Origin of the sequence: Corallococcus sp. AB030 (assembly GCF_003668965.1) — a bacterium.
Lineage (GTDB): Bacteria > Myxococcota > Myxococcia > Myxococcales > Myxococcaceae > Corallococcus > Corallococcus exiguus.
Map to the genome: position 1 here is coordinate 1 of NZ_RAWQ01000043.1, position 52,356 is coordinate 52,356.

The window sequence follows — 52,356 nt, forward strand, 5'->3', positions numbered from 1 at the left end:
CCTCTCCCCCCGTCCGACGCAACCCCCGAGGACCTGCGCGCCGTCGAGGAGCTTGCCCAGGCCCGCAACGCCATCGTCGAGCAGATTGAAAAGCGCGTCGTCGGCCAGCGGGACGTGGTGGAGCACCTGCTGATTTCGCTCTTCAGCCGCGGCCACTGCCTCTTCGTGGGCGTGCCGGGCCTGGCGAAGACGCTGCTCATCTCCACGCTGGCGGACGTGCTCAACCTGTCCTTCAACCGCATCCAGTTCACGCCGGACCTGATGCCGTCGGACATCACGGGCACGGACATCCTGGAAGAGGACAAGACCACGGGCCGCCGGTCGTTCCGCTTCATGCAGGGCCCGCTGTTCGCGAACATCATCCTCGCGGACGAGGTGAACCGCACGCCGCCCAAGACGCAGGCCGCGCTCCTCCAGGCCATGCAGGAGTACCGCATCACCGCCGGCGGCCGCACGTACCCGCTGGAGCTGCCCTTCCTCGTCTTCGCGACGCAGAACCCCATCGAGCAGGAGGGCACCTATCCCCTCCCCGAAGCGCAGCTGGACCGCTTCATGTTCCTGGTGGACGTGGGCTACCCCACCGCGGAAGAGGAGGTGCAGATCGTCAAGAGCACCACCGCCGGCGCGCCGCCGAAGCTGGAGAAGATTCTGTCCCCCGAGCGCATCCTGGCCCTCCAGGAGCTGGTGCGCCGCGTGCCGGTGCCGGACCACGTGGTGCGCTACGCGGTGGAGCTGGTGCGCCACACGCGTCCCAAGGAAGCGGGCGCGCCGGACTTCGTGGCGAAGAACGTGTCCTGGGGCGCGGGCCCTCGCGCGAGCCAGTACCTGGTGCTCGCGGCCAAGGCGCGCGCCATCCTCAACGGCCGCTTCGTGGCCACGGTGGAGGACGTGCGGGCGCTGGCGAGGCCCGTGCTGCGCCACCGCGTGCTGCCCAACTTCACCGCGGAGAGCGAAGGCATCACGTCCGTGAAGCTCATCGACCAGCTCCTCACGGTGGTGAAGGGCTAGGCGCTTCCACCCCATGTCGCTGCTCGACGCCCAGACGCTGTCCCGCCTCCAGGGCGTGAAGCTGCGCGCCCGCGCCGTGATGGAGGGCGTGCTGTCCGGCCTCCACAAGAGCCCCCATCAGGGCCAGAGCGTGGAGTTCGCCGAACACAAGGAGTACGCCCCCGGCGACGAGCTGCGCCACCTGGACTGGAAGGCCTACGGCAAGTTCGACAAGTACTACGTCAAGCGCTTCGAGCATGAGACGAACCTGCGCTCGGTGATGGTCGTGGATGCGTCCGCGTCCATGGGCTACCAGAGCGGCGCGATGTCCAAGCTGGAGGTGGCCAAGACGCTCGCGGGCGCGCTCAGCTACCTGCTCGTGCGCCAGCAGGACGCGGCGGGCCTGGCCGTCATGGTGGGCGGCGCGTTCAAGGACGTCCCGCCCCGAGCCTCCGCCGGACACCTCAACGTGCTGCTGGACGCGCTGGAGCACACGGAGGCCAAGGGCCCCACGGACCTGGGCAGCGCGGCGGATCACCTCGCGGAGGTGCTGCCCCGGCGCTCCACGGTCATCGTGCTGTCGGACCTGCTGGATGAACGGCAGGAGGCGCTCAAGCGCATCCTGGCCCTGCGGCAGCGCAAGAACGACGTGGCGGTGTTCCACCTGGTGGACCCGGCGGAGCTGACGTTCCCCTTCGACGACCCCACGCTCTTCCTGGACATGGAGGGCGAGGGCCGCATCGAAGTGAACCCGCGTGAAATCAAGCAGAGCTACCTGGAGGAGTTCGGCGCGTTCCTCGCGGACGTGAAGGCGAAGTGCGCCGAGGCCGACGTGGACTACGAATTGGTACGCACCGACGAGCGGCTGGATGAGGTGCTGCTGCGCTTCCTGGGACGCCGAGGGAGGCGCCGGTGACGTTCGGCAACCCGTGGTTCCTCCTGGGCGCGCTGGGTGCGCTCATCCCCGTGCTGGTGCACCTGTTCGACCGGCGCCGGCCGAGGGCGCATCCGTTCGGGCCGCTCGCGTTCGTGCTGCGCAGCCAGAAGCGCACGGCGAGCAGGCTCAAGCTGAAGCGGCTGCTCCTGTACGCGCTGCGCACGCTCATCCTGCTGGCGATTCCCATCGCGCTGGCGCGACCGGAGTTCACCCGCGACGCGCAGGCGGCCACGGTGACGCGCGGCCCTGCGGCCACGGCGGTCATCCTGGACGCATCGCTGTCCATGCGCTGGTCGGACGGCACGTCGAACTTCGAGAAGGGCCGCGACGAGGCGCGCGACGCGCTCAAGGACCTGCTGCCGGAGGAGCCCGCGACGGTGATGGTGTGCACGGCGTCCCCGGAAGCGCCGCCGCCGCCGGGCTTCGACCGGGCACGGCTGCGCGCGTTGGTGGACGAGGCGAAGCCCACCTACGGCACGGCGGACCTGTCGCGCTGCCTGGACATGGCCGCGCGGTCGTTGGAGGAGAACCCGATGCCGGGCAAGCGCCTGGTGGTGGTCTCCGACATGACGGTGTCCGGATTCCGGCTGGAAGCGCCGCCGCCCACGGTGAAGGGGCCCACGGGCGCCATGGTGAAGCCGGAGGTCGTGCTGCGCGACGTGGCGTCCGGGCGCGAGTCGCTGGACAACCACGCGCTGGTGGACCTGCGGGTGGAGCCCGCGCTGCAGGCGGGGCCGCGCGCGTACCAGTTCACCTTCACGGTGCGGAACTTCGGCGCGAAGGCGGCCAAGGACCTGGAGGCCGCGGTGCGCGTGGGCGAGTCCACGCTGGCCAAGGGCTTCGTGGACGTGCCCGCGGGCGGCACGACGCAGAAGACGCTGACGGTGCGCTTCCCGCAGGGCGGCACGGTGGTGGGCCAGGTGACGCTCGCGCCGGACTCGCTGGCGGAGGATGACCGGCGGTCCTTCGTGCTGCCGGTGCCGCGCGGGTTGAAGGCGCTGGTGGTGAACGGCTCGCCGCACGCGACGCGCTACCGGGACGAGGCCTTCTTCGTGGACGCAGCGCTCACGTCGCCGGGCTCGCCGGTGGACGTGGCGGTGCGCGACGCGGAGGTGGGGCTGCGCGAGGACTTCAGCGCGTATGACCTGGTGCTGCTGCTCAACACGACGGCGCCGTCGGCGGAGGAAGCCCAGAAGCTGACGGCCTTCGTGGAGAACGGCGGCGGACTCTTCGTGAGCGTGGGCGACCACGTGAATCCGGAGGCGTACAACCAGCGGCTGGGCACGCTGCTGCCGCGCCCCCTGCGCCTGGTGCGCACGAGCGCCGAGCGCGAGGACCCGGACGCGGAGACGAAGACGGCGAAGCTGGCGCAGGTGAAGGTGGACCATCCGCTGTTCGCGCCCTTCACGGGCCGCGCGGAGGAGGGGCTCATCGGGGCGCGCTTCTACAAGTACATGCTGCTGGAGGCGGACAGCCCGTCCGCGCCGGGCACCAGCCAGGTGCTGGCCACGTACGAGGACGGGGCGCCCGCGGTGGCGGTGGCGCGCCGGGGCAAGGGGCGCGTGGCGCTGTTCACCAGCACGGTGGACCGCGACTGGAGCGACTTCGCCATCCGCACGAGCTTCCTGCCGCTGATGCAGCGCTTCGCCGCGTACCTCACGGGCTCACTGGAGGAGCGCGAGGAGGTGCGAGTGCGCGTGGGCGAGACCGTGACGCTGCGCCCGGAGGGCACGCAGAAGGTGGCGGGCGTGCGCGCGCCGGACGGCAGCGAGTTGCCGGTGAAGGCGCAGCCGGACGGTTCGTTCGTGGCGGGGCCCACGGTGGAGCCGGGTGTGCACGCGGTGCTGGGCTCGGACGGGAAGCCCGTGGCCGCGCTGGACTTCGCCGCCACGCTGGACCCGGCGGAGAGCGACCTGACGCGCGTGCCCCAGGACACGCTGACGGCCTACTTCGGCGAGGACACGGTGAAGGCCTCCACGGGGGATGCGGACAAGCCCGCGGTGCCGCTGTGGACGTGGCTCATCCTGGCCGCGTGCCTGGCGTTCTTCTTCGAAGGCACCCTGCTCCGGAAGTAGCCCCGGCCGCTCCGCGCCCTGACAGGCAGCCGACGCTCGGGGAACGCATCCACTGCCCCATGGGCGGCGGGCTCTGCCACACTGCGCGGCCGTGAGCCCTGCTTCCGCCCTCTATCGCGACTGTGCCCGCCTCTTCATGGTGGGCTTCCCTGGCACCCGCATCGACGCCGACTTCGCGGCGCTGATGGACGATGGCATCTACGGCGCCATCCTCTTCAAGCGCAACGTGGGCACCGCGGCGGAGACCGCGGCGCTGTGCCGTGACATCAAGACGCGTGCGGGCCGGCCCTTCATCCTCTCCGTGGACCAGGAGGGTGGCCGGGTGGCGCGCCTTCGCGGTGAGCCCTTCACCGCCCTGCCTCCCATGCGTGAGCTGGGACAGCGCGGCGACGAAGCCCTGGCCGAGCGCGTGGGCAGGCTGCTCGCGCACGAGCTGCGCGCCGTGGGCTTCGACTGGGACTTCGCCCCCGTGCTCGACGTGGACACCAACCCGGCCAACCCCGTGATTGGCGACCGCAGCTTCAGCCGCGACCCCGTGGAGGTGGGCCGGCTGGGCGTGGCGCTCGCCAGGGGCCTGGAGGCCGGCGGCGTGGCGTCCTGCGGAAAGCACTTCCCCGGCCACGGCGACACGACGACGGACAGCCACCTCACGCTGCCGAAGCTGCCGCACGACCTGGAGCGCCTGCGCCGCGTGGAGCTGGTGCCGTTCCAGGCCTTCGCGAAGGCGGGGCTCGCGTCGCTGATGACGGCGCACGTGCTGTTCGACGCGCTGGAGCAGGGCGTCCCGGCGACCATGAGCCACCGCGCGCTGCACGACCTGCTGCGCAAGGAGCTGGGCTTCGACGGCGTGGTCGTCAGCGACGACCTGGAGATGAAGGCCATCGCGGACCACTACTCCGTGGCGGAGGCCGCGGTGCAGGGCACGCTCGCGGGCGTGGACCTGTTCCTCGTGTGCCACCAGGCGGACGTGCAGCGCACCGCCATCGAAGCGCTGGTGAAGGCGGTGGAGTCCGGCCGCGTCCCGCGCGAGCGCATCACCGAAGCGCACCGGCGCCTGGACGCGCTCGCCGCCCGCTTCGCGCACCCCGCCGAGGACCGGCTCGCCACGCTGGGCGATGCGGAGCACCGCTCGCTGGCGCAGGGCCTTGCCAGTGCCTTCACCGGCAAGGACCCCACGGAGGTCATGCTCGCGTCGCGTTAGTGGGTGGCCCTCCTGGAGCCCAGCTCGGAGCCCTGCCCCATGGGGCCCTGGAAGCGGTCCGCCCCGCCCCGGTCTCCGGGCACCGGCTCCTGGGGCGTGCTGAAGCCGGGGGCGCCAATCTGGTTCTGCTGGCCCATGTGGGCTCCGGTGCCGGCCGGTTCCGGCGCGGTCGCCTTCGCGTTCGTGGACGTGCTCGCGCCCGAGCCACCCGTTCCCGGCGGCGCGGGCTGCTGCGTGTTGGCGACGCCTTCGTAGCGACTCCCCGCGCGCGGCATCGTGGGCTTGTCACGGTTGCAGCCGGGGCCGACCAGCGCGGCCGTCGCGGCGCACACCGCCACCAGCGTCCAGTGATGAAGCGTTCTTGAGTGCATGGCCTGCTCCTCCCGGAAGCCATCACGGCCTCGACAGAAGGAGTGACCACCCCAGCGCCCCACCGGGAGTGGCGGGGCTGGAGGACGGACGCCCGTTGGCACGCTGGCCCGCGGGCGCCCCTGGACTTCCGTCCAACTACCGGTCGTGCAGGTAGACGGGCGGGCTGACGTAGGAGTACGGCGCCTCGAAGCCGCGCGTGGGCTCGTTCGCGGTGGAGACGTGCCAGCCGCCCAGTCCTTCGGCCGCGGGCGAGTAGGTCGCCCCGCCGAACAGGCCATAGCGGTGCGCCATCATGCCGCCCGCGTCGTCCCACTTGGAGTTGTCGGACTTGCCCGACTTCGCCGGCGTGCGCGGGTCGATGCTGGAGCCGATCTTCTCGATGGTGGAGTTGTAGCCCCGGTCCACCGTCAGCACGTGGGCGGGCAGCTTCGCGGCCGCGTCACCGTGGTGCGCGTCGGCGGGGTTCTCGTGCCCCTGCTGCTCGGCCACGTTGTAGACGGCCTCCGGCTGCGTCCCACGCTGCGCGAAGGCATTGCCCCGCGGCTCATCCGGCTGCTTGCCGCCCGTCTCCGGCAGCCCGCCACAGGCCGTGCCCAAGAGCACGCCCGCCGTCAGCGCCGCCGCTCCCATCCACCGCTGAATGCCTCGCTCGCGCATGTTCGTCGTCTCCGCCATCCCCGAGGAATGGTCATGCCGACCTCGCCTACCACCGGGCATCCACCCGAGGGCAGGCCCTGCCGGCCGCCCGCTGTCCGGCCCAAGGGCCGACAGGGCTTCATCGTGAACGGCCAGCCCCGCCCGGAAGGAGAGGAGCCAGCCACGGGCGCAGGCATACACGGTCCCGGCCTCCCTGTCCCGCCAGGAGTGCGCCGGCGCCCGCCCCGCTTCAGGCGCGCGCGCCCTTCCGGGCCGTCTTTGCCGCCGGGGCCTTCTTCGCCGCCGGTTTCTTGACAGTCGCTGGCTTCGCCTCCGCCGCGGCCTTCTTCGCCGCAGGGGCCTTCGCCGGAGCCTTCACCGGAGCCTTCGCCGGAGCTTTCGGGGCCGAAGCCGCGTCGGAGGACGATCCGCCCTGGAGCGTGGACAGGACCTCCGCGACGTGGCCGGCCACCTTCACCTTGGGCCACACGCGGACGACCTTGGCGTCCGGGCCAATGAGAAAGGTCGCGCGGATGAGGCCCATGAACTTGCGGCCGTAGAGCGACTTCTCCCCCCACACGCCGTACGCGTCCGCCAGCGCGTGGTCCGGATCCGCCAGGAGCGAGAACGGCAGCCCCTGTTTCGTGGCGAACTTCTGGTGGGACGCGACGCTGTCCGGCGACACGCCCAGCACCACCGCTCCGGCCTTCACCAGCGCGGAGTGCTCGTCGCGAAAGTCGCACGCCTCCGTGGTGCAGCCGGGGGTCGCGTCCTTCGGATAGAAGTAGAGGACGACGTGCCGTCCCTTGAACTGCGAGAGGGAGACGGTGGCGCCGCTCTGGTCGGGGAGCGAGAAGCCGGGGGCCTTGTCACCTGATTGGGGCATGGGCATGCGTCGGCTCCATACCCAGACCCCGAGGGCTTCTCAACTCCACGCACGCCGGGAACTTCAGCGCGCGCCCTCGCCCGGCGCATGGACCTCTTCGCCCGGCGGGTGGTCGTGGGCCTCCAGCCGGACCAGCTCCGCCTGGCAGCTCTCCAGCACCTTGCGCAGCACGCTGCGCGTCGCGTCCGTGTTGGCCTCGCCCATCTTCTTCGCGAGCGACTCACACGCGGCGCGCTTGGCCTCCACGTCGCTGGCGCCCTTGCCCGTCGCACCGGGCCGGGCCAGGGGGCGCGGTGGAATCTTCTCCTGGGCGGCCTTCAGCGCGGCCAGGCGCTTGTCGGCCTCCGGACGGACCTTGGAGTCCTTGGGGACGGCCTCGAACTGGGCGGCGACCTCCGCCCACGCCGGGTCCTGGGCGCCGAGGTTCTTGTTGATCAACTCCTGGTAGCGCGCCTCGGCCTGCTTCAGCTGCTCCGGACCGGGGTCGGTGGAGCAGCCCGACAGTACGAGCAGACCCGCGAGCAGCAGCGCGGCGGAAGTTCGGGGATGGGCAATGCGCATGGTGTGGGACGTCCTCCTGCTGGCCACAGGGTTAAACCACGGCTAGGGTGCGCCGTCGTGGCTCCCATCCTGCTCGCCTTCCTGCTCGGCCTGACTCAAGGCCTGCTCCACGCCCTGGGGCCGGACCACTGCGCCGCCATGGCCACGCTCGGCACCCTGGGTGGCGGCCGGCGCCGCGTCGCCATCATGACGGCGCTGCGCTTCGCCCTGGGCCACGCGGCCATGCTGGGCGGCATCGCGGCGGTGTGCCTCTTCGCGGGCGTGGGCCTGTCGGAGACCTTCGAGCGGTGGGCGGAGGTGTTCGGCGGCGCGGTGCTGGTGGCGCTGGCCGTCACCGCCCTGATCTTCCCGCACAGCCTGGACCACGGCCACCCGCACCTGCCCGGCCACGACCGCGAGCCGCACGAGCACGTGCACACCGTGAGCACCGCCGCGGGCGCCTTCATGGCCGTGAGCGGCGTGCGGTCGCTGCTCATCGCGCTGCCCCCGCTGCTGGTGGGCGGCAGCATGAGCCTGTCCGCGTGGACGTACCTGCCCGGCTTCGCGCTGGGCATCCTCATCGGCATGGGCGCGGTCGGCCTGCTGTTCGCGGAAGGCCTGTCGCGGGCCAACGCGCGCATCAGCCTGTGGATCCAGCGCGGCGTGGCGCTGGGCTCCGGCGCGCTGGGCCTGTTCTGGATCGGCTCGCGGCTCGTCTGAAGAAGCACCGTGGGCCCGGAAGCACTCCAGGCCCACTTCCAGGCACCGGAAGCGCTACGAGCGCTTGTCCAGGATGCCCAGCGCCATCATCGACACCAGGAAGCCGTAGACGACGTGCTCCGGGCGGTTGGCGAACGCGAGCAGCTCCGCCACCACGCGGTTGCCATCGATTTTCGGCAGCAGCTCCGCCTCCCAGCGCTCCAGCTCCACCTCGTTGAGGCCATAGGCGGGGGCGACGGCGGGGATGAGCCGGTCCTCGGGCTGGAGCAGGCGGCGCAGGCGCTCCGGCTTGTAGAGCTTCTTGATGCCCCGGACGATGAGGTTCGCCGGGTGCACGTCCAGCTTGATGGACTCCGCGGAGGCCTTCTCCTTGAAGCTCATCACGTACGTGCCCTCCTCCCAGGAGAAGAGCGAGTAGATGATGGCCTTCACCTGCTGGCCCACGTAGTACAGCCGCTCCGTGTCCTTGAGCAGGGCGCGCTCCACCAGCACGTCACCGGTGCGCCGGTGGCTCTGCGCGGCGACGGCGGATGCGTCCTGGAGCTGCTCGGGTTTGATCTTCCCCACGCGCACCAGGAACTGCCCGAAGCGGTCCGCCAGCAGGTTGGAGAGCGCGAACACCGGGGTGCCGTTCTCGAAGTAGACGACCTTCTTCACCTTGCCGCGCTGCACGCCCAGCTCGCCCGTCTCGCGCGACAGGTAGAAGGCGGTGAGCAGCGAGGGCAGGTTGTCCTTCAGCTCGCCGCGGCGGCTGCCCGGAGCGCCCGCGCCCACCGGCAGAGGATCCGGCGGGCGGCCCGGCGTGGGGGGCCGCACCTGGGTGGTGGACACCTTCTGCATGGGCGTGGCGGTGAGGTTGGCGCCGCGGATTTCGGCCGTGAGGTTGCCGCCGCCGGTGACCTTGATGCGGCCGGTCAGCTCCATGGCGTCCTGCGGGCCCTCCTCCTCCACGTCGATGTCCAGCTCCACCTCGAAGGCGTCGGCCATGGAGGCGGCGGGGACCTTCTTCTCCGCGGGCAGGACCTTGGCCACGGCCTCCAGCAGCTTCTGGGCCTCGAAGGGTTTCTCGAAGTAGCCGGCGGCCTGGTACTTCTGGCGCGCTTCGGTGGCGTGCTTGCCGCCCTTGAAGACGCCGGTGATGAAGAGCAGCGGCAGCTGGGGGTTGTCCTTCCGCAGCGTGTCCGCCAGGTGGTAGCCCATCATGTCCGGCAACAGGATGTCCAAGACAGCACAGCCGGGGGGCTGGGCGCGGGCGGCCTCGATGGCCTGCTTGCCACGGCTGGCGCCCACCACCTCATACCCGGCGTCCTCGAACAGCTGCGTGAGGAGGGAGAGGAGCTCCTGGTTGTCGTCCACGACGAGGATTCGAGGCGCCATCGCGGGGGGACCGTAGCAGATTCGGACGCCGGGGCGGCCAGCGTTTCCAGGGAACCCCGGAAGGCCGCCCGCTTCAGACGATGGATGCAAGCGCCCCGCTGGGGCGTTAGGGTGTCGCCCGCCTCATGTCCTCCCTTCTCGCCCGCATCCCCCCGGCAGCGCTCCTGGCCGGACTCCTCCTGTTCTCCCCCCTGGTGGCGTTGGGCCAGGAGGGCCCGCAGCAGGACGCGGGCCAGCCGGACGATCCGAACTCGCCGGAAGGGGACGACAACACCGGCCGAGTGCCCACGGACTGCCGCAGCACCAGCGACTGCGCGCCGCGCTTCAGCTGCGTGGCGACCAAGTGCAAGTACACCGGCATCCGCCAGGCGGAGACGCAGGGCTGTCTGCTGGGCCCGCAGGCCGCGCTGATGGTGCTGGGCGTGGCGGCCGTGGCAGGCTCGCGGCGCCGCCGGTAGCCGGCAGGCCCCCACTCCAAGGAGCGACGCGCGATGCGGCTGGGCCTGAAGGCAAGCAACCTCCTGGAGCGGGTGGCGGACTTCCTCAACCTGGCGCCCCAGCCCCTGGCGCACGCCTTCTTCGGGATGATGGCGTCGCGGACGCTGATGGCCGGGGCCAGGCTGGGCGTCTACGCGGCGCTGGCGGACGGCGCGGCGACGGCGGAGGCGCTGGCGGCGCGGCTCAAGACGAGCACGGAGGGCATGCGTGCGCTCCTGGAAGCGCTCATCGCCTGCGAGGTGGTGGAGCTGAGCCGGGGCCGCTTCCGGCTGGCGCCCCGGGCGCGGCGGTGGTTGGACCCGCGCTCGCCGCAGGCCATCACGGCGTTCCTGGAGTTCAACTACGCGCAGTGGGACTGGTGGGGGCAGCTGGAGAACGCGGTGAAGAGCGGGCAGTCGGTGGACATCCACCAGTTCGCTCCGGACGACCCGCGTTGGCGCGACTACATCCAGGCCATGTACCAGCTGGCGCGGCTGGCCTCGCCGGAGGTGGCGGCGGCCATTCCCCTGCCCCGGGGCGCGAGGCACCTGTTGGACCTGGGCGGCGCGCATGGCTGGTACGCGGCGGAGCTGTGCCGGGTGCACCGGGGGCTGAAGGCCACGGTGGTGGACCTGGAGGGCAGCGTGCGCGTGGGGCGGGACATCATCGCCCAGGCGGGGCTGTCGCACCGGGTGACGCACAAGGAAGGGGACGTGCTGACCGCGGAGCTGGGCGGGCCGTATGACGGCGCGCTGCTGTTCCAGGTGATGCACCACCTGACGCCCGCGCAGAACGTGGCGCTCCTGCGGCGCGTGCGCGGGGCCATGGTGTCCCGGGGCACGCTGGCGGTGCTGGAGTACCTGCGCGAGGAGCGGGACACCGAGGGCACGTCCGCGCCGCTCATCGGGTTGCACTACTTCCTCACGTCGGGAGCAGCGTCCTACACGCCCGCGGAGGTCGAGGGCTTCCTGGATGACGCGGGTTTCAAGGTCCAGAGCACGCGGCCCATCCGGCATCTGCCATTGCAGACGTTGATCATCGCGCAGCCGGACTGACGGTCCTGGCGCTGGCTTGTCAGACGGTGGAGGTAACTCCACACTCCAGGCATGGCCTATGGCGCGAAACCACTCGGGGGTCCGGCGACCCTCGCTGACATCGAGGCCCTGCCCGAGGGCGTGGTGGGCGAGATCATCGATGGGACGCTGTATACGCATGCACGGCCCCGGGCCGGGCACATGGACCTGGTGGGTGCGCTGATTGAAGGGCTGCGAGGCCCCTTCCAGCGCGGCCAGAATGGGCCGGGCGGTTGGTGGGTGTTGGTGGAGCCGGGCATCCAGATGGAGGGGGCGCCGGAGTTCAGTCCGGACCTCGCGGGCTGGCGGCGCGAGCGAGTGCCCGTGCTCCCCGGCGGAAGGTGCAAGATCGCACCAGACTGGGTCTGCGAAATCCTGTCACCGTCCACGCGGGCGTATGACCAGCGAATCAAGCGTCCGTTCTACGCGCGCATCGGCGTCCAGCACCTGTGGTTCATCGACCTGGAGGTGCGCACGCTCACCGTGAGCGAGCTGCACGATGGGCGCTGGGTGGAGATGGGCGTGTACGGAGAGGACGACATCATCCGAGCAGCACCGTTCGACGCCATCGAGCTGCGGCTCGGTGAGTGGTGGCCGGTGACCGATGCGTCCTGAGCGCCTGGCCGGCCTGCTTGTCAGACCGCGCTGCTAACTCCACACTTCGGGCATGGCCTATGGCGCGAAACCACTCGAAGGTCCGGCGACCTTCGCTGACATCGAGGCCCTGCCCGAGGGCGTGGTGGGCGAGATCATCGATGGGACGCTATATACGCAGGCGCGGCCACGTGTCGCGCATGGCTATTTCGGGCTAAGGCTCTTCCGGGAGTTGGATGAGCCCTTCCAATTGGGCGGGGAAGGACCGGGCGGCTGGTGGCTCATGACTGAGCCCGGTATCCGGGTGGGTGGCTCTCCGGAGTTCATCCCGGACCTCGCAGGCTGGCGGCGAGATCGGGTGCCCCTGATGCCCCAGGGACAGTGGACGGATGTTCCCGACTGGGCGTGCGAAATCTTGTCACCGTCCACGCGGGCGTATGACACGCGCATCAAGCGGCCGTTCTACGCACGCATCGGCATCAAGCACCTGTGGTTCGTGGATCTGGACGCACGCACGCTCACCGTGAGCGAGCTGCGGGACGGGCGCTGGTTGGAGATGGGCGTCTACGGCGAGTCCGATGACCTCATCCGCGCCCCGCCCTTCGAGGAGCGGGACCTGCGGCTGGGCTGGCTCTGGAAGTCCCTTCCGCCTCCGGGCTAACGCGGCTTCGGCCTGCGCGCGGCCCGCTCGCGTTCGAGTTGCAGCTCACGTTCGACGACTTCGCGGTGGAACTTCGCGAAGTTCACGGGCTCCATCAGCCGCCGTCCCGGGTTCGGGCCCGCGTGTTCCAGGATGGCGTCAATCGCGCCCAGCGCCTCCGGGAGCAGCTCTTCTCGGAGCAACACGAGGGCACGGCCCATGAGCGCGGTGGACACCAGGGCTCGCATCCTCGGGTCCGCGTCCTCGCAGTAGCGCACGTCGATTTCGTCGAACGCCTCCAGCGCTTCGTCCACGTGCCCCAACCCCTGGAGCGCGGTGGCCCGCCCCAACATCGCCACCGCGGTCTGCTCCACCAGGAACGGCTCGGTGTTTCCGTCGTACTCCTTCAGGAGCGCCTCGGACTGGCTCAGCGCTTCCTCGAAGCGCAGCCCCTGGTTGTGGGCGGCGACCACCACCGTTCGCGCCATCTCCACCGGGATGCGCAGGTCGGGCCGCTGCGCGAGCGCCTTGAAGCGGCTCAGCATCCGCTCCAGCCAGTTGCGGCTCATGTCCTCCTGGTCCATCTCCAGGAGCACGCGGGCCCGGTACAACATCCCCCACGCGACGCCCTCCCAGAGCTCCGGCTTGCGCGGGCTCCAGAAGCGGCGCTCCACCTCGTCGAAGTGGACCAGCGCCTCGTGGAACATCCCCTTCTCCGCGATGGCCACGCCCCGGTGCCCCAATGCCCGCGCCACCTGGACCTGGAGCGCCGGCACCTTCGACAGCGTGAAGCGCCGGTACACCTCGTCGCAGAGCGGAATCGCCTCTTCCACCTCGCCTGCGCGGATGCACGCGCGCGCCCGGTCCATCTTCTCCTTCGCCTCCACCTCCGGCGGCACCACGCCGTCAGCGTCCGGCATCGGCACGCCCGTCATTCCCCGGCGCCAGCGGCGGCACGTCCCGGCCCTCGCCGAAGCCGAGCGCCCAGAAGCGCGGCCGCACCTCCTCCTTCAGCAGGAGCCGCAACAGCAGGTACTTCGCTTCGTCCTGGCCGTCCCACGCCATGGGGAAGGTGCCGTAGTGCATCGCCACGGACGTGCCCGAGCGCAGCACGTGGTGCGCCTTCAGCGCGTCCTCCGGCCCCATGTGCACCGGATGCAGGACGCGCGGGCGGAACGCGCCGATGGGCAGCACCGACAGGCGCATGGGCCCGAAGCGCTCCGCTATGCGGTCGAAGTGCGGCCCCAGCCCCGTGTCACCCGCGAAGAGCACCGGGCCTCCGGACGTCTCCAGCACGTAGCCTGCCCACAGCGTCTCCTCCTGGTCCGTCAGCCCCCGGTTCGACCGGTGCTGCGCGGGCACCGCCCACACCTTCAACGCCTGGGGCCCGCTCTTCGCGGACTGCCACCAGTCCAGCTCCTCCACGTGCTGGAAGCCCTCGTCCACGAGCAGCTCGCGGTTGCCCAGGCCCACGAGGAAGAGCGGATGGTGCGCGGCCTCCAGGCGCCGCAGCGTGGGCAGGTCCATGTGGTCGTAGTGGTTGTGGCTCACCACCACGACGTCGATGGGCGGCAGGTCCTCGAAGCGGATGCCCGGCGGCCGCACGCGCTTGGGGCCCACGAAGGACACGGGGCTCGCCCGCTCCGAATAGATGGGGTCCGTCAGCACGTTCACCCCGTCCGCCTGGAGCAGCACCGTGGCGTGGTTGATGAACGTCACGCGCAGCGCTCCCGGGCCCACGCGCTCCGGCGGCTTCGGGCCGGCGGGCTCCTCCGCGTAGTCGCGCCAGGGGCCGCGCCGCTCCTCCATCACGGCGGATATCAGCGTGAGCGGGGACAGCTTCGGCGCGTCACCGATGTTCTGGAACGACTCGCCGTCGAAGTGGTCCGTCACCGGACCCCGGTGCACGGTGCCGGCGAAGCAGCCGGTGAACAGCGACAGGGCCAGCACCGGCCACAGCCGCGTCACTTGATGACGATGGTCCAGTCGCATTCGAAGGGGTCTCCGTCGAGGGTGGGCAGCGCGTAGCGCGAAGCCTGGATGCTTGTGAGCGCCTGCGCCAACAGGTCCGGGGGCAACGTCGCTTCCCGCACCTCGCATTGCTGGGGCACGCCGCCCTGCACCAGCCGGCACGTCACGCGCACGTGGTGCTTGCGGCCTTCGCGCCAGTGCTCGAAGGCCTCCTGGAACACGGGGTCGTCCGGCGGGCCGCCGCGCACGCGCCGGGGCTCCTTCACGTGCTGGGACAGCCAGGAGCAGGCGTCCTTCACCTGTCCGTCACAGGCCTTGCCCATCAGGGACACCGCGCGCAGCCGCTCCGGGCCTTGCGCGTTCGTGGCCAGCAGCGTGAGCGCCTGGTCGAAGCACTGCTTCGCCGTGCGCACCGTGCAGTCTTCCGTGGAGACGGGAGGCGTGCCCGCGGCGAAGGCTCCCAGGGGCGCGGGGCGCATCAGGTCCTCCGCCACGCGCGCGGGGTCGCTTCGTCGCTGCCCGCATGCGGACAGCAGCACCAGCGAGAGGAGGAGGGAACGCCAGGTCATGGCGCCATCGTAGACGGCCCGCGCCCGGGAAGGGATGTCAGCGCGACTGGATGGTGGCTGGGGCTTCGTACAGCCACGAGTCCAGCGCAGCCAGCATCTTGGACCACCCCTTCTGGGTGCTGTCCTTCCACTTCTCGCCGTCCGGGCCCATCTCGTGGGTCAGGGTGAGCACACAGTCTTCTCCGTCAGGGACGATGTCCACCGTCACCCGGTCGTAAGCCTCCGAGTACTTCGGCACCGCGAAGGTGAACACCAGCCGGCGCGGCCGTTCGACCTCCAGGTACTCGCCCACATGCTCCACCGCTTCGCCGTCGCGCAGGTCCGACAAGCAGAACCGGCCGCCCACCCGCGCATTGATTTCCGCGCGCACCAGCGACCTCTCCGGCGCCGCGACAAAGAGCCAGCAGCTGGCCCTCACGGGATGAGTCCAGGCATCGAAGACGCGCTGGGCGGAGTCCTTGAAGCGGTGGGTGACGGTCAGCTTCACGGGGAGGGAGTCGCTCATCGGGTGCGTCCTTTCCATTGGGGAGGGCGGAGGCGCGCGGCTTCGAGTGCCCGGGCCAGCGTGCGAGTCCCTTCGCGGAGCGCGTCCGGGCGCACGCCGCCGAAGCCAAAGATGAGGCCGGACTCGCGGCGTCGGCCAAGGAAATAGTCGGACAGGGCCGCGACCTCCACGCCCAGACGCGCGGCCTCATCGCGCACGCGCAGGTCGGACAGTGGGGAGGCAAGGGATGCGCACACCTGCATGCCGGTGTCACAGGGACGAGGCGTGAGGACGCCCGAGCAGTCTGCGTGCAGGGCTTCGAGCAGGGCTTCGCCGCGCTCCCGATAGGCCGCGCGCATGCGGCGCAGGTGACGGGCGAAGTGGCCCTCCACGAGGAACAGCGCGAGCGCGGCCTGCTCCAGCGTGGAGGCGGGCGCGGGCGCGGCGGCGCGAGCGGCGGAGTAGACGTCCACGAGCGAGGGCGGCACAACGAGGAAGCCCAGGCGCAGGCCGGGGAACATCGACTTGCTGAACGTGCCCACGTAGACCACGCAGCCGGCGTCATCGAGTCCCTGGAGCGCGGTGAAGGGACGGCCGCGGTGGCGGAACTCGCTGTCGTAGTCGTCCTCGATGATCAGCGAGCGGGTGCGTTCGGCCCACTGGAGCAGCGCCATCCGCCGCGCCAGGCTCAGCGTGACGCCCAATGGGTATTGGTGCGAAGGCGCCACCAACGCGACCCGGGCCCGAGGCGCGTGAGCCAGGCCCTCGCCCACGTCGAGTCCGTCCCCATCCACGGGGATGGGCACCGGCCGACCTCCAGCGGAGAGCACGGCGCGACGGGCGCCGGGATAGCCAGGGTTCTCCACCCAGACGGAGTCACCCGGATTCAGCGCGAGCCGGAGGACCTCATCGAAGGCCTGCTGGGTGCCCGCCGTGATGAAGACCTGCTCCGAGGAACAGCGCACGCCCCGCGACACGGACACATGGATGGCGACGGCTTCGCGCAGTGGCGCATGGCCCGAAGGGTCACCCCCGTCGAGCAACCCCGTGCTCGCGCGAGCATGGACGCGGGACACCGTGCGAGCCCAGAGCGCAGTGGGGAACAGGTCCAGCGCGGGCACACCCGGCCGGAACGCGCGGGGCGCGGCCCCGAGACGAGGAGCACCGATCGGTGAGGCCTTCAATGCCCGTGCGGAGGCAGCAAGCCGAGGCCCCCTCCCAGAGCTTGAAGCACGTGCGGCAGCAGGGAGCCCAGGTTCACGGCTCCGGTCTCCGGAGAGGATGGGCAGCTCGGGTGCGACGCGTGTGCAGGAACCCGCCTGGGCTACGAGGTAGCCCTCCGCAGTGAGCGCGTCCATCGCCTGGAGGACGGTGCTGCGGGCCACATCCAGCTCGGTGGCGAGCTGACGGGAAGAGGGAAGCCGCAGGCCGGGAGCCAGCGCCCCCGCGAGGATGCGCGCCCGGATGCCCTCGAAGAGCTGCTCATGGAGCGGCGTGGGACTTCGCGAATCGAGCCGCAAGAGGAGCGATGACGCGACGCCGGTGGAGGTCTTCAACTGGTATGGCCGATTCTGGCGGAAGTGGTCTTCATGACCCTACCAGTTCCCTGGCAAGAAGCCTCCATGCCGTCTCCGTCTCCCTGCTGCTCGGTCCTCGAACTGCGCCAGTACACGCTGCATCCCGGTCAGCGGGACGTCCTCATCTCGCTCTTCGAACGGGCCTTCATCGAGTCGCAGGAAGCCACCGGCATGCACCTCGTCGGTCAGTTCCGCGACGAGGACCGTCCGGACCGGTTCGTGTGGCTGCGAGGCTTCCGCGACATGGCCTCACGGCGCGAAGCCCTGGGCGCGTTCTACGGCGGCCCGGTGTGGAAGGAGCACCGCAACGCCGCGAACGTGACCATGCAGGACTCCGACAACGTCCTGCTCCTGCGGCCGGTGCGACCGGACACGGGCCTCGTGCATCCAGGCACGCCCCGACCGCCACCGGGCGCGGACGCACGTCCGGACTCCCGGGTGGAGGTGACGCTCTGCTACTTGAAGGCTCCCGCCGATGAAGCACTCATGACCTGCTTCGAACATCACGTGCGCCCGGTGCTCACGGAGCTGGGGGCCACACCGAAAGCGCTGTTCCAGACCGAGCCCGCGGAGAACACCTTCCCTGCCCTGCCCGTGCGCACGGGCGAGCACGTCTTCGCTTGGCTCACCGTGTTCCCGGATGCGCGCCGCCGATCCGCGGCGAAGGGCTGGGCGGAGCCACTCCAACCGTGGCTGAGCGCGCCGCTCGAACACCTGACGTTATCCCCCACCGCGCGCTCCGAGCTGCGCTGAAAGGATCCGCTCCATGAAGCCTCTTCCTCCCTTGCCCACGGGCGACGTGCACGACTTCGACTTCCTCATGGGCGAATGGACGTGCGTGAACCGGAAGCTCAAGCAACGGCTGACAGGCAGTGACGACTGGGACGAGTTCACGTCCAGGATGCGCTGCCAACCCCACCTGGGCGGCCTGTCCAACGTCGAGGAGACCGTCTTCGAGCGGGGCTTCTCCGGCATGGCCCTGCGCCTGTTCGACGCTCGGGAGCGCCGCTGGTCCATCCACTGGATCGACAGTCGCCACGCGGTGCTCCAGCCACCCGTGCACGGAGGCTTCACCGGCGACCACGGCCGCTTCTACGGCGAGGACACCGAAGGAGGCCGAACGGTCCAGGTCGTGTTCCACTGGACCCGCCTGGGCAACGACCGGGCGCGCTGGGAACAGGCCTTCTCCTTCGACGGAGAGACCTGGGAGACCAACTGGGTGATGGAGTTCACCCGGACGACGGCCACCGGCTGAACACCACCGTGGCTGGACTTCCCACCAGGACGTCCGCTTGGATGCGCGTGCGTTCCATCCTGTCCCGGGGGTTTCCGTCTCATGCGCCGACTGCTCGCCGCTGTTCCGCTGTTCGCCCTGGTCGGCTGCTCCTACGTGGGAATTGGTCCGACGCCCACAAGGAGCCGGCTCTCGACCCAGCCCACTGGATCCGGCCCGGTGGTCATCCGGGTGGGCAAGACGGAACCCGAGCCCCTCAAGACGCCGGAGACCGGGGAGTCCACTCCGTCGAAGGAAGCCTCCACCGCCGAGGACTCCGACTCACCCGGCGCGACGCAGTAGCGGCTCGCGGGATTGTGAACGGACCGACGCGGAATCGGTTCGACAGTCCGTGGCGCCTCGGGAACCATCCGCGCTCCGCCGCCCGCCACCTGAAGGAGGGCCGTGCTCCGGAGCCACCCGATGAAGCCCCATGTCATCTGCCACATGATCTCGTCCATCGACGGGCGCATCGTCGTCAAGCACTGGCCCGACCCGGCATCGATGCGCGGTGAATACGAGCGCACCGCTGACACCTTCGACGCCGATGCCTGGATGTGCGGCCGCATCACCATGGAGGACTTCGCCGCGGAAGGGGACGTGTCCAAGCCCGCTCCGGCATCTCCCCTGCCCCGCACGGACTTCGTCGCTCGCAAGGACGCGGAGTCCCACGCCATCGCCCTGGATGCCCACGGCAAGCTGAACTGGGAGTCCGGCGCCATCGACGATGATCACCTCGTCGTCGTGCTCACGGAGTCCGTCTCCGACGCGCACCTCGCCCACCTGCGCGAGCGCGGTGTCTCCTATGTCTTCGGCGGCAAGCAGGACATCGACTTCGCCCGCGTGCTGGAGAAGCTCGGAGACACCTTCGGAATCAAGACCGTGCTGCTGGAGGGCGGCGGCGGCATCAACGGCTCCTTCCTCGCCGCGGGCCTCATCGACGAGGTGAGCCTCCTCGTGCACCCCACCGCCGACGGCCTGCCCGGCACGCCGACCCTCTTCGACCGGCCCCAGGGTTCCACCGGCGCGGGCGCCGCGCTGGAGCTCACCCACGTGGAGCGCCGCGACTCCGGCATCGTGTGGCTCCGGTACCGCGTGCGGCGCTGAGCCTTCCCTGTTCCCTCTGTCCAGCGTGTGCGGCCCCCGACAGAGGCTCAGGGGGCGCGCAGCAGCGTGGCGGACTCGTAGAGGCTCTGCTGCTGGAAGACGCCCGCGGCGGACGTGTCCTTCTCCAGCTTTGACTGCACGCCCTTGGGCAGCTGCGCGTAGAGGTCCTGGCCCAGCAGTCCTTCAATCTGGTCCACCGGCACGCGCGACTGCTGGAGCAGCGGGAGGATGTCCTCCTTCTTGGACGGGCCTTCCTTCGCGTTCGGCACCATGTACGCGAACATCGACAGGTTGCCGTTGGGCAGCTCCAGGAGCACCGTCTTGAAGTTGTGCGTGGGGACCGCGATCTGCCGGTCCGCCTTCGAGCCCGTCGTCTGGAGGGACTCGGGCGGCAGCGGCTTGCCCTTGTCGTCCAGGTACAGGTTGCCCGTGACGATGTAGGCCTTGCCGCCGGTCTCCTTGATCATCTCCGACACGCCGCGCTCCAGCGTGCGCCACACCTGCTGGTTGTGGTTGCCGTGCTGGGGCGCGATGTTGGTCATGTAGTGGCTTTCGTTCATCGCCGCCTGCGTGGGCGAGTCCTCGGCCGGCTTCATGTGCCCCCGGTCGAAACCGGTGTTGTTGTAGTCGGAGTCCACCACGCCGCCCTGCTTCAGCTCCGGGTCGCGCACGAAGGTGCTGTTGAGCCGGCTGACGTCCGCGGGCGTCTCCTTCACGTCCGCCGCGGACAGCATGTAGCTCACGAACGTGGGCACGTTCTTGTCCGTGTCCATCAGCGTGCGCGAGTACTCCTTCACCAGGTTCAGGCCGGGCGTCGCGCCGCTTCCGCCCACGCCCTGGAGCGGATCCACCTCGCCGGCCACTTCCGCCACGCGGCTCTGGAAGGTGGCCATCTGCTGATCCGGCACCCACTGCGTGTTCGCGGCAGTGCCCGTGCCCTTGGCCTGGTTCGCCTTGGACGCGTTGATGTAGGCCGTCAGCTCGTCGGCGGAGAGCTCTCCGTCGCCGTTGCCGCCCAGGAGGTCCGCGCGCTTCGCCACGGACTGCTGCCAGGGGCTTTCGAAGCTGTCCACCTTCGCGGACTGCGCGCCCCCCTGAAGCTTCGCGTCGAGCGCCGCGCGCTGCTGCTGGATGGCCGTGGACGTGAGGAACTGCGCGTCCGTGGGCGCGGAGAGATACGACTCCAGCTCCGCCGCGGACACCTGGCCGTTCGAGGCCCGGCTTCCATCAACGCCCTCGTCCGCCGCGTGCAGCAGGCGCCCCTGCCAGCTTTCGTCCGTCCAGCCGAACTTCTGCTGGAGGTCGGAGATGGCCACCTCCTTGGTGGCGGAGCGCTTCCAGCTGCCCCCCGTGGGCGCCACGACATTCGACGCGGGCGCGCTGACGGGAGCATCCGCCCCAGCGGGCACCGCGGTGTTCGCGGGCGCGGCGGTGGGGACAGCCGCGTTCGCGGGCGTGGGACGCGGGGTGGAGACTCCCGTCGGGATTCGCAGCGACATGCGGTGAACGTCCTCGGGGCCGGCGGGGGTGACGATCGGGGAGGGCCCCTGTTCTTCATCGTCGGAGTGACGCGGCACCCGGTTGCGTCACTCCGCCCTTTTTCTCAGCAGGCAGGGCGTTTTTCGGTCCGGCTGGACCCGGCTGTCACTTAATGCCGGACTTCGAGGGGGGCGGAGGGCGGTGTCCGTCGGGCCGGGCGTGCTGGACGGCGTGGACGATGCGGGCTTCGGCCTGGAGTTTTTCGACGACGGCAGCAGGCAGTCGGGCGCGCTCGGCGGCGACAGCGAGGGTGATCAGGAAGGCCTCGCTGACGGGCCCCTGCGTGGAGGCGTTGCGCTCGGCGGGGGTGAAGGCGTGGGCATCCACCACGGTGCCGGAGGCGGTGCGCACCTTCACGGGGCGCTCCTCGGTGGCCAGGGCGAGCGCGGTCTCCAGGCGGGCGAGGACGGGCCAGGACTCGGTGGCAACGGGGCGCAGGCGCCCGGACAGCCGGTGTCCGGGAGCATCCACCAGGCGTGCGACCCGGCCGCCCCAGTTGGGCACGTGCACGTCATAGACGACGTCCACGTCCAGGGCCTCGGCGAGCTCGCCCTCGGGGAAGTCGGGCACGGGGGGCAGGCCGTGCAGGTGCCGGCTCGCCGCGGCCGGAGCCAGGTCGAGGGAGAACGCGAACCAGGGACGCGAAGCCGCGGGGCCAGATGCCATGGGGACGAGTGTCCCCGGCGCGCGGCGGTGGAACAAGGGCCAGGCCGTGCGGATCCGCGTCCGGGGGCAGGGGGTCCGGGCTTTCCAGGTCACGTCACCACCGCGGCGAGGATGCGCTCGAAGAGCCAGGGGGCTCGGCCCAGCAGGCGCACCACGGGCCTTCGCAGGCGCGGGCGGCGCGCGAGCATCAACAGGCCGTGCGTGGTCCAGGCGTACTTGCGGAACACCTGCTGGAAGGTGTGTTCGTAGGGCAGCAACGTGTCGCGGCCCGCGCCCTTCGCCAGCGCATCCGGGAGCAGCGCGCCCAGGGACTCCGCGCAGGCGAAGGCGAGCGTGAGCCCTTCGCCTGTCAGCGCGTCCACGTAGCCGGCGGCATCACCGACGAGGGCGAAGCGATCCGCGATGCGCGTGCGGGCCACACGGGCCAGGGGTCCGGCGCCGCGTGGCTGGGAGTCCGGCTCCGCGCCGGTGAGCTTCTCCGCGAGGCGGGGGAAGCGCTCCAGCATCGCGTCGAAGCCCACGCGGCCCGGCACCGTTCCGTCCTCCCAGAGGAACGCGATGCCCACGCGCTCCGCTCCCGCGGGCGTCACGTACGCCTCGACGCCGGAGGCGAAGTGCACCTCCACGTAGGGTGTCCAGGGCACGCGCCGGAAGTGGCGCCGCAGTCCGTAGCGCCGGGGCACGTCCTGCTCCACGTCCAGGTCCTCGGCCTTGCGCAGCGGTGAGTTCAAGCCGTCCGCCGCGACCAGGAAGCGCGCGGACACGCGGCCCACGGGCGTCTCCAGCGTCACCCCGTCCGGCGTGCGCACGTGCGACACGACATGCGTGTGCTCGCGCAGGTCGACGCCCACCTCGCGCGCACGGGTCGCCAGCGCATGGGACAGGGCCAGCCTGCGGACTCCCAGTCCTCCAGGCGCGGGCAGCTTTCCCTCCGCCGTGCTGCCGTCCTCCTGCACGTAGCGGATGCCGACGAAGGGAGAGCTGTCGCTCCGGTCCAGGTGCGCGAGCGCGCCCAACCGCTCCAGCGCCGCGAGGCCGGAGGGCATCAGGCCTTCACCGCACGCCTTGTCCACGGGCGTGGACGCGCGCTCCAGCACCACCGTGTCCAGCCCGCGCCGTGCCGCGGTGATGGCCACCGCGAGACCGGCCGGGCCTCCGCCCACCACGACCACGTCGTGACGCTTCACGTGTCCAGCCACATCACGAGTCGTGCTCCGCGCGCACCATCGCCAGCGCGCTCTTCGCCATCTCCACCGCGAGCCCCACCGCGCCCACCTTCTTCGGCGCCGTCAGCTCCCCAGCCAGGTAGCGCCGCAGCGCCTCGCTCCTGCGCAGCTTGCCGCTGGACGTGCGAGGCAGCGTCCCTGGCTCCAACAGGCGCACCGTGTGTGGCTGCACACCCGTCGCCTCCACCACCGCCGCGCGGATGTCCGCCTCCACCGACGCCACGTCCGCGCCCCGCTCCGCGCGCTCGGCCAGGATGAGCAACGCTTCGTCCTGGCCGCCCTCGGGCGTGAAGCCCAGCGCCACCGCGCAGCCCGTGCGCACGCCGTCCACCTTGAGCAGCGGATCCTCGAAGGCCTGCGGCGCGTGGTTCGCGCCCCGGATGATGACCAGGTCCTTCGCGCGGCCCGTCAGGTACAGCTCCCCGTCCGCGCTGAAGCCCAGGTCCCCCGTGTCCAGCCAGCCTTCCTCCACCAGCGCTCGCGCCGTCGCCTCCGCGTCCTCGAAGTAGCCGCGCATCACCGACGGTCCCTTCGTGAACACGCGACCCACCTGACGCTCCGGCAGCACCGCGCCGTCCTCGCCGCGCACCTGCACCTCGAAGCCCGCCACCGGCGTGCCCACGCTCACCAGCGTGCGTGCCCCATCACGCGCCTGCCCTTCGCGCGCCAGCACGTCCGAATCCACGCCCAGCTCGCGCGGCCCCCGGCCCGCAGGGGGGAACGTCACCGCCAGCGACGCCTCCGACAAGCCATACACCGGCCGCAGCGCCCGCGCGGAGAAGCCCCACTTCTCGAACCGCTCCGCGAAGCGACGCAGCGTGTCCGCGGACACCGGCTCCGCGCCGTTGAGCGCGTGCAGCCACCCGGACAGGTCCACGCCCTGCAGGTCCGCGTCCTTCACCCGCTTCAAACACAACCCATAGGCGAAGTTCGGCGCGGGCGACACGAAGCCCCGATGCCTGGACAGCGCGCGCAGCCACAGCGCCGGCCTCACCAGGAACGTCTCCGGAGGAATCAGCACCAGGCTGCCCGGGTAGTACAGCGCCGCGAGCACACAGCCGATGAGCCCCATGTCGTGGTACAGCGGCAGCCAGCTCACGCCCACCGGCGTCACGCCCGGGGCCACCGGCATCGCCGCCTCCAGCGCCGCCACCTGCGCCAACAGCGCCCCGTGCGTCAGCGCCACCGGCTTTGGCTCCACCGTCGAGCCAGAAGAGAACTGGATGAGCCCCAGCGCGTCGGGCCCCACCTCCACCTCCAGGTCGTCGTCGCCGTGCATCACCGCGTCCACCGTGTGACAGCCCAGCCTGGGCCGCGCCAGCGCCATGCTCGGACCCAGGAGCAGCCGCACGCGCGTGTCCGTCAGCACCACCACCGCGCCCGTCAGCTGGAGCATGCGCGCCGTCGAGCGGTGGTACTCGTCCAGCCGCCCCAGCCGCACCGGCGGATACAGCGGCACCGGCACCGCGCCCGCCAGCAGCGCGCCGAAGTACGCATCCATGAACGCGGGCGACGTGGGCAACAGCAGCGCCACCCGGTCTCCCGGACGCACGCCCAGCCGCGCCAGCCCCGCCGCCGCGCGCTTCGCCCGCCGGTAGACCTGCGCCCACGGCAGGGACGTCTCGTGCTCGGAGGCGTCCACGAACACCAGCCCCAGCGACGTGTGCGACGTCGCCTTCAGCATCGCGTTCACCGTGGCGTGCTTCAGCGCCGGCAGGGGCGGCCCCTTCACGGGTGCGCTCCCACGTCCGGCTTCGCGGCCTCGACCCGCGCCGCCACCAGCCGCGCCAAGTCCTCCACCGTCCGCACGCCCTGCGCGTCCTCCTCCGACAGCAGCACCCGGAAGCGATTCTCCAGGCCCACCGCCAGCACCGTCAGCCCCAGGCTGTCCAGGTGCAGGTCGCGCAAGAGGTCGTGCGCGGGCTCCACCGCGCCCTCGAACTCCAGCTCCTCCCGGGCGATGCGGCGGATCTCCGCCACCGCCTCCATCTCGATGTCAGCCACGGCGAACCTCCGGAATGAAGCGGGGACGGTCGGCGAAGGCCTCGGAGTACACCGCCCCGAGTGCCGCCTCCTCCGCGCGAATGCGCACGTAGAGCAGCGCCGCGTTGCCCACCGTGAACACCACCGCCGTCACCCACGCCCCGTGGATGAGCGGCACACAGAACAACTCCAACACCACCGCCACGTAGTTCGGATGACGCAGGAACCGGTACGGCCCGCCCGTCACCGGCGCCAGCCCCGGCACCACGATGATGCGCGAGTTCCACCGGTCGCCCAGCGTCCCGATGGCCCAGTACCGCAACCCCTGCGCCACCGCCGCGCCCACCAGCGCCGCCCAACTCCACACGCCCCAGAAGGGACGCTGGAGTCCGAACACCTCCGCGACGCACGCGACGAGGAACAGCGTGTGGAACACGACCATGAACCGGTAGTGCCCCTGCCCTGTCTCCACCCCGCCCCGCGCGAAAGCCCGCGCCGCGTTGCGCTTGGAGAGCACCAACTCCAACAGCCGCTCCGCGACGAGCAGCCCCATGAAGCCCGCGAACAACGCCTGCGTTCCGGTCACCATCGCACCAGCACCATCTCCGCGCAGAAGCCCGGACCCATGGCCATCACCACGCCCCAGTCGCCCGGCACCGCGTCCGCTTCTTCCAGCGTCTCACCCAGCACGAAGAGCACCGACGCGCTGGACAGGTTTCCCACCTGCCGCAGCGACTTCCACGAGCGCTCCAGCGCGCCGGACTCCAGCTCCAGCGCGGACTCGAAGCCCTCCAGCACCTTGGGGCCACCGGTGTGCGCCACCCAGTGCTTCACGTCCTGGCGGGCCAGCCCGTGCTCCGCCAGGAAGCCATCCACGTTGCCCCGGATGTGTTCCTTCACCAGCTGCGGGACCTTGGCGGACAGCACCACCTTGAAGCCCGTGTCCACCACGTCCCAGCCCATCACCCGCTCGGTGTCCGGGTAGAACACCGACCGCGAGCCCACCACGCGCGGGCCCGCGGCAGGGGCCTCCGCGCCCCGCAGCACCACGCACGCCGCGCCGTCACCGAAGAGGCCGGAGGCGATGATGTTGGGGATGGACAGGTCCTCGCGCTGGAGCGTGAGCGAGCACAGCTCCGTGGCGATGAGCAGCGCCGTCTGCTTCGGGAACGCGCGCAGGTAGTCCGACGCGCGCGCCAGGCCCGCCGCGCCCGCCACGCAGCCCAGGCCGAAGATGGGCGTGCGCTTCACGTCCTCGCGCAGGCCCATCCGGTTGACCAGCCGCGCGTCCACGCTGGGCGTGGCGATGCCCGTCACCGTGACGAAGAAGACATGGTCCACGTCCTTCGGTGTGAGCCCCGCGCGCGACAGCGCCTCGCGCGCCACCTTCTCCGACAGCTCCGTGGCCACGCGGATCCACGCGTCGTTGCGCTGCTGGAACGTCGCGAGCGCCGGGTACTCCTCCAGCGGCAGCGCCAGGTGCCGGCCGCCCACCTGCACGTTGCGGTGCAGGTCCTCCAGCCGCTCCAGGTTGAAGTGCTTCGTCGCCCACAGGTCGCGCAGCGCCGCGATGAGCTGCTCCTGGCTGGCGTAGTGCGGCGGAAGCGCGCGTCCCACCGCGCTCAACGAAGGGGATGGCGCGGGATCGTGACGGGTCATACTGGGCATGAAGTCCTGAGGGTCCCACCCGGGGAGTCGAGTCCCCAGGCATAATCAGCCGCGGGGCGGGATGCGATGGACTATCGCCAGAGCTGCCCGTCCCTGAACCCCACCGGCTGCCCGCACTGTTGCACACGCGACGCCCCACCGCCGGCTCCGCGACCGGAGGGTCCCTTTTTCGTCGCGCTCAGGCGATGGAGTCCACCACGCCCCCGTCGACCCGCAGCGCGGCGCCGGTGGTGGCGGAGGCCTGGGGTGACGCGACGTAGACAATCATGTTCGCCACCTCCTCCACGCTGGAGGGGCGGCGGAGGATGGAGCTGGGCCGGTTCGCCTGGATGAAGTCCACGGCGAGGTCCTCGAAGGACCGGCCCGACTTCTCGTGCTCCTCGCGGAACATCGTGCGGACGCCCTCGGAGAGGGTGGGCCCCGGCAGCACGGAGTTGACCGTGACGCCCGTCCCCGCCATGCGCTTGGCCAGGCCGCGCGCGACGGACAGCTGCGCCGTCTTGGTGACGCCGTAGTGGATCATCTCCGTGGGGATGTTCAGCGCGGACTCGGAGGAGACGAACACCACGCGGCCCCAGCCCTGCTTCTGCATCCCCGGCAGGTACGCGCGCGACAGCCGCACGCCGGACAGCACGTTCGCCTCGAAGAAGTGGCTCCAGTCCTCATCGGACACGTCGAAGAAGTCCTTCGGTCCGAAGATGCCCAGGTTGTTGATGAGGACGTCGCAGTGGGGGTGCGCCGCGACGAGCGCCGTGGTGGCCTCCGCCGTGCTCAGGTCTCCCGCGAAGCCCTTCACCGTGGCGCCCGGGGCCGCCTCGCGCACCGCCGCGATGGCCCGGTCCACCGCCGCCTGCGTGCGGCCGTTGACGATGACCGTGGCGCCCGCCGCCGCCAGCCCCTTCGCCGTGGCCAGGCCGATGCCGGCCGTGGAGCCGGTGACGAGGGCAATCCTTCCAGTGAGTTCGATGCGCATGGGGTGTCCCGGGAAAAGAGGAGTACGGCCTGAGGCTCCTGGGTATGCGGTCCGCGAGCCTCCGAAACAATGGCCACGCCGTGCAAACCAGCATTCGATAGTTTCGAACAATGGATCGCTTCGACGAGATGGAGCTGTTCCTCGACATCGCCCGGCGGGGCAGCTTGTCCGCCGTCGCGCGAGCCCGGGGCGTGGCGCCTTCCACGGTGACGCTGGGACTCCAGCGCCTGGAGGCACGGCTGGGGGTGCGGCTGCTCGCCCGGTCCACGCGGCGGCTGTCGCTGACACCCGAGGGCGAGGGCTACCGCGCGGACTGTCAGCGCATCCTCACCGACCTGGCGGAGAGCGAGGCGGGCGTGGGCGGGCGCGAGGGTCCCCTCACCGGCCTCCTGCGCGTCACCGCCACCAACGACTTCGGCCGCGCGCGGGTGGCCCCGCTGGTGGACGCATTCCTCCGGCTCCATCCGGGGGTGCGCGTGGAGCTGGTGCTGAGCGACGGGGTGCTGGACCTCATCGAGGAGGGCATCGACGTGGCGCTGCGCTTCGGGCAGCTGGCGGACTCGCGGCTGACTGCGCGGCGCATCGTCTCCGGCCGGCGCGTGGTGTGCGCGGCGCCCGCGTACTGGGCCCGCAACCCGCCGCCTCGCAAGCCCACGGACCTGACGCGCCACAACTGCCTGGTGCTCGCGCGTCCGGGCGCGCCGCAGACGAGCTGGGCGTTCCGCGACGAGGACGGCCGCGTCTTCCACGTGCGCGTGTCCGGGGACCGGACCGCCAACGACGGCGGCGTGCTGAAGGACTGGGCCCTGGCGGGCGCGGGCGTCATCCTCAAGTCCACCTGGGACGTGGAGGCACTGCTCGCCTCCGGCCACCTGGTGTCCGCGCTGGACCGCTTCACGCTGCCGGACATCGACCTGCACGCGGTCCACACCGCCGGGCGCGAACCGGGCCGCCGGCTCGCGGCCTTCCTCGCGTTCCTGGACGAGCACCTCCACCTGCCCCCGGGGTCCGTGGGCGCGAGACGCCGCCGCGCGAGCCGGAAATCCTCTTCACTCGGAGTATGATGCGCGTTTCACCTTTCAGGGAAGACACGCCATGGCCGAGGAAGCCACCGTCCGGTTGTTGAAGCAGCAGTCCACGAGCAGCGCCTACGTCCACGTGGTGACGCCACCGAAGCCGCCCGCGGAGCTGATGGCCGCCCTGAGCAACGCGAACGTTGGCGCGGTCTGCGCGCTGCTCGCGGGAGGGGCGCACAGCACGGTCGTCACCGACGTCGCGCTGGACCAGGAGGCGGATGGCAATCGCAACCCCGCCCAGCGCAACCCCGCGGGGCTCCGGCAGAAGGACAGCCAGCAGAGGACCGTCGCGAATCACATCGCCAAGTGGGGCGCGAAGGTCGGCACCGAGTGGCGACTGTTCAAGCAGCCGAAGATCGAAGCGTTCGTGGTCAGCCTCTTCCAGGCGGTGAAGGCCGGGGCGGAGAGCGGCAATCACCTCTGGACGAAGTGCGCCGTCACCTTCAGTCGCGCGGACCTCTTCCACTGCCACCTGGTCTACGACGTCTCCGGACCCCAGCCGGACATCCTGTTCCTCTTCCACCTGAAGGAGTACCCAAGCAACATCGAAGCGGACAAGAGCCACGACGCGCACCTCATCGAACCGGACATCGCCGAGTTCACCTCCCATGAAGACGCGGGCTACCCGCGGCGCAATGCCGTCTACTCCCTGCGGATGAACCGGCTGTGGATCATCAATTACATCCGCCGCTATGACGAGGACCTGTTCGTCCCGGTCTACAAGGAGGAGCATCCCTACCTCCCGCTGCTGACGATGACTTCCCGGGGCGCGAGCATGCTGAGCAACGTCTACGGCAATCCCCTGGCCGTCGGCGGAGACCAACTGGGGGACGAGTTCGGGACCATCAACTACTTCCCCCGGGAGCTCGCCCATCCCATCTTCGCGGTGCGCGGACACTGAGCCCGGGCGGCGATGCCCTGACAGGCCGCCGCACCGTCCGCTCCTGAATCGTCCCCCAGCCCTTCTGTCCTGCCTGCAACGACAGACAGCGCTTCCGGCCAGCGTCGATTTCCCTGACAGGCCGGTAGCATCCGGGCCGTTCGCGCGCTGGGGGGATTCGATGAAGATGGTCTGTGTTGGCGGAGGCCCTGCCGGGCTCTATTTCTCGATCCTGGCGAAGCTGTCCAACCCGAAGCACGACGTCACCGTCGTCGAGCGCAACCCACCGGGCATGACGTATGGCTGGGGCGTCGTGTTCTGGGATGACCTGCTGGACGACCTCTTCCGCAACGACCCGGTGAGCGCGCAGCGGATCGCCCAGGCCGCGGCGCGCTGGGACACGCAGGAGGTGCACCTGCGGGGCCGGTACGCGACGCACATCGGCGGCTATGGCTTCGCGTTGGGACGGGACCGGCTGCTGGACATCCTCATCCGGCGGGCGAGGGGGCTGGGCGTGGACGTCCGCTTCGAGCACGACGTCACGGACCTTGCCGCGTTCATGGACGCGGACCTCGTCGTCGCCTGTGACGGCGTCAACAGCCGGCTGCGCCAGCGCCATGCCCATCACTTCCAGACGCACGTGGAAGAGGGACGCAACAAGTACATCTGGCTGGGCACCGACAAGGTGTTCGACGCCTTCACCTTCGCCTTCGAGGAGACGCCCGCCGGATGGCTCTGGTTCCACGGCTACCGCTTCAACAGCGAGACCAGCACCTGCATCGTGGAGTGCCAGGAGTCGACCTGGAAGGCGTTGGGCTTCGACGCGCTGGGACCGGATGAGACGCTCCGGAAGCTGGAGGGCATCTTCCAGAGCCGGCTCCAGGGCAAGTCGCTGTTCAACCAGCTGAAGGGCATGGGCCGGGCGCCATGGCTCAACTTCAAGCGCATCACCAACGAGCGCTGGTACCACGACAACGTGGTGCTCATGGGGGACGCCGCGCACACCACGCACTTCTCCATCGGCTCCGGGACGAAGCTGGCCATGCAGGACGCCATCGGGCTGGCGCGGCAGCTGCGAACGCAGCCGGACGTGCCCACCGCGCTGGAGGCGTATGACGAGGAGCGGCGCGCCTCCCTGCTGGCCATCCAGCTGGCGGCGCGCAGCAGCTCCGAGTGGTTCGAGAACGTCCCCAACTACGTGAACCAGGACGCGACCCAGTTCGCCCATTCGCTGCTGAACCGCCGGGGCAGCTCCGTGTGGAGCTACCTGCTGCTCATGGCCAGCCAGCAGCCCTCGCTGCGAGGCGCGCTGCGCAAGCTCCACTCCTCCAAGCAGTGGGTCCGCGAGCAGCGCCGGGGCCGCGGCGCGGTGGTGCTGGGGGCTCCACCGCCGGGCTAGGGAGTCGGCGCGGCGTCCGGCGGGGGCGGCGTGGCGATGAGCAGGCCGTAGGCGTTATTGCCCTCGGTCTGCGTCCACGAAGCCTTGAAGTCCTTCCACGAGTAGACCTCCTCGCGGTTCTGGTAGGGATTGTAGACGCGCACCATCCAGTCGCCGTTGCCATTCTCCTCCACCGCGCGGACGTTCACGAAGTGCGCCGTGCCCCCGGCGCGCAGCATTCCATCCGCGCCGTCCGGGTTGATGTTGACCAACGCGACCAGTGACTTGCCGTCGGCGAGGAACCGCGCGAAGTCCTCGGGAGGCAGCGCGTCTCCCGACGAGTAGTCCGTGGTCCATTTCTCGGCCGTGTACATCGGTATCAGGTCGTCCTTGCCGGTCGTGTACCCGGTGTTGAGCAGGCCCTCGCTTATGTCTCCGTTGGAGGCCGCGAAGCGTGTCAACGCCTCCTGGGGCAGCACCCCCATCGACGCGCCCACGGCCAGCGGGCCGCACAGGTTCTTGTGGACCGTGCGCCAGTCGCCGCCCCACATCGAGTTGAGGTTGAGGTACTGCGCGGCGGAGTGGGGATGCACCGCGAACTCACGCCATTCGCCCGCCTTGCCACGGCCCAGCGTGCTGGCCGTGCCGAGGAAGGAGTGCTCCGGCACCTCGCCTCCGGATTGCACACCACTGAAGAGCTTCTGGGTCTGCTCGCTCACGGCGGCCTGCCATTCCTGCTGGAAGATGGCCTGCTTGCTCTCCGAGGGCAGGTGGCTCCACGCCATGGAACTGAAGGAGGGCGGCGGCGGGCCGTTGACGTCGAACTCCGGCATCGGCCAGTTCTCCGCCACCACCTTCTCGCGGGCGGTCTGGATGATCTCCGCGCGGCTCTCCTTCGGCAGCGCGTTCCACACGTGCATCTCGATATCGGGCGGGCGCGTGCCATCCGCCATCCATTGGGGGAAGGGGGACTCATAGGGCGGCGGCGGGACGACCTCTTCCTTGACCAGGGACGCCTTCACCCAGGCCTGGGTTCCGTTCTCCAGTTCCACGTTCAGCCAGGACGCATCCTCGTTCTGGCCAATCACCTTCAGCTTGTCGCCCGCCGTCAGGTCCCCGATGTCGTCGAAGGTCACGCCCGGCCCACTCCGGATGTTCATGTTGCCGTTCGGCAAGACCCAGCGCTCACCGTCCGCCACCTGCCGGTCCGCCACGCCAGACAGCCCCAGCTTCTGGATGAGGGCTTCGCGCTGGGGTCCCGGAGGCGTGGAGAGGACCTGCTGCATCTTGCCGGCGGGCACCGGGACGGGCTGCGAGTAGCGCGGGTGCGTCGCCTGCCACTGGCCCAGCGTCTCGTAGCGCACCGTGGGGTGGTTGGGGTCCACCACGGAGCCGTCCGGCCTGCGCACCAGGGCGTGACCCACGCCGTCGCTCGCGTCACGCATGAGGACGATGGAGTCCCCCGGCCGCGCCAGCCCCATCGCCTTCTCCAGACAGTTGGCGCTGCCGTCTCCCAACTGCTCCGTGCGCAGGTTGCTCGCGGGCGCGGGCGTGGAGTCGAACGTGACGGAGGCCGTGTCCGGCAGCGTGGTCGTGCCGCTGCCGTCCGTGACGGTGGCGGAGAACGTGGTGGGCACGGTCAGCGCCGTGGAGCTGCGCGCGGTGACGACGTAGCTCCCCGCGCCAGAGTCCACCGCCGTGAGGCACGTCGCGCCCGGCGTGTTCACGGTGCAGGCGGAGGTCCCGTGCCACCCAGCGTGACCGACCCATCACTGCTCAGGACTTCGACATGGAGCCCCGTCCCCAGGGGTTCACCATTCGCGTCGCGAGGCGTGACGGTGAGGGTCACATAGGCCAGTCCGTCCGAGGGCGCGTTGGTTGAGGACGCAAGCAATTGAGGCTGCGGTTCAGTCAGACCCGCGCGAGAGTTCGCGGGGGCCGGCCCACTTTCTTCCAGCGGCGGAGGGGAACAACTCAGCAACGCGGTAAGCGCGAGCGGACCTGCGAATGGCAGACGCATGAAATTCTCCCTTTGAGTTGGAACAGCGGCCGGCTGGCAAAGCTTCAGCTCGGGCCGCTGGACGTCCGTATGCTTCAGCGGGGCTGCGTGATGGAAGGAGTTACTGGAAACATTCTTGCCGCAATCGAGTCTTTCCTGACCTATCCGCAGACATCACAGGAGCGCATCCACTTGAGTCTCCAGCCACGCCGTTGATGCAAGGAGTTGAGGCCATCTCGCTCGAATGATTCAGGGTGCTAGCTTCGGCGGATGCCCTGGACTGCGGAGCAAGCGACCCCTTTCGTCCCACGCGACTACTGCTACCTGTACCCGCAGGCGACACTTGAGCCAGTGGACCTCGTCACGATCTGCACGGACTTGGCTTGGATGATGGAGATCAAGCGAGAGGATCTGGCGGGCTGGTACCGTCCGCTCGGGCTCGCCTTGTTCGAACGGTTCGGGCTCGCGCACCTCCCTCAGCGCCGCGCGTTCGCGGAGGCGACGCTGGGAAGCGACCTCATGCATGCGCTCGGCGCGATGGACTCGCCCTCATTCACGGATGGGCTCGGACGGGCCTGGCGCTTCCGGAGAAAACTGCTGGCGCTGGCCTCTGAGGCATCGGGAGTTCTTGAAGGCCACCCCTTCCAACTCTCGGTGTTCCACCGACAGATACCGCCGCATCTTCGGCCCATGGCGGAGGACGTCGCGGATAGCCTGATGGCTCACACCCGGGCCTCACTCAAGCTCGCCGAGAAGTTGGACCGGACCATCCTCGCGCTCTGGGGATGCCCCTTGGAGCACCTCGAGCAGAAGGTCACGCTGGCGGAGCTCGCCGCCGCCGGACTTGAAATCCAGACGTTCGAGCCATGAGTCCCATGCGCGAGTCGTGGACAGGTGGGACGAAGCTCCTGGCGGCGGCGAGCCTCGCGGGCGCGGTGTGCTTCCTCTTCGTCATGGACGTGGGGCTCCGGGAGGCGCGGCTCGTCACCAAGGCGCTGCCCATGGTGTGCCTGCTGCTGTGGCTGTGGCCCGCGCGGGGGCGCTATGCGCGGTTCATCTTCACGGGGCTGGCGCTGTCTCTGCTCGGCGACGTGCTGCTAGAGGTGAGCCCGGACCTGTTCCTTCCGGGCCTGGGCGCCTTCCTGCTGGCCCACCTGGGCTACACCGCCGCGTTCGTCTCCGTGACGCGGCGCCTGTCCCTGCTGCGTGCCCTGCCCTTCCTGCTCCTGGCGGTGGGCGCCACCGTGGCGCTGTGGCCGGGCCTGGGCGGGATGGCGCCGCCGGTGACGGCCTACGTCGCCGTCATCTGCACCATGGGCTGGCGCGCGGCGGCCATGCTGAGCGCTCCGGAGCTTCCCCGGCACGAGCAATGGCTGGCATTCCTGGGCGCGCTGCTGTTCTCCGCCAGCGATGGGCTGCTCTCCATCCGGCTCTTCGTCACGCCCCTGCCAGGCCTGGGTTACGCCGTCATGCTGCTGTACTGGGCCGCACAGCTCTGCATCGCGGCCTCCGCGCGCGTGGAACACGCTCCGGTTCCGGTGCCTGCATCCATGCCGCGATGACCCCACCGGAGCCGGAGCGCCTCACGACGCTCCGCCTCCGGCAGTCACCTCGGAACTACTGCAGCACGCCGATGGTCTCCGCGCGGTCCACGGCCTCACCCTTGGTGGTGTAGCCGGAGTACCAGCCGGTCAGGTTGCTGCCGGACTGGTCATACTGCATATGGACGTGGGCGCCCGTGGCGTTGCCCGTACCGCCCTCGTTGCCCACCTGGCAGCGGTTGCACGTGCGGTCGAACGAGTCCGACGTCTTGATGAAGTGCCACAGGCGGAACGTCTTGCCGTTGGAGAAGGCGTGCTTCGCCTCGTTCTGCGTGCCGCTGCCCGTGCCGTTGCAATAGACGCCCGAGGTGCGGATGGTCACGTTCCAGGACAGGGACGCCACCACGCCCGTCTCCACGCCCCAGTAGTTGCAACGACCGCTGGAGATGTCCACCGCGCCGTGGAACGTGCCGCTGGAGTAGTTCGTCGTCGCCGTGACGGTGCCAGGGAAGGGCGACTTCACGGTGTACGAGTACGCAGCCGCGACCGAGGGAACCGCGAGGGCCAGGATGGCCGCGAAGGCCTTCTTCTTCATGTGACGCATCGGGGGTGTTCCTTTCGGGCCGGCGGGTCCGGCCCCATGAGGTGCCGCTCAACGGACCTGTTGCTGCCGCTGCTTCTCTCTCAAGAGCAGGCCCCACTCCTGAACGCCTGATTCCAGGGCGCGGATCCACGCGTCGATCTCCGGCGCCATGCCGGGGTCCACGCTCCGCAACTTGCGCAGCTCCGGCACGGCGTCCGCGAAGCCCAGCTCCGCGATGCCCTGCACCAGCGCCTTGCGCACTCCCGTGTCCCGCTCGCCCCGGTACATGCCCACCAGCGCCTCGCGCGCGGGCGCCATCTGCGCCGCCGGCACGCTGCCCAGCGCGAGCGCCGCCGAGCGCCGCACGTCCGCGCTCTCGTGGCCCAGCATCCCGAGCAGCTTCTGCCCCGCCTCCGGCCCCATCTTGCGCGTGTCCAGGGACTCCAGGATCTTCGCCGTCACCTTCGGATCCGTGGACGCCGTCGCCGCGTTCACCGCCATGTCCGTGGCCGGGCCGTGATGGGCGGAATAGACGTGCTCGTTGTCCTCGATGAGGTTCTTCGCCGCCTCCATGCGGACCTCCGGCGAGCCGTCGCGCATGAGCCGCTCGTACATGTCCCCCGTCTTCTCCAGCGCGCCGGTGCGGCGCATGGCGCGGACGGTGGCGGCGCGGACGGACGGGTCACGGTCCTCCAGCGCGCGGCGGGCCACGGTCTGGATGGCGTCCTTCTCCGCCTCGCGCTCGCTGCGCGCCACCAGCGCCGCGGCCAGCTGCTCCACCATCACCGGGTCCGTCTCCCGCTCGAACGCCGCGTGCAGTTCGCCTGAAGGCAACGACACGGCGGCCTCGCGCAAAACGACCTGGAGGTAGTCGCGGTAGGCCTTGGAGCTGGAGCCCATCCCCTGGCGGAGCTGATCCATCAACCCACGGACCGAACAGCTCTCTCCCTGCAGCACGGGCTTCGCGGCGGAGGGCGTGGACTGAGCGGTGACGACCGGGGACGCGAACATCAGCGTCAGGCCCCCGAGCGCGCGAAGACCTTGGAGGTAGCGGGACATGCCGGGGCTCCTAGTTGTGGCGGTCCATGCAGCCGAAGGGGTTCTGGTCCGGCAGCTCATTCCAGACGCGGATGAAGTCGACGTTGCCCTGGGCGTAGAGCGTCTCGAAGATGCCGTAGAGCGGCTGGAAGCGCGGATCCACGGTCGCCATGTTCGCCATCACCGGCAGGGCGTCCCGGCCCGCGACGCGCGCGGAGAACCGGAACAGCGCCCAGCGCACGCACACCGACTGCTCGCGCTGGAAGGCGTCCGTGAACGTCTTCAGCACGTTCTCCTTGTCGGAGGACATGGCCAACACCTGCGCCGCCGCGTCTCGGCCGTCCTCGTTGCCCTCGCTGCGCAGGATGCGCTCGAAGCGGGCCGTGGCCTTCGCGTCCAGCACGGGTGAGTTGTGCAGCGGCGCCGTCTGCGCCAGGTGGCGGATCTGCTCGTCCGGCGCGTCCGTGGCGATGGTGATGAGCCGGTCGAGGTACGGCGACGCGTCGCCCAGGTTCTCCGACTCGCGCGCCATCACGCGGCCCAGCGTGCGCGTGGCGGCCCAGCCCGCCTCGGTGGACGCCGGGTCGCGCGCGAACTCCGCCATCCGGTCCATCGCGTCCGGCGTCAGGTGCTTCTGCGTGTCGAGCGCGGAGAGCATGCCCGCGCGCCGCTCGATGGGCAGCCCCTTGTCCAACCCCGCCTCCAGCAGCCGTGCGGCGACCTGCGGCTTCTGCACCGCGTCCGACTCACGCAGCCCGGACAGCAACACCTGGAACGCCGCGCCCTGCGCGTCCCGGGCCCAGTCCACCACCTGCCCCGCCTTCTTCGCGTCGTCGCCAATCAGCTCCGCGAGCTTCGACTTCAGGTAGTCGCGGACGAGCGGATCCTTCGACGCGAGCAGCGGCGCGGCCCAATCACGGAACGTCTCCAGCGTCACGCCGTCGTTGAAGCGCGCCAGCTCCGGGAAGCACGTCTGGTCCGAGAAGCGGCGCTCCGCGGCCTCCGCCTCCTCCACGCCAGCCGCCATCGCTCCCCCGCCCGTACTCCCACCTTGCGAGCCTCGGGACTGTGTGGCTTTAACGGGGGCCGCCACCGCCGCTGGCGCCTGCGCGTCGTCACCGCCACGCCACATCAACCCCACGGCCGCCAACACGGCCACCAGGCCCGCACCCGCCCATACCCAGGGGACACCCCGTGCTCGCGAAGGACCGGATGCGGGCGTCTGGGTCGGAGTGGAAGGAACCATGGGAATCCAAATAACCATGGATTCCTTGTTTCAATCAAGTAAAACAGATTGATTGGATTTTTACTGGAAGCCGCCTTCTTTCACTCTGGTGATTCCAGATATTGACCGCTCGCGTCACGGGAACAGTCCCTGCGTTATGGAACACGCATGCGGCCGACACACTTCGTGTCGCGGCGACGCAATGACTCTCCGCGCGTGTGTGCGAGCAGATGTCACATGGCGTTGCACCCTGCGCTCGTCTGCCTTCCTACCCCCCCAAGGTCAAAACAGACACGCCTCTGACGCAGGGGCGTGAAGTGTCCGCGATGCAGTGTCCGTGTATGATTTCGGCCCGTGGTGGCAGGGCCGGGGGGCTGTAGCCAGCGCATGGATGCACCGGGCGGAGGTGTCCGGGTCGCGCCATGGCTGTGAATGCGTCGCGGGAAAAGTGGCCGGACATGATGAAGAACGAAGCAGGTGCCGTGCGGCGGGAGCCTCCCGCGGTGGGCGTAACGGGTGTGTCCTCGGACCTCGCGGACCGGACACAGGCCGCGGACGTGGAGTCGCTCTTTGGAGCCGCTCCCGCGCCCGTGGAGCCGCCGTCACGTTCCAACACCGGGTCCTCGTCCACCTGGGACGGGCCGTCGCGTCCGGGCACGGGTGGCACCGGTGACACCGGTGATACCGGCAACAACACCAGTCCGTCCATCCAGGGACACGCGCTGCGCCCGGGCATGCGCCTGCAGCACTACGAGCTCATCCGCGAGCTGGGCTCCGGCGGCATGGGCACGGTGTTCCTCGCGCGCGACGTGCGGCTGGGACGCCGGGTGGCCATCAAGTTCCTGCACAGCGAGGACGCCGACATCACCCGGCGCTTCATCCTGGAGGCGCGGGCCACGGCGCGGTGCAGCCACGAGAACATCGTCATCATCTACGAGGTCGGCGAGTTCCCCGGCGGCCCGTTCATGGTGCTGGAGTACCTGCAGGGCAAGCCGCTGACGAAGGTGCTGGGCAACCAACGCCTGCCGCCCGCGCGCGCGGTGGAGCTGATGGTGCCAGTGGTGCGGGCGCTGGAGTGCGCCCACGAGCAGGGCATCGTCCACCGCGACCTCAAGCCGGAGAACATCGTCGTGACGGACTCGGGCGCCATCAAGGTGCTCGACTTCGGCATCGCCAAGGTGCTCCAGGGCGACGAGCCCGTGGAGGCGCCCGCGGGCGGCCCCCAGGCCCAGCCGCGGCTGCACTCGGTGGAGGGCATGGGCGAGGACGTGTCCAACCTCACCCGCAAGGGCGCCATCATGGGCACCATGGCCTTCATGTCCCCGGAGCAGTGGGGCATCGGAGTCGCCGTGGACAACCGCACGGACATCTGGGCCGTGGGGTTGATGCTGTTCCGCATGCTCGCCGGCAAGCACCCGTTGGATCCGCTGCGCGGTCCGCAGCTGATGGTCACGGGCATGCTGGATGAGCCCATGCCCCTGCTCAGGACCATGGCGCCGGACGTGCCGCAGGAGCTGGCGGCCGTCGTGGACCGCTGCCTGCTCAAGCGCAAGGAGGACCGCTACCCGGACGCGTCTTCGCTGCTGCGCGCGCTGGAGCCCTTCCTCCCCGGCCGCATGAGCCGCGAGCTGCGCGTGGACGAGAGCCCGTACGCGGGCCTCAGCTCCTTCCAGGAGGCGGACGCGGACCGCTTCTTCGGCCGCACCCGTGAAATCGCCGCGCTGGTGAACCGCATCAACGACCGGCCGCTCCTGGCCGTGGTGGGCCCGTCCGGCACGGGCAAGTCGTCGTTCGTGCGCGCGGGTCTGGTACCCGTGCTCAAGCGGTCCGGCACGCCGTGGGAGGCGTTGGTCATCCGCCCCGGCCGCAGTCCGCTGTCGGCGCTGGCCAGCATCGTCGCGCCGCTGATGAGCTCGTCCACCACCATCGAGGACGACCTCCAGGAGCAGCAGCGGGTGGTGGAGCGGCTGCGCGCGGAGCCCGGCTACGTGGGCAACGTGCTGCGCAGCCGCGCGCGCCGGGAGAAGCGGCGCATCCTGCTCTTCATCGACCAGTTCGAGGAGCTCTACACGCTGGTGCCGGACGTCCAGGACCGGATGGCCTTCACCGCGTGCCTGTCCGGCATCGCGGACGACGCGACCACGCCCATCCGGGTCATCCTCTCCATCCGTTCAGACTTCCTGGACCGCGTGCCGGAGGACGAGCGCTTCATGGCGGAGCTCAGCCAGGGGCTCTTCTTCCTCACCGCGCCCGCCCGCGAAGGCCTGAAGGACGCGCTGGTGCAGCCCGCGGAGCGCGCGGGCTACCAGTTCGAAAGCCCCGCCATGGTGTCCAGCATGCTGGAGCACCTGGACGCATCCCAGGGCGCGCTGCCCCTGTTGCAGTTCGCGGCCACGCAATTGTGGGAGGCGCGCGACGTCACCAACCGGCTGCTCACGGAGAGCGCCTATCAGGCCATGGGCGGCATCGCTGGCGCGCTGGCCAGCCACGCGGACAGCGTGCTGGAGAGCCTGTCCACGCAGGAGCGCACGCTGGTGCGCGCACTCTTCCTGCGGCTCGTCACTCCGGAGCGCACGCGCGCCATCGTGTCCCTGGACGAGCTGCGCGAGCTGACGAAGGACACGGGGGAGATGCAGCGCCTCATCGACCACCTGGTGCAGGCCCGCCTGCTGGTGGTGCAGACCGGCGGCGGCGCCACGGGCGCCACGGTCGAAATCGTCCACGAGTCGCTCCTGCACAGCTGGCCCACGCTGCGGCGCTGGCTGGACGAGGGCCAGGAGGACTCCGCGTTTTTGGAGCAGCTGCGCAACGCGGCCCGGCAGTGGCAGGGCAAGAACTTCGACGCGCACCTGCTGTGGCGCGGTGAGCTGGTGGAAGAGGCCCAGCGCTTCCAGCGGCGCTACCGGGGAGAGCTGCCCCAGTTGCAGCAGGACTTCCTCACGGCGGTGTTCGCGCAGCAGAAGAAGGGGCGCCGGCTGAAGCAGGTGCTGCTCATCGGCAGCGTGACGTTCCTGGGGCTCCTGGTCATCGCGGCGGTGGTGGCGCTCGTCGTCATCCGCAACGCGCAGCAGGAGGCCGAGAAGCAGGCCCAGGGGGCCCAGGCGGCGGAGATCATCGCGCGCGCCGCCGAGTCCACGGCCCGCAGCGCGGAAGTCGAGGCCAAGCAGCGGCTGGCCGAGGTGCAGGCCAAGGAACTGGAGCGCCAGAAGGCGCAGCAGGCGGCGGAGTCAGCCAACGAGCAGGTGGCGCTGGCCAACCAGGAGCTGCTCAGCAAGAACGACGAACTGGTGTCCGCGCTGAAGCGGGCCCAGGAAGCGCAGCTGCGCGCCCGGTTCGCCAAGAAGCGCGCCGAGGAGAGCGCCGACTCCGCGCGCGACGCCCGCGAGGACGCCCTCCGCGCGGCGGAAGAACTCTCCACGTTGCTCAAGCGGGAGAAGGAGCGCGTCTCCCGTCTGCAATCCCAGCTCGGAAGTCCGGTCATCGAGGTCCTGAAGTGAGAAGCATCTTGAACAGGGTGATGAGCAGGTCCGCGTTCGTGTTGTCGGTGCTGCTGGCGCTGGAGTCGGTGCCCGCGCTGGCGCAGGAGCCGGCGCCACGGACAGGCACCACGAAGGCGTCCCGGGGCACGAAGAAGAAACCCACCGCGTCGAAGGCCACGGGCAAGACCTCCGGCACGGCGAAGGTGTCCGGCACGGGTTCCTCGAAGCGGCGGCGCAAGCCCACCGCCGCCGAGGCCACGCCGGCCCCCTCGGACGCGCCCCTCTCCGAGTCCCTTCCCATGCCCCCGCCGCCCACGCCGAAGGCCGTGGAGTCCCAGCAGGAGCAGGCCAGCAGCACGCTGGAGGGCTCGCAGCCCGGCGCGGACGAGCGCCCCTGGGCGAAGGGCATCGCCAAGACGGATCAGGACGCGTCGCTCGCGCTGTTCGGCGAAGGCAACGCGCTCTTGAAGGAATCCATCTTCGTGCAGGCCGTGGAGAAGTACCGCCAGGCGCTGGCGCGCTGGGACCATCCGGCCATCCACTACAACCTCGCACTGGCGCTGATGAACCTGGACCAGCCGGTGGAGGTGCACGAACACCTGGTGGCGGCGCTGCGCTTCGGACCGGCGCCGCTGGAGAAGGAGAAGTACGAGTACGCCCGCAACTACAAGACGCTGGTGGAGAAGCAGCTCGCGCGGGTGGACATCACCTGCGCCACGCCCGGCGCCACGGTGACCATGGACGGCCAGACGCTGTTCGTGGCCCCCGGCCGCTACGAGGGGCTGGTGCGCCCCGGCGCGCACAGCATCTCCGCGACGATGGCGGGCTTCGTGCCCAGCGACCAGAGCCGCACGCTGCTGCCCGGTGAGACGACGGCGCTGGATTTGAAGCTCTTCACGTCCGACGACCTCATCCGCTACAAGCGCCGTTGGTCCGCCGCGATGCCCTGGCTGGTGATGGGCGCGGGCGTGGCCGTGGCGGGAGGCAGCACCTTCCTGCACCTCCAGTCGCGCGACCACTTCCGAGCCTTCGAGTCCGGCATCACCGAATGCGGAGGCTGCGTACCGCCCGCCGCCGTCGCCGACGAGCGCTCGCAGGGCAACCTGATGCAGACCGGCGCCATCGCCGGGTACGCCGTGGGCGGAGCCGTCATCGTCACCGGCGCGGTGCTCGCCGTCCTCAACCAACCCAAGCCGTACCGCATCGAACCGGGCCAGGAGGCGGTGACCGTGCAGGTCACGCCGCTCCTCGGCGCGGGTTCGGGCGGTGCCGTGGCCACGTTCCGTTTCTAGAGGTCCTCGCATGACACGCGTCTCCCCCTCTTCCATGGCGCGCGCCCTGCTTCTCCTGGCCGCGCCGCTCCTGCTGCTCTCCTCCTGCTTCCAGGCCACCACGGTGGACTGCCCCGCCGGGCTGGTGTGTCCGGACGGCCTGAAGTGCGCCGCGAACCAGGCCACCTGCATCTCCACGGAATGTGGCGACGGCGTCGTCCAGGACCACGAGCAGTGTGACGACGGCAACATCGTGGATGGCGACGGCTGTAGCCGCGACTGCAAATCCACCGAGACCTGCGGCAACGGCGTCGTGGACCAGGTCACGAAGGAGAAGTGCGACGACGGCAACACCCGGGACGGCGACGGCTGCAGCGCGGACTGCAAGTCCAACGAACTGTGCGGCAACGGCGTCACGGACACGGCCGTGGGCGAGAAGTGCGACGACGGCAACAACGCCAGCGGCGACGGCTGCAGCGCGGACTGCCTGTCCAACGAGACGTGCGGCAACGGCTACACCGACCCCACGAAGGGTGAGAAGTGCGACGACGGCAACACCGTCAGCGGCGACGGGTGCAGCGAGGACTGCCGTTCCCAGGAGAGCTGCGGCAACGGCTACGTGGACGTCGCCAAGGGTGAGAAGTGCGACGACGGCAACAACATCAACGGCGACGGGTGCAGCTCCGACTGCAAGTCCAACGAGACGTGCGGCAACGGCGTCCTCGACGTCATCAAGGGTGAAATCTGCGACGACGGCAACAACGTCAGCGAAGACGGTTGCAGCGCGGACTGCCGGTCCGCGGAAGGCTGCGGCAACGGCGTCCGCGACGGCGAGGAGCAGTGCGACGACAAGGGCGAGTCCGCCACCTGCAACCTCAACTGCACCGTGCGCGTCTGCGGTGATGGCATCGTCAACCGGACCGCGGGCGAGGCGTGCGACGACAAGGGCGAGTCCGCCTACTGCAACGCCAACTGCACGCTGCGCGCCTGCGGCGACGGCGTGGTGAACACGTCCTCCGGCGAGCAGTGCGACAACCCCGGCCCCGTCAACAGCCCCGCCTGTGACGCGGACTGCACCATCGCCTTCTGCGGCGACGGCTTCACCAACATCACGCGCGGCGAACTGTGCGACACGGCGGGCAACTCCCGCACGTGCAACGCGGACTGCACGCCCGCGGCCTGCGGCGACCGGTACCTCAACACCGCCGCGGGTGAGCAGTGCGACGACGGGCCCAACTCCGCCATCTGCGACGTGGACTGCACCCCCGTGGCCTGCGGCGACGGCGTCACCAACACGGCGGCGAAGGAGCAGTGCGACGACGGCAACACGCGCGACGACGACGACTGCCTGGGCACCTGCAAGCCGAACATCTGCGGCGACAGCGTGGTCAACGTCAACGGACCGGACCGCCCGGAGTCCTGCGACGACGGCAACACCCGCACGGAGACCGCGTGCGACTACGGCACCGCCACCTGCCAGGCGTGCAGCGGCGACTGCAAGACGGCGCTCAATCTCCAGGGCAACGTCTGCGGCGACAACGTGAAGGACGCCACCAACGAGGCCTGTGACGACGGCAACACCGAGACCGAGGACGCCTGCCCCTACGGCACCGCCAACTGCAAGGTGTGCCGCTTCGACTGCAAGGAGAGCCTGTCGCGCACGGGAAACATCTGCGGCGACAACGCGAAGGACCCGGACCACGAGGCCTGCGACGACGGCAACACCAAGACGGAAGTCGCGTGCGACTACGGCCAGGCGAGCTGCCAGAAGTGCAGCGGTGACTGCCAGACGGCGCTCAATCTCCAGGGCAACGTCTGCGGCGACAACCAGCGGGACATGACCCACGAGGCCTGCGACGACGGCAACACCACCACGGAGACCTCCTGTCCCTATGGCGTGGCCAACTGCCAGACGTGCAGCGGCGACTGCAAGCAACTGCTGGCGGTGAAGGGCAACGTCTGCGGCGACGGCGTGGCGGACCTGGCCCACGAGACGTGCGATGACGGCAACACCACCACGGAGACCGCCTGCCCCTACGGCGTGGCCAGCTGCCAGCGGTGCAGCAGCGACTGCCAGACGCTCCTCCCGCTCACGGGCAACGTCTGCGGCGACGGCAAGCAGGACCCCAGCTCCACGAACGAGGTGTGCGACGACGGCAACACGCAGACGGAGTCCTCCTGCCCCTACGGTCAGGCGAGCTGCAAGGTGTGCCGCGGCGACTGCAAGGAACTGGTCTCCGTCACGGGCAACGTCTGCGGCGACGGCGTGCTGGACTCGGCGAACGAGGCCTGCGACGACGGCAACACCACCACGGAGACCGCCTGCGCCTACGGCACGGCGAGCTGCAAGCGGTGCAGCAACGACTGCCAGACGGTCCTCTCGCTCGAGGGCAACGTCTGCGGCGACGGGGTGGTGGACGCCAACGCCTCGAATGAACTCTGCGACGACGGCAACACCCTCGCCTGCGGCTCATGCAGCGCCAACTGCAAGGTGCAGACGCTCCAGGCTGCGACGGGCACCATCACGGCCACGGCGAGCTCGAACCTGGTCGACGAGGAGACGTTCACCATCAGCGATGGCATCAACACGCCGGTCACCTTCGAACTGGACCGCGACAACAAGCTCAAGAACGCCGCCAACCAGCGGGTGGTCGTGGCGAACGGCACGCCCGCGACGCAGATCGCCCTCGTCATCCGGGACGCCATCAACGCGGTGGAGGAGCCGTTCGAAATCGGAGCCACGGTCGTCACCGGCTCCATCACCGTGAACGTCGCCCACAAGCTGAAGGGCTCCATCGGCAACCAGGCGATGACGGAGAAGGTCGCCAACAACAACTTCAAGGTGAGCGGGATGAACGGCGGCAGCGGCTACGACTGCCCCCAGGGCACGAAGTGCGTGGGCAACGAGGACTGCGCCCTCGACCTGGTGTGTGGGGCCAGCAAGACCTGCGTCGCCGCCCCCTGAGCGGCTTCCCAGACGTGTGACATCCCTCTTGAAACAGGGATGTCACACGTCTTGACGCGCTGGGCCATGTCTTGCGTCACACGCGAGCGGGCCCGGGGGCGCGAGTGGGGGAACGTGCGGTTGACTTCACTGTCGTGGGGGTGGTGAACCGGACGGGCCCCGGGTAGTCGCGGGCCCGGTGGCCTTGCAGCGGTCGTGACCCTCGCTTGCCGCGTCTGGAGCCACATCCATGATGACCCCTCCCCGTCGTCACCGCCGGAGCCCCTGGCTCACGCGGTGGCATCCCCTTGTCGCCGTGGGCTTCGCCTCGGCGCTGGTCTCCTGCGCCTCCCCGGAAACACCCGCCGAAGTCCCCGCTCCCGCCGCGCCCGCAGTGGAGGACACCGCGCAGCGTGAGCAGGAGCTGCTCTCCTGGACGCTGGGGGCGAAGTACGACGCCACGCAGGCCAACATCAACTTCAACATCTACTCGTCGCGCGCCACGCGCATCGAGCTGTGGATCTACAAGACGGCCCAGGGCGCGAGTCCGGCCGCGACGTACGTGATGACGCAGAACGCGACGACCAAGGTCTGGTCCAAGTCCGTCTCCGTCGCCACGCTGAAGAACAGCTACGGCGTCACCGGCACCGTCTATTACGGCTACCGCGCGTGGGGCCCCAACTGGACGTACGTCTCCACCTGGAACACGACGACCAACAGCGCGTTGGGCTTCGTCGCGGATGTGGACTCCGCGGGCAACCGCTTCAACCCGAACAAGCTCCTGTGGGACCCGTACGCGCTGGAGCTGTCGCACGACCCGGTGAACCCCAACAACGCGGACGGCACGGTGTACGCGTCCGGCCCGTTGCACCGCTACAAGGACAGCGGTCCGTTCGCGCCCAAGGGCATCGTGCTCGCGCCGGACACAACGGCCACCGGCACCAAGCCCACGCGCGCCTTCAAGGACGACGTCGTCTATGAGGTGCACCTGCGCGGCCTGACGAAGCAGGACACCGGCTCCGGTTTGGATGCCGCCTGCCTGGGCACCTACAAGACCGCGGGCCAGAAGGCCGCGCAGCTGGCGACGCTGGGCGTGACGGCGGTGGAGTTCCTGCCGCTGCACGAGACGGACAACGGCAACAACGACGCGGTCGCGAGCACCGCGGGCGACAACTACTGGGGTTACATGAACCTCAGCTACTTCGCGCCGGACCGCCGCTACGCGTGCGACCAGACGCCGGGCGGCCCCACGCGCGAGTTCAAGAGCATGGTGAAGGCGTTCCACGACGCCGGCATCAAGGTGCTGGTGGACGTGGTCTACAACCACACCGGCGAAGGCGGCGGGTGGATCAGCGGCGACCCGAGCACGTACAACGTCATGTCGTACCGGGGCCTGGACAACCCCACGTACTACAGCCTGACGAAGGACATGAAGTTCAACTGGGACAACACGGGCGTGGGCGGCAACTTCAACACGTTCAACCCCACGGCCCGCAACGTCATCCTGCATTCGCTGTCGTACTGGAAGGACACGCTGGGCGTGGACGGCTTCCGGTTCGACCTGGCGTCGGTGCTGGGCAACATCTACGAGCACGAGACGACCACGCACAGCGGCTACGAGTACAACCGCGACAACGCGAACACGGCGCTCAACCAAATCACCACGCAGCTGGATCCGCGTCCGGAGGCGGGCGGCGCGGGCACGGACTTCATCGCGGAGCCGTGGGCCATTGGCGGCAATTCCTACCAGGTGGGCAACTTCCCGGCGAAGTGGCGCGAGTGGAACGGCGCGTTCCGCGACACCTTCCGCAAGGACCAGAACCAGATGGGCGTGGAGAGCATCAAGCCGTCGGACCTGGCCACGCGCTTCGCGGGCTCGTCGGACCTGTACTCGGATGACGGCCGCAAGCCGGCGGCGTCCGTGAACTTCATGGTGGCCCACGACGGCCTCACCTTGAAGGACATCTACTCGTGCAACAGCAAGAACAACAGCCAGGCGTGGCCCTACGGCCCGTCCGACGGCGGCGAGGACAACAACCACAGCTGGGACCACGGCGGCAACGCGGCGCTCCAACGCCAGGCGGCGCGCAACGGCATGGCGTTCATGATGCTGAGCGCGGGCGTGCCCATGCTGACGGGCGGCGACGAGTTCCTGCGCACGCAGTACTGCAACAACAACGTGTACAACCTGGACTCGAACAAGAACTGGCTGGACTACGCGTGGACCACGGACCAGTCCAACTTCCGCACGTTCACCCAGAACCTCATCGCGTTCCGCAAGGCGCACCCCGCGCTGCGCCCGGCGGAGTTCTACAAGACGAACGACAACAACGGGAACGTGATGGAGCAGCACCGCTGGTTCAAGCCGGATGGCTTCGTGCCGGACGCGGCATACTTCAACGACGCGACCCAGCATGCGCTGGCCTACCGCATCGACGCGACGGAGTTCTCCGGTGAGACGGTGAGCGCCATCTACGTCGCGTACAACGGCTGGTCCGCCAACGTGAACTTCCTGCTGCCGTGGCCGGGCAACGGCAAGCAGTGGTACCGCGTGACTGACACGTGCTCGTGGGCCGAGGGCCCGAACCAGGTGGTGCTCAACCCGGGCAGCACGAACCTGATTGGCGGCGAGGCCACGAGCTACGGCCTGTGCGGCCGCGGCGTGCTGGTGCTGGTGGCCAAGTAGCGTGAAGGCCGTGGAGGGCCCGGCGCTCCCTGGGGGCCGGGCCCTTCGCGTTGGAGTGGGCGAGGAGGCGGACGCTGGCGGGCCTTGATGCCCGTGGCGGGCCCCGCCAGGGACGGAGCGCCATCCTCCCGGCATGGAACGCCACTTCAAGGATGGACGGTTCGAGTTCGCCCGCCTGGGATTGCTGGGCGCCGCGTACCGGGGGCTCTCCGACGCGGGAGAGGTCCTCGTCACGCTGGACGGGATTCCGGACGGGGACCGTGAGGCGTGGGTGCGGGAGTTCATCGCCCTGGCTGAGCGGCTGGAGCGCCAGGCCCACGCCAGCGCCGCCAGCGGACATCGCGCCAGTGCACGCTCGGCGTTCCTGCGCGCGAGCACCTACTTCCATGAAGCTTCCGCCTGCGCGCCCGGCACCTCGCGGCCGGAGCGGTTCCGCGCGCTGTGGCTGCGGCACCGGGACTGCTGGGACCGCGCGGCCGCGCTGTTCGAGCCGCCTGTCGAACGGGTCTCCATTCCCTACGAAGGCATGTCGCTGGAGGGGTACTTCTTCCGGCCGGTGGGGGGCAATGGCGCGCGAAGGCCCACCGTCATCCTGAACAACGGCAGCGACGGGCCGGTGACGTCGATGTGGAAGGACGGCGGCGCGGCGGCGGTGGAGCGCGGCTGGAACGCGCTGACCTTCGACGGGCCGGGCCAGGGCGCGGCGCTGCACCGGCAGGGGCTGCCCTTCCGCGCGGACTGGGAGCGCGTGGTGACGCCGGTGATGGACTGGCTGCTCACTCGCGCGGAGGTGGATCCCCGGCGCATCGCGCTGCTCGGCGTCAGTCAGGCGGGCTACCAGGTGCCTCGCGCGGTGGCGTTCGAGCACCGCGTGGCGGCGGCGGTCGCGGACCCTGGCGTGATGCGGGTGGGGGATTCGTGGCGCGAACACCTGCCTCCGGAGATGACGCGGTTGCTGGACGCGGGAGAGAAGGAGACCTTCGATGCGTTCATGGCCGAGGGACTGAAGGACCTCCCCGCCGAGCGGGCGGAGCTCCAGTGGCGCATGGCGCCCTATGGAACGCGCTCGCCCTTCGACGCATACAAGGCAGCGGAGGCGATGCACCTGGACGCGGAGATACTCGCGCGCGTTGGCTGTCCAATGCTCATTACTTCGCCGGACCATGAGCAGTTCTGGCCGGACCAGTCCGAGGAACTGCACGCCGCGCTGAAGGGCTCCACGCTGCTGCGATTCACGGAGTCAGAGGGCGCCAGCTGGCACTGCGAGCCCGCGGCGCCAGCACTGCGGGACGAGCGCGTCTTCGACTGGCTGGAGCGGACGCTGCACACCGCGCACGCGTGACGGCGGGCCGATATAAGGCCGCCATGGCCCAGGACGACAGCGCGGTGGTGAAGCGGCTCCAGCAGGAGGACTCGTTCGAGAAGGAGACGTTCGAGGGGTTGGACCTCCAGCACGTCGACCTGGGTGACAAGGAGTTCTACCGGTGCACCTTCGTGAACTGCGAGCTGCAGGAGAGCCGGTGGAAGGAAGCGCTGCTGGAGGCGTGCATGTTCCAGGGCTGCAACCTGACGCGCGCGAACTTCAACGCCATCCGGTTGCGGGACGTGCGCTTCGAGGGCTCGAAGCTGATGGGCATCGACTGGACGGGCGTGGCGGCGAACCCGGAGGCGAACTTCGAGGAGTGCGCCATGCCCTACAGCTCGTTCGTGGGGCTGAGCCTGCGCCAGACGTCCTTCGTGCGCTGCGTGGCGCGGGAGGCGAACTTCTTCGACATGGACCTGACGGACGCGGACTTCACCGGCGCGGACCTCACCGGCAGCAACTTCCGCGGCTGCACGCTGACCCGGACGGACTTCTCCGGGGCCACGGGCCTGGTGCTGGACCCCGCGCGCAACAAGCTGAAGGACACGCGCATCCCGCAGGACACGGCGATGTCCGTGGTCCATGAGCTGGGGATGCGCGTGGAGGGCTACCACGCGAAGCCGGCGGGACGCGGCGGGGCGAAGAAGACGGGAGCGAAGCGGTGAGGGATGGCACCCCGTTCGACCCGGTCGCCGTCGCGCGGATCGCGGTGATGGTGAGGACGGGGCGCATCGGGCTCCAGCGGCTCATCGCCTGGGCGGATGCGTGGGTGATGAAGCTGGACGCCCCACCGCTCTGGTTGCTGGAGCTGTGCACGGTGCCCGGGATCGACAGGGCGCACGGGTTGCTCCTCGACATGCCGGGCATTGCGCAGCTGGCCACTGTCGAGGAGCGGGACGTGGAGGACGCGGACCACCTGGCGAGCCTGTTCCTTCGCCACCGTGACGGTTCCATCTCCTGGGGTGACTTCCTCCTGCGGGCAGGCGAGTACCTGGATGGCAAGAGCGGCCACCGGCAGTGCGAGGAGTTCTACATGCAGCTGAACCTGCTGGAGCGCATGGGGTTTCCGGAAGCCCTGGTACAGGCCCAGCGCGAGGACATCGAGCGCAGCCTCGTGGACGCGCTGGTGCGGATGGAGGCCTCCCACCGGCGGTTCGAGGCGGAAGCGCGCGGGGACTAGGAAGCCCGTCCCGCCAAGCGGCGGCAGGCGGAGGACTTCACCGCGAGGTACACGCGCAGGCCCGGTGCGATGTGCAGCTCGCGCACGGCGACATGCGTGAGACGGACCACCCAGCGCACGCCCGTGACGTCCACGTGGGTCGCGCACTCCCCTGCCCCTGCGTCCTCCAGCTTCGTCACCGTGCCTTCGAGCACGTTGCGCGCGGAGACGCCGGTCAGCGGTCCGGTGGACAGGAGGATGTCCTCGGCGGGAATGGCATAGGCGGCGCGGGTGCCCTGGGGCAGCTCCGGCGCATCTGGCACCCAGAGGGACAGGCCGTCCGTGACTCGCAGCCGCGTGCCTCCGGATTCGGGACGCTCCAGCGCGCCTTCGAGGATGTTCTCCTCGGGCTCACCGGTGAGCAGGCCTCGCGCCACGGTGCCCAGCACCGTGTCCGCCGGGCCCACGGCCTTCACCGTGCCGCCATCCAGGAGTAGGGCTTCGCGGGCCAGGGCCCGTGCTTCGCCGAGCTGATGGGTGACGTAGAGCAGGGGCACGCGGGCTTCGTCGCGCACTCGCAGCAAGTACGGCAGCACGCGCTCCTTCAACGCGACGTCGAGCGCGGCCAGGGGTTCATCGAGCAGCAGCAGCGCCGGGTCGGTGGCGAGCGCCCGCGCCAGGGCGACCCGCTGCTTCTCGCCACCGGACAGCGTCACCGGGTAGCGGTGGAGCAGCGGCTCCAGCTCCAGCAGGTGCACGGCTTCGTCCACGCGTGACGTCCGTCCGGCGCGCACTCCGAAGCGCACGTTCTGTCCGGCGGTGAGGTGCGGGAAGAGCAACGCATCCTGCGGCACGTAGCCCATGCGGCGCGCTTCGGGCGGCACGTCGATGCCCGCAGCCGTGTCGAGCAGCACGCGGTCATCCACCACGACGCGCCCCGTGGCGCCTCGCCGCAGGCCCGCGAGCACCTCCAGCAGTGACGTCTTCCCGGAGCCAGAGCGCCCCAACACCGCTACCGACGCGGATGTGAAGCGCGCTTCGACCTCCAGCGTGAAGCGCGCCAGGGGCAGCCTGAGTGACAGCTCCATCACGGACGTGCGCCTCCTGTTCGCGTGGCGCCTCGTACGTCCTCCGCGGACATGTGGCGTCTCGAAGCCGCCGGCCCGGATTGCCTGGGCTTCACGCGAGCCCCCGCGCTCCGCGCCGCCGCGTCACCACTTCCGTCACGTACATGGCCCCGAACGCGAGCACCACCGAGACGCCCGCGAGCTTCAGCGCCTCCGCGTCCTGCCCCACCTGCGTGCGCTGGAAGATGGCCAGGGACAACGTCTGAGTGCTGCCTGGGATGTTGCCCGCCACCAGCACCGTCGCGCCGAATTCACCCAACGCCCGCGAGAACGCGAGCAGCGCGCCCGTGAGCACCCCGCGCCACGCCAGCGGCAACGTCACCCGGAAGAAGGCCCGCGTGCGCGTGTCCCCCAGCGTGCGCGCCACCGCCACCAGCCGGGGATCCACTTCCTCGAAGCCCGCGCGCGCGGAGCGCACCAGCAGCGGGAACGCCATCACCGCGCTGGCCAGCACCACCGCCTTCGGCGTGAACACCACCTCCACGCCCAGCGCATCCAGCATCCGTCCCAGCGCCGAGTCCCGCGCGAGCAACTCCAGCAGCACCAGGCCCACCGCCGTCGGAGGCAGCACGAGCGGCAGCGCCAGCAGCGTCTCCACCACGCCGCGCCCCGGGCCCTTCCAGCGCGCAAGCGCGTACGCCGCCGCCACGCCCGGCACCAGGATGAGCGCCGTGGACAGGGCCGCCACCGCCACCGTGAACAGCACCAGCCCTGTCAGTCCTTCGCCCATCACGGCGCGGGATGCCCCTTGCCCGCGTCAGGCATCCCGCCGCGAGTCCCGGACGGGGCGTTCTGGAGCACACCTGCATCCGGCGCCGCCTTCGCCGCGCTCGCGTCCAGGAAACCCAACCGGCGGAACTCCTTCCGCGCTCCTTCCGTCTGGAGGAAGCGCACGAACGCGAGACCGCCTTCCGGCGCCTTGCCCTGCGTCAGCGCCGCCGCCGGATACACGATGCGCGGCGCATCCCCCTCCGGCACCGTGAACACCACCCGGACCTTCTTCGATTGCGCCGCGTCCGTCGCGTACACCACGCCCGCGTCCGCCCTCCCCGCCTC

General features: G+C 70.0%; 50 protein-coding genes. 25 read left to right on the forward strand and 25 right to left on the reverse strand.

All coding sequences use genetic code 11. From position 1 onward, the window contains the following. The 4 genes from D7Y15_RS13485 to nagZ form a co-directional block, all read left to right on the forward strand. On the forward strand, positions 1 to 1,008 hold a 1,008-nt coding region (locus D7Y15_RS13485), incomplete at its 5' end, for a MoxR family ATPase (RefSeq protein WP_199735517.1). Between the two features lie 13 nt (positions 1,009 to 1,021). Further along, complete coding sequence (locus tag D7Y15_RS13490; RefSeq protein ID WP_120580093.1) at positions 1,022 to 1,903, forward strand: DUF58 domain-containing protein; 882 nt, start codon at positions 1,022 to 1,024, stop codon at positions 1,901 to 1,903. Further along, entirely contained in the window at positions 1,900 to 3,999 is a 2,100-nt protein-coding gene (locus tag D7Y15_RS13495) for a BatA domain-containing protein (RefSeq protein WP_121752833.1), read from the forward strand. Before D7Y15_RS13490 ends, D7Y15_RS13495 begins: the two co-directional genes overlap by 4 nt. 91 nt (positions 4,000 to 4,090) lie before the next feature. Beyond that, complete coding sequence (nagZ, locus tag D7Y15_RS13500; protein ID WP_120580091.1) at positions 4,091 to 5,200, forward strand: beta-N-acetylhexosaminidase; 1,110 nt, start codon at positions 4,091 to 4,093, stop codon at positions 5,198 to 5,200. Here the strand turns inward: nagZ and D7Y15_RS13505 are convergent. The 4 genes from D7Y15_RS13505 to D7Y15_RS13520 all read right to left on the reverse strand — a co-directional run bounded on the left by D7Y15_RS13505 (position 5,197) and on the right by D7Y15_RS13520 (position 7,655). Further along, complete coding sequence (locus D7Y15_RS13505) at positions 5,197 to 5,571, reverse strand: hypothetical protein (RefSeq protein ID WP_147452226.1); 375 nt, start codon at positions 5,569 to 5,571, stop codon at positions 5,197 to 5,199. The genes nagZ and D7Y15_RS13505 overlap by 4 nt on opposite strands. Before the next feature lie 136 nt (positions 5,572 to 5,707). After that, positions 5,708 to 6,229, reverse strand: a complete 522-nt coding sequence (locus D7Y15_RS13510; protein WP_126933910.1) for a hypothetical protein — start codon at positions 6,227 to 6,229, stop codon at positions 5,708 to 5,710. 229 nt (positions 6,230 to 6,458) lie between these two features. Further along, entirely contained in the window at positions 6,459 to 7,100 is a 642-nt protein-coding gene (gene bcp, locus D7Y15_RS13515; RefSeq protein WP_121752834.1) for a thioredoxin-dependent thiol peroxidase, read from the reverse strand. A gap of 57 nt (positions 7,101 to 7,157) precedes the next feature. Further along, positions 7,158 to 7,655 carry a hypothetical protein gene (locus D7Y15_RS13520; protein WP_121752835.1) on the reverse strand — a complete coding sequence of 166 codons (498 nt, stop codon included), beginning with the start codon at positions 7,653 to 7,655 and terminating at the stop codon, positions 7,158 to 7,160. Positions 7,656 to 7,712: 57 nt separating this feature from the next. Between D7Y15_RS13520 and D7Y15_RS13525 the strand changes: the two genes are divergently transcribed. Continuing rightward, positions 7,713 to 8,354, forward strand: a complete 642-nt coding sequence (locus tag D7Y15_RS13525) for a hypothetical protein (protein WP_120580086.1) — start codon at positions 7,713 to 7,715, stop codon at positions 8,352 to 8,354. 54 nt (positions 8,355 to 8,408) lie between these two features. On the opposite strand, the gene D7Y15_RS13530 is transcribed toward D7Y15_RS13525, so the two are convergent. Further along, the gene (locus D7Y15_RS13530; RefSeq protein WP_120580085.1) at positions 8,409 to 9,731 is read right to left on the reverse strand and encodes a response regulator; all 1,323 of its coding nucleotides are present in this window, start codon (positions 9,729 to 9,731) and stop codon (positions 8,409 to 8,411) included. A 125-nt stretch (positions 9,732 to 9,856) separates the two neighbouring features. Between D7Y15_RS13530 and D7Y15_RS13535 the strand changes: the two genes are divergently transcribed. Genes D7Y15_RS13535 through D7Y15_RS13550 form a run of 4 tightly spaced genes read left to right on the forward strand, consistent with a single transcriptional unit; the run spans position 9,857 to position 12,536 of the window. Continuing rightward, the gene (locus tag D7Y15_RS13535; RefSeq protein ID WP_121752836.1) at positions 9,857 to 10,189 is read left to right on the forward strand and encodes an MXAN_6627.5 family MYXO-CTERM protein; all 333 of its coding nucleotides are present in this window, start codon (positions 9,857 to 9,859) and stop codon (positions 10,187 to 10,189) included. Positions 10,190 to 10,222: 33 nt separating this feature from the next. After that, positions 10,223 to 11,263 carry a class I SAM-dependent methyltransferase gene (locus tag D7Y15_RS13540; protein WP_121752837.1) on the forward strand — a complete coding sequence of 347 codons (1,041 nt, stop codon included), beginning with the start codon at positions 10,223 to 10,225 and terminating at the stop codon, positions 11,261 to 11,263. A gap of 51 nt (positions 11,264 to 11,314) precedes the next feature. Beyond that, entirely contained in the window at positions 11,315 to 11,896 is a 582-nt protein-coding gene (locus D7Y15_RS13545; protein ID WP_121752838.1) for a Uma2 family endonuclease, read from the forward strand. 52 nt (positions 11,897 to 11,948) lie between these two features. Next, a complete protein-coding gene (locus D7Y15_RS13550) occupies positions 11,949 to 12,536 on the forward strand; it encodes a Uma2 family endonuclease (protein ID WP_121752839.1) in 588 nt (195 codons plus the stop codon). On the opposite strand, the gene D7Y15_RS13555 is transcribed toward D7Y15_RS13550, so the two are convergent. The 5 genes from D7Y15_RS13555 to D7Y15_RS13575 are packed head-to-tail and all read right to left on the reverse strand — an operon-like array spanning position 12,533 to position 17,095. Next, a complete protein-coding gene (locus D7Y15_RS13555) occupies positions 12,533 to 13,435 on the reverse strand; it encodes a hypothetical protein (RefSeq protein ID WP_158629047.1) in 903 nt (300 codons plus the stop codon). The two genes, D7Y15_RS13550 and D7Y15_RS13555, sit on opposite strands and share 4 nt — an antisense overlap. After that, on the reverse strand, positions 13,422 to 14,507 hold the full coding sequence (locus tag D7Y15_RS13560; protein WP_121752841.1) for an MBL fold metallo-hydrolase: 1,086 nt from the start codon (positions 14,505 to 14,507) through the stop codon (positions 13,422 to 13,424). Before D7Y15_RS13560 ends, D7Y15_RS13555 begins: the two co-directional genes overlap by 14 nt. Beyond that, a complete protein-coding gene (locus tag D7Y15_RS13565) occupies positions 14,480 to 15,055 on the reverse strand; it encodes a hypothetical protein (protein WP_121752842.1) in 576 nt (191 codons plus the stop codon). Before D7Y15_RS13565 ends, D7Y15_RS13560 begins: the two co-directional genes overlap by 28 nt. Positions 15,056 to 15,092: 37 nt before the next feature. Continuing rightward, positions 15,093 to 15,560 carry an SRPBCC domain-containing protein gene (locus tag D7Y15_RS13570; protein WP_120575873.1) on the reverse strand — a complete coding sequence of 156 codons (468 nt, stop codon included), beginning with the start codon at positions 15,558 to 15,560 and terminating at the stop codon, positions 15,093 to 15,095. Next, the gene (locus tag D7Y15_RS13575; protein WP_121752843.1) at positions 15,557 to 17,095 is read right to left on the reverse strand and encodes a PLP-dependent aminotransferase family protein; all 1,539 of its coding nucleotides are present in this window, start codon (positions 17,093 to 17,095) and stop codon (positions 15,557 to 15,559) included. Before D7Y15_RS13575 ends, D7Y15_RS13570 begins: the two co-directional genes overlap by 4 nt. A gap of 66 nt (positions 17,096 to 17,161) precedes the next feature. Between D7Y15_RS13575 and D7Y15_RS13580 the strand changes: the two genes are divergently transcribed. The 4 genes from D7Y15_RS13580 to D7Y15_RS13590 all read left to right on the forward strand — a co-directional run bounded on the left by D7Y15_RS13580 (position 17,162) and on the right by D7Y15_RS13590 (position 19,496). Continuing rightward, on the forward strand, positions 17,162 to 17,869 hold the full coding sequence (locus D7Y15_RS13580) for an NIPSNAP family protein (RefSeq protein ID WP_121752844.1): 708 nt from the start codon (positions 17,162 to 17,164) through the stop codon (positions 17,867 to 17,869). 13 nt (positions 17,870 to 17,882) lie between these two features. Then, on the forward strand, positions 17,883 to 18,371 hold the full coding sequence (locus tag D7Y15_RS13585) for a hypothetical protein (protein ID WP_120575876.1): 489 nt from the start codon (positions 17,883 to 17,885) through the stop codon (positions 18,369 to 18,371). A gap of 81 nt (positions 18,372 to 18,452) precedes the next feature. After that, positions 18,453 to 18,692, forward strand: a complete 240-nt coding sequence (locus tag D7Y15_RS44135; protein WP_147452022.1) for a hypothetical protein — start codon at positions 18,453 to 18,455, stop codon at positions 18,690 to 18,692. A 120-nt stretch (positions 18,693 to 18,812) separates the two neighbouring features. Further along, positions 18,813 to 19,496: a RibD family protein gene (locus tag D7Y15_RS13590; protein WP_120575877.1), complete on the forward strand. Its 684-nt coding sequence runs from the start codon at positions 18,813 to 18,815 to the stop codon at positions 19,494 to 19,496. Positions 19,497 to 19,543: 47 nt separating this feature from the next. Here D7Y15_RS13590 and D7Y15_RS13595 read toward each other — a convergent pair whose 3' ends face one another. From D7Y15_RS13595 to D7Y15_RS13630, 8 genes are all read right to left on the reverse strand, one after another. Further along, a complete protein-coding gene (locus tag D7Y15_RS13595; protein WP_120575878.1) occupies positions 19,544 to 20,995 on the reverse strand; it encodes a DNA/RNA non-specific endonuclease in 1,452 nt (483 codons plus the stop codon). 145 nt (positions 20,996 to 21,140) lie between these two features. Further along, the gene (locus D7Y15_RS13600; protein WP_120575879.1) at positions 21,141 to 21,701 is read right to left on the reverse strand and encodes a gamma-glutamylcyclotransferase; all 561 of its coding nucleotides are present in this window, start codon (positions 21,699 to 21,701) and stop codon (positions 21,141 to 21,143) included. A gap of 89 nt (positions 21,702 to 21,790) precedes the next feature. Next, the gene (locus D7Y15_RS13605; protein WP_121752858.1) at positions 21,791 to 22,888 is read right to left on the reverse strand and encodes an NAD(P)/FAD-dependent oxidoreductase; all 1,098 of its coding nucleotides are present in this window, start codon (positions 22,886 to 22,888) and stop codon (positions 21,791 to 21,793) included. A gap of 13 nt (positions 22,889 to 22,901) precedes the next feature. Continuing rightward, the gene (locus D7Y15_RS13610) at positions 22,902 to 24,659 is read right to left on the reverse strand and encodes a fatty acyl-AMP ligase (RefSeq protein WP_121752845.1); all 1,758 of its coding nucleotides are present in this window, start codon (positions 24,657 to 24,659) and stop codon (positions 22,902 to 22,904) included. Further along, positions 24,656 to 24,931 (reverse strand): acyl carrier protein, encoded by a 276-nt coding sequence (locus tag D7Y15_RS13615; protein WP_121752846.1) that lies wholly within the window; start codon positions 24,929 to 24,931, stop codon positions 24,656 to 24,658. Before D7Y15_RS13615 ends, D7Y15_RS13610 begins: the two co-directional genes overlap by 4 nt. Then, a complete protein-coding gene (locus D7Y15_RS13620) occupies positions 24,924 to 25,499 on the reverse strand; it encodes an isoprenylcysteine carboxyl methyltransferase family protein (RefSeq protein ID WP_120575882.1) in 576 nt (191 codons plus the stop codon). The genes D7Y15_RS13615 and D7Y15_RS13620 overlap by 8 nt, the downstream gene beginning before the upstream one ends. Further along, complete coding sequence (locus tag D7Y15_RS13625) at positions 25,493 to 26,578, reverse strand: type III polyketide synthase (protein WP_169821482.1); 1,086 nt, start codon at positions 26,576 to 26,578, stop codon at positions 25,493 to 25,495. Before D7Y15_RS13625 ends, D7Y15_RS13620 begins: the two co-directional genes overlap by 7 nt. Positions 26,579 to 26,756: 178 nt before the next feature. Then, complete coding sequence (locus tag D7Y15_RS13630) at positions 26,757 to 27,551, reverse strand: SDR family NAD(P)-dependent oxidoreductase (protein ID WP_120575884.1); 795 nt, start codon at positions 27,549 to 27,551, stop codon at positions 26,757 to 26,759. 110 nt (positions 27,552 to 27,661) lie between these two features. Between D7Y15_RS13630 and D7Y15_RS13635 the strand changes: the two genes are divergently transcribed. The 3 genes from D7Y15_RS13635 to D7Y15_RS13645 all read left to right on the forward strand — a co-directional run bounded on the left by D7Y15_RS13635 (position 27,662) and on the right by D7Y15_RS13645 (position 30,906). Next, a complete protein-coding gene (locus tag D7Y15_RS13635) occupies positions 27,662 to 28,615 on the forward strand; it encodes a LysR family transcriptional regulator (protein WP_120575885.1) in 954 nt (317 codons plus the stop codon). 31 nt (positions 28,616 to 28,646) lie between these two features. Beyond that, on the forward strand, positions 28,647 to 29,528 hold the full coding sequence (locus tag D7Y15_RS13640) for a hypothetical protein (RefSeq protein ID WP_121752847.1): 882 nt from the start codon (positions 28,647 to 28,649) through the stop codon (positions 29,526 to 29,528). Positions 29,529 to 29,688: 160 nt separating this feature from the next. Next, entirely contained in the window at positions 29,689 to 30,906 is a 1,218-nt protein-coding gene (locus D7Y15_RS13645; RefSeq protein ID WP_121752848.1) for an FAD-dependent monooxygenase, read from the forward strand. Here D7Y15_RS13645 and D7Y15_RS13650 read toward each other — a convergent pair. Further along, the gene (locus D7Y15_RS13650) at positions 30,903 to 32,612 is read right to left on the reverse strand and encodes an SH3 domain-containing protein (protein WP_148712760.1); all 1,710 of its coding nucleotides are present in this window, start codon (positions 32,610 to 32,612) and stop codon (positions 30,903 to 30,905) included. The genes D7Y15_RS13645 and D7Y15_RS13650 overlap by 4 nt on opposite strands. Positions 32,613 to 33,271: 659 nt before the next feature. On the opposite strand from D7Y15_RS13650, the gene D7Y15_RS13660 reads away from it, so the two are divergent. Further along, positions 33,272 to 33,754: a hypothetical protein gene (locus D7Y15_RS13660; protein WP_147452024.1), complete on the forward strand. Its 483-nt coding sequence runs from the start codon at positions 33,272 to 33,274 to the stop codon at positions 33,752 to 33,754. Next, positions 33,751 to 34,446: a lysoplasmalogenase gene (locus D7Y15_RS13665; RefSeq protein WP_233604938.1), complete on the forward strand. Its 696-nt coding sequence runs from the start codon at positions 33,751 to 33,753 to the stop codon at positions 34,444 to 34,446. The genes D7Y15_RS13660 and D7Y15_RS13665 overlap by 4 nt, the downstream gene beginning before the upstream one ends. A 55-nt stretch (positions 34,447 to 34,501) precedes the next feature. Here D7Y15_RS13665 and D7Y15_RS13670 read toward each other — a convergent pair whose 3' ends face one another. The 3 genes from D7Y15_RS13670 to D7Y15_RS13680 are packed head-to-tail and all read right to left on the reverse strand — an operon-like array spanning position 34,502 to position 37,073. After that, the gene (locus D7Y15_RS13670; protein ID WP_120575892.1) at positions 34,502 to 35,029 is read right to left on the reverse strand and encodes a hypothetical protein; all 528 of its coding nucleotides are present in this window, start codon (positions 35,027 to 35,029) and stop codon (positions 34,502 to 34,504) included. 48 nt (positions 35,030 to 35,077) lie between these two features. Further along, positions 35,078 to 36,067, reverse strand: a complete 990-nt coding sequence (locus tag D7Y15_RS13675; protein ID WP_121752851.1) for a HEAT repeat domain-containing protein — start codon at positions 36,065 to 36,067, stop codon at positions 35,078 to 35,080. Positions 36,068 to 36,077: 10 nt separating this feature from the next. Next, on the reverse strand, positions 36,078 to 37,073 hold the full coding sequence (locus D7Y15_RS13680; protein WP_233596771.1) for a hypothetical protein: 996 nt from the start codon (positions 37,071 to 37,073) through the stop codon (positions 36,078 to 36,080). A 656-nt stretch (positions 37,074 to 37,729) separates the two neighbouring features. Here D7Y15_RS13680 and D7Y15_RS13685 point away from each other — a divergent pair. From D7Y15_RS13685 to D7Y15_RS13715, 7 genes are all read left to right on the forward strand, one after another. Further along, positions 37,730 to 40,768, forward strand: a complete 3,039-nt coding sequence (locus D7Y15_RS13685) for a protein kinase (RefSeq protein WP_233604939.1) — start codon at positions 37,730 to 37,732, stop codon at positions 40,766 to 40,768. A gap of 20 nt (positions 40,769 to 40,788) precedes the next feature. Continuing rightward, the gene (locus D7Y15_RS13690; protein WP_120575896.1) at positions 40,789 to 42,042 is read left to right on the forward strand and encodes a hypothetical protein; all 1,254 of its coding nucleotides are present in this window, start codon (positions 40,789 to 40,791) and stop codon (positions 42,040 to 42,042) included. A gap of 10 nt (positions 42,043 to 42,052) precedes the next feature. Beyond that, positions 42,053 to 44,986 (forward strand): DUF4215 domain-containing protein, encoded by a 2,934-nt coding sequence (locus D7Y15_RS13695; RefSeq protein ID WP_120575897.1) that lies wholly within the window; start codon positions 42,053 to 42,055, stop codon positions 44,984 to 44,986. Between the two features lie 229 nt (positions 44,987 to 45,215). Continuing rightward, positions 45,216 to 47,651: an isoamylase gene (locus D7Y15_RS13700; protein WP_121752853.1), complete on the forward strand. Its 2,436-nt coding sequence runs from the start codon at positions 45,216 to 45,218 to the stop codon at positions 47,649 to 47,651. Positions 47,652 to 47,784: 133 nt separating this feature from the next. Then, positions 47,785 to 48,993, forward strand: coding sequence for a S9 family peptidase (locus tag D7Y15_RS13705; protein WP_121752854.1), 1,209 nt, complete (start codon positions 47,785 to 47,787; stop codon positions 48,991 to 48,993). A gap of 23 nt (positions 48,994 to 49,016) precedes the next feature. After that, the gene (locus D7Y15_RS13710) at positions 49,017 to 49,679 is read left to right on the forward strand and encodes a pentapeptide repeat-containing protein (protein ID WP_121752859.1); all 663 of its coding nucleotides are present in this window, start codon (positions 49,017 to 49,019) and stop codon (positions 49,677 to 49,679) included. Then, positions 49,676 to 50,194, forward strand: a complete 519-nt coding sequence (locus tag D7Y15_RS13715) for a hypothetical protein (protein ID WP_121752855.1) — start codon at positions 49,676 to 49,678, stop codon at positions 50,192 to 50,194. Before D7Y15_RS13710 ends, D7Y15_RS13715 begins: the two co-directional genes overlap by 4 nt. On the opposite strand, the gene modC is transcribed toward D7Y15_RS13715, so the two are convergent. The 3 genes from modC to D7Y15_RS13730 form a co-directional block, all read right to left on the reverse strand. After that, positions 50,191 to 51,261: a molybdenum ABC transporter ATP-binding protein gene (gene modC / locus D7Y15_RS13720; protein WP_121752856.1), complete on the reverse strand. Its 1,071-nt coding sequence runs from the start codon at positions 51,259 to 51,261 to the stop codon at positions 50,191 to 50,193. The genes D7Y15_RS13715 and modC overlap by 4 nt on opposite strands. A gap of 91 nt (positions 51,262 to 51,352) precedes the next feature. Then, positions 51,353 to 52,030, reverse strand: coding sequence for a molybdate ABC transporter permease subunit (gene modB, locus D7Y15_RS13725; protein WP_121752857.1), 678 nt, complete (start codon positions 52,028 to 52,030; stop codon positions 51,353 to 51,355). After that, a partial coding sequence (locus D7Y15_RS13730) for an extracellular solute-binding protein (protein WP_233604940.1) occupies positions 52,030 to 52,356 on the reverse strand: 327 nt, incomplete at its 5' end. The genes D7Y15_RS13730 and modB, both read right to left, overlap by 1 nt.

Excerpts from the sequence above, each read along its gene's own strand:
- bcp (WP_121752834.1), bottom strand. The coding sequence starts at position 7,100 with ATGCCCATGCCCCAATCAGGTGACAAGGCCCCCGGCTTCTCGCTCCCC.
- D7Y15_RS13645 (WP_121752848.1), top strand. The coding sequence starts at position 29,689 with ATGAAGATGGTCTGTGTTGGCGGAGGCCCTGCCGGGCTCTATTTCTCG.
- D7Y15_RS13620 (WP_120575882.1), bottom strand. The coding sequence starts at position 25,499 with ATGGTGACCGGAACGCAGGCGTTGTTCGCGGGCTTCATGGGGCTGCTC.
- D7Y15_RS13635 (WP_120575885.1), top strand. The coding sequence starts at position 27,662 with ATGGATCGCTTCGACGAGATGGAGCTGTTCCTCGACATCGCCCGGCGG.
- D7Y15_RS13550 (WP_121752839.1), top strand. The coding sequence starts at position 11,949 with ATGGCCTATGGCGCGAAACCACTCGAAGGTCCGGCGACCTTCGCTGAC.
- D7Y15_RS13660 (WP_147452024.1), top strand. The coding sequence starts at position 33,272 with ATGATGGAGATCAAGCGAGAGGATCTGGCGGGCTGGTACCGTCCGCTC.
- D7Y15_RS44135 (WP_147452022.1), top strand. The coding sequence starts at position 18,453 with ATGCGCCGACTGCTCGCCGCTGTTCCGCTGTTCGCCCTGGTCGGCTGC.
- modC (WP_121752856.1), bottom strand. The coding sequence starts at position 51,261 with ATGGAGCTGTCACTCAGGCTGCCCCTGGCGCGCTTCACGCTGGAGGTC.
- D7Y15_RS13530 (WP_120580085.1), bottom strand. The coding sequence starts at position 9,731 with ATGGCGCCTCGAATCCTCGTCGTGGACGACAACCAGGAGCTCCTCTCC.
- D7Y15_RS13630 (WP_120575884.1), bottom strand. The coding sequence starts at position 27,551 with ATGCGCATCGAACTCACTGGAAGGATTGCCCTCGTCACCGGCTCCACG.
- D7Y15_RS13665 (WP_233604938.1), top strand. The coding sequence starts at position 33,751 with ATGAGTCCCATGCGCGAGTCGTGGACAGGTGGGACGAAGCTCCTGGCG.
- D7Y15_RS13675 (WP_121752851.1), bottom strand. The coding sequence starts at position 36,067 with ATGTCCCGCTACCTCCAAGGTCTTCGCGCGCTCGGGGGCCTGACGCTG.
- D7Y15_RS13580 (WP_121752844.1), top strand. The coding sequence starts at position 17,162 with ATGCCGTCTCCGTCTCCCTGCTGCTCGGTCCTCGAACTGCGCCAGTAC.
- D7Y15_RS13535 (WP_121752836.1), top strand. The coding sequence starts at position 9,857 with ATGTCCTCCCTTCTCGCCCGCATCCCCCCGGCAGCGCTCCTGGCCGGA.
- D7Y15_RS13520 (WP_121752835.1), bottom strand. The coding sequence starts at position 7,655 with ATGCGCATTGCCCATCCCCGAACTTCCGCCGCGCTGCTGCTCGCGGGT.
- D7Y15_RS13690 (WP_120575896.1), top strand. The coding sequence starts at position 40,789 with ATGAGCAGGTCCGCGTTCGTGTTGTCGGTGCTGCTGGCGCTGGAGTCG.
- D7Y15_RS13600 (WP_120575879.1), bottom strand. The coding sequence starts at position 21,701 with ATGGCATCTGGCCCCGCGGCTTCGCGTCCCTGGTTCGCGTTCTCCCTC.
- D7Y15_RS13560 (WP_121752841.1), bottom strand. The coding sequence starts at position 14,507 with ATGCGACTGGACCATCGTCATCAAGTGACGCGGCTGTGGCCGGTGCTG.
- D7Y15_RS13640 (WP_121752847.1), top strand. The coding sequence starts at position 28,647 with ATGGCCGAGGAAGCCACCGTCCGGTTGTTGAAGCAGCAGTCCACGAGC.
- D7Y15_RS13705 (WP_121752854.1), top strand. The coding sequence starts at position 47,785 with ATGGAACGCCACTTCAAGGATGGACGGTTCGAGTTCGCCCGCCTGGGA.
- D7Y15_RS13595 (WP_120575878.1), bottom strand. The coding sequence starts at position 20,995 with ATGTCGCTGCGAATCCCGACGGGAGTCTCCACCCCGCGTCCCACGCCC.
- D7Y15_RS13585 (WP_120575876.1), top strand. The coding sequence starts at position 17,883 with ATGAAGCCTCTTCCTCCCTTGCCCACGGGCGACGTGCACGACTTCGAC.
- D7Y15_RS13510 (WP_126933910.1), bottom strand. The coding sequence starts at position 6,229 with ATGCGCGAGCGAGGCATTCAGCGGTGGATGGGAGCGGCGGCGCTGACG.
- D7Y15_RS13700 (WP_121752853.1), top strand. The coding sequence starts at position 45,216 with ATGATGACCCCTCCCCGTCGTCACCGCCGGAGCCCCTGGCTCACGCGG.
- modB (WP_121752857.1), bottom strand. The coding sequence starts at position 52,030 with ATGGGCGAAGGACTGACAGGGCTGGTGCTGTTCACGGTGGCGGTGGCG.
- D7Y15_RS13685 (WP_233604939.1), top strand. The coding sequence starts at position 37,730 with ATGATGAAGAACGAAGCAGGTGCCGTGCGGCGGGAGCCTCCCGCGGTG.
- D7Y15_RS13565 (WP_121752842.1), bottom strand. The coding sequence starts at position 15,055 with ATGACCTGGCGTTCCCTCCTCCTCTCGCTGGTGCTGCTGTCCGCATGC.
- D7Y15_RS13710 (WP_121752859.1), top strand. The coding sequence starts at position 49,017 with ATGGCCCAGGACGACAGCGCGGTGGTGAAGCGGCTCCAGCAGGAGGAC.
- D7Y15_RS13570 (WP_120575873.1), bottom strand. The coding sequence starts at position 15,560 with ATGAGCGACTCCCTCCCCGTGAAGCTGACCGTCACCCACCGCTTCAAG.
- D7Y15_RS13625 (WP_169821482.1), bottom strand. The coding sequence starts at position 26,578 with ATGCCCAGTATGACCCGTCACGATCCCGCGCCATCCCCTTCGTTGAGC.
- D7Y15_RS13505 (WP_147452226.1), bottom strand. The coding sequence starts at position 5,571 with ATGCACTCAAGAACGCTTCATCACTGGACGCTGGTGGCGGTGTGCGCC.
- D7Y15_RS13490 (WP_120580093.1), top strand. The coding sequence starts at position 1,022 with ATGTCGCTGCTCGACGCCCAGACGCTGTCCCGCCTCCAGGGCGTGAAG.
- D7Y15_RS13545 (WP_121752838.1), top strand. The coding sequence starts at position 11,315 with ATGGCCTATGGCGCGAAACCACTCGGGGGTCCGGCGACCCTCGCTGAC.
- D7Y15_RS13555 (WP_158629047.1), bottom strand. The coding sequence starts at position 13,435 with ATGCCGGACGCTGACGGCGTGGTGCCGCCGGAGGTGGAGGCGAAGGAG.
- D7Y15_RS13695 (WP_120575897.1), top strand. The coding sequence starts at position 42,053 with ATGACACGCGTCTCCCCCTCTTCCATGGCGCGCGCCCTGCTTCTCCTG.
- D7Y15_RS13670 (WP_120575892.1), bottom strand. The coding sequence starts at position 35,029 with ATGCGTCACATGAAGAAGAAGGCCTTCGCGGCCATCCTGGCCCTCGCG.
- D7Y15_RS13590 (WP_120575877.1), top strand. The coding sequence starts at position 18,813 with ATGAAGCCCCATGTCATCTGCCACATGATCTCGTCCATCGACGGGCGC.
- D7Y15_RS13540 (WP_121752837.1), top strand. The coding sequence starts at position 10,223 with ATGCGGCTGGGCCTGAAGGCAAGCAACCTCCTGGAGCGGGTGGCGGAC.
- D7Y15_RS13680 (WP_233596771.1), bottom strand. The coding sequence starts at position 37,073 with ATGGCGGCTGGCGTGGAGGAGGCGGAGGCCGCGGAGCGCCGCTTCTCG.